This is a genomic window from Streptomyces sp. NPDC090022 (genome assembly GCF_044748145.1).
Lineage (GTDB): Bacteria > Actinomycetota > Actinomycetes > Streptomycetales > Streptomycetaceae > Streptomyces.
Genome location: NZ_JBIVFN010000002.1, coordinates 110568 through 166850, shown reverse-complemented (window position 1 = coordinate 166850; position 56283 = coordinate 110568). Strand labels below are relative to the sequence as shown.

General features: G+C 71.0%; 51 protein-coding genes, 1 pseudogene and 1 riboswitch (2 of these 53 running past the window's edge). Of the genes and pseudogenes, 24 read left to right on the top strand and 28 right to left on the bottom strand.

What is annotated here, in order from left to right:
* Positions 1-364, bottom strand: partial view of a DUF6049 family protein gene (locus tag ACIPXB_RS05225; RefSeq protein ID WP_401444768.1) — the start only. It extends 1904 nt beyond the left edge of the window; the window shows 364 of its 2268 coding nt (coding positions 1-364); its start codon is at positions 362-364; its stop codon lies beyond the left edge, outside the window.
* A gap of 184 nt (positions 365-548) precedes the next feature.
* On the opposite strand from ACIPXB_RS05225, the gene ACIPXB_RS05220 reads away from it, so the two are divergent.
* Positions 549-1991 (top strand): CCA tRNA nucleotidyltransferase, encoded by a 1443-nt coding sequence (locus ACIPXB_RS05220; RefSeq protein ID WP_401444766.1) that lies wholly within the window; start codon positions 549-551, stop codon positions 1989-1991.
* A gap of 94 nt (positions 1992-2085) precedes the next feature.
* Here the strand turns inward: ACIPXB_RS05220 and ACIPXB_RS05215 are convergent, their stop codons facing one another.
* From ACIPXB_RS05215 to ACIPXB_RS05205, 3 genes are all read right to left on the bottom strand, one after another.
* Positions 2086-3354: an MFS transporter gene (locus ACIPXB_RS05215; protein ID WP_401444763.1), complete on the bottom strand. Its 1269-nt coding sequence runs from the start codon at positions 3352-3354 to the stop codon at positions 2086-2088.
* A 108-nt stretch (positions 3355-3462) separates the two neighbouring features.
* Positions 3463-4545, bottom strand: a complete 1083-nt coding sequence (locus tag ACIPXB_RS05210) for an inositol-3-phosphate synthase (protein WP_401444761.1) — start codon at positions 4543-4545, stop codon at positions 3463-3465.
* Between the two features lie 50 nt (positions 4546-4595).
* Positions 4596-5198 (bottom strand): PadR family transcriptional regulator, encoded by a 603-nt coding sequence (locus ACIPXB_RS05205; RefSeq protein WP_045945391.1) that lies wholly within the window; start codon positions 5196-5198, stop codon positions 4596-4598.
* A 276-nt stretch (positions 5199-5474) separates the two neighbouring features.
* On the opposite strand from ACIPXB_RS05205, the gene ACIPXB_RS05200 reads away from it, so the two are divergent.
* Together ACIPXB_RS05200 and ACIPXB_RS05195 are read left to right on the top strand one after the other, a co-directional pair.
* Positions 5475-8069 carry a transglycosylase domain-containing protein gene (locus tag ACIPXB_RS05200; protein WP_401444759.1) on the top strand — a complete coding sequence of 865 codons (2595 nt, stop codon included), beginning with the start codon at positions 5475-5477 and terminating at the stop codon, positions 8067-8069.
* 84 nt (positions 8070-8153) lie between these two features.
* Positions 8154-9614, top strand: a complete 1461-nt coding sequence (locus ACIPXB_RS05195) for a glycosyltransferase family 87 protein (protein WP_401444756.1) — start codon at positions 8154-8156, stop codon at positions 9612-9614.
* 9 nt (positions 9615-9623) lie between these two features.
* On the opposite strand, the gene ACIPXB_RS05190 is transcribed toward ACIPXB_RS05195, so the two are convergent.
* From ACIPXB_RS05190 to ACIPXB_RS05180, 3 genes are all read right to left on the bottom strand, one after another.
* On the bottom strand, positions 9624-10655 hold the full coding sequence (locus ACIPXB_RS05190) for an alanine racemase (protein WP_401444753.1): 1032 nt from the start codon (positions 10653-10655) through the stop codon (positions 9624-9626).
* 41 nt (positions 10656-10696) lie between these two features.
* Positions 10697-11815, bottom strand: coding sequence for a lipid II:glycine glycyltransferase FemX (locus ACIPXB_RS05185; protein ID WP_401444751.1), 1119 nt, complete (start codon positions 11813-11815; stop codon positions 10697-10699).
* Positions 11816-11923: 108 nt separating this feature from the next.
* Positions 11924-12238: a hypothetical protein gene (locus ACIPXB_RS05180; RefSeq protein ID WP_401444748.1), complete on the bottom strand. Its 315-nt coding sequence runs from the start codon at positions 12236-12238 to the stop codon at positions 11924-11926.
* A 246-nt stretch (positions 12239-12484) separates the two neighbouring features.
* Between ACIPXB_RS05180 and rpsF the strand changes: the two genes are divergently transcribed.
* From rpsF to rplI, 4 genes are all read left to right on the top strand, one after another.
* Positions 12485-12775, top strand: coding sequence for a 30S ribosomal protein S6 (gene rpsF / locus ACIPXB_RS05175; protein ID WP_004950685.1), 291 nt, complete (start codon positions 12485-12487; stop codon positions 12773-12775).
* Positions 12776-12849: 74 nt separating this feature from the next.
* Positions 12850-13437 carry a single-stranded DNA-binding protein gene (locus tag ACIPXB_RS05170; RefSeq protein ID WP_401444746.1) on the top strand — a complete coding sequence of 196 codons (588 nt, stop codon included), beginning with the start codon at positions 12850-12852 and terminating at the stop codon, positions 13435-13437.
* Between the two features lie 43 nt (positions 13438-13480).
* Positions 13481-13717 (top strand): 30S ribosomal protein S18, encoded by a 237-nt coding sequence (gene rpsR, locus ACIPXB_RS05165; RefSeq protein ID WP_005315025.1) that lies wholly within the window; start codon positions 13481-13483, stop codon positions 13715-13717.
* 18 nt (positions 13718-13735) lie between these two features.
* Positions 13736-14182 carry a 50S ribosomal protein L9 gene (gene rplI / locus ACIPXB_RS05160; RefSeq protein ID WP_401444744.1) on the top strand — a complete coding sequence of 149 codons (447 nt, stop codon included), beginning with the start codon at positions 13736-13738 and terminating at the stop codon, positions 14180-14182.
* 115 nt (positions 14183-14297) lie between these two features.
* On the opposite strand, the gene ACIPXB_RS05155 is transcribed toward rplI, so the two are convergent.
* A complete protein-coding gene (locus ACIPXB_RS05155; protein WP_401444742.1) occupies positions 14298-15635 on the bottom strand; it encodes an MATE family efflux transporter in 1338 nt (445 codons plus the stop codon).
* Between the two features lie 434 nt (positions 15636-16069).
* Between ACIPXB_RS05155 and dnaB the strand changes: the two genes are divergently transcribed.
* Positions 16070-17551: a replicative DNA helicase gene (dnaB, locus tag ACIPXB_RS05150; protein ID WP_401444741.1), complete on the top strand. Its 1482-nt coding sequence runs from the start codon at positions 16070-16072 to the stop codon at positions 17549-17551.
* Between the two features lie 26 nt (positions 17552-17577).
* Here the strand turns inward: dnaB and ACIPXB_RS05145 are convergent, their stop codons facing one another.
* Both ACIPXB_RS05145 and ACIPXB_RS05140 read right to left on the bottom strand, forming a co-directional pair.
* On the bottom strand, positions 17578-19080 hold the full coding sequence (locus ACIPXB_RS05145; RefSeq protein ID WP_401444738.1) for an alpha/beta hydrolase: 1503 nt from the start codon (positions 19078-19080) through the stop codon (positions 17578-17580).
* A gap of 227 nt (positions 19081-19307) precedes the next feature.
* Positions 19308-19672 (bottom strand): annotated as a pseudogene (locus ACIPXB_RS05140) (dihydrofolate reductase family protein).
* Positions 19673-19853: 181 nt separating this feature from the next.
* Between ACIPXB_RS05140 and ACIPXB_RS05135 the strand changes: the two are divergent.
* Positions 19854-21239 carry a serine hydrolase domain-containing protein gene (locus tag ACIPXB_RS05135; protein WP_401444735.1) on the top strand — a complete coding sequence of 462 codons (1386 nt, stop codon included), beginning with the start codon at positions 19854-19856 and terminating at the stop codon, positions 21237-21239.
* Positions 21240-21271: 32 nt separating this feature from the next.
* Here the strand turns inward: ACIPXB_RS05135 and ACIPXB_RS05130 are convergent, their stop codons facing one another.
* From ACIPXB_RS05130 to ACIPXB_RS05120, 3 genes are read right to left on the bottom strand one after another with little or no spacing between them, the layout of a single operon-like run.
* Complete coding sequence (locus tag ACIPXB_RS05130; RefSeq protein ID WP_401444733.1) at positions 21272-22471, bottom strand: winged helix DNA-binding domain-containing protein; 1200 nt, start codon at positions 22469-22471, stop codon at positions 21272-21274.
* A gap of 33 nt (positions 22472-22504) precedes the next feature.
* Positions 22505-22975, bottom strand: coding sequence for a GNAT family N-acetyltransferase (locus ACIPXB_RS05125; RefSeq protein WP_401444731.1), 471 nt, complete (start codon positions 22973-22975; stop codon positions 22505-22507).
* 18 nt (positions 22976-22993) lie between these two features.
* On the bottom strand, positions 22994-23944 hold the full coding sequence (locus ACIPXB_RS05120) for a GNAT family N-acetyltransferase (protein WP_401444728.1): 951 nt from the start codon (positions 23942-23944) through the stop codon (positions 22994-22996).
* A gap of 179 nt (positions 23945-24123) precedes the next feature.
* Here ACIPXB_RS05120 and ACIPXB_RS05115 point away from each other — a divergent pair, with 179 nt between their 5' ends.
* Together ACIPXB_RS05115 and ACIPXB_RS05110 are read left to right on the top strand one after the other, a co-directional pair.
* Positions 24124-24774 carry an HAD family hydrolase gene (locus ACIPXB_RS05115; protein WP_401444726.1) on the top strand — a complete coding sequence of 217 codons (651 nt, stop codon included), beginning with the start codon at positions 24124-24126 and terminating at the stop codon, positions 24772-24774.
* A 33-nt stretch (positions 24775-24807) separates the two neighbouring features.
* Complete coding sequence (locus ACIPXB_RS05110; protein WP_401445814.1) at positions 24808-26109, top strand: globin domain-containing protein; 1302 nt, start codon at positions 24808-24810, stop codon at positions 26107-26109.
* 39 nt (positions 26110-26148) lie between these two features.
* On the opposite strand, the gene ACIPXB_RS05105 is transcribed toward ACIPXB_RS05110, so the two are convergent.
* The 5 genes from ACIPXB_RS05105 to ACIPXB_RS05085 form a co-directional block, all read right to left on the bottom strand.
* Positions 26149-26628: an NUDIX domain-containing protein gene (locus tag ACIPXB_RS05105; RefSeq protein ID WP_401444723.1), complete on the bottom strand. Its 480-nt coding sequence runs from the start codon at positions 26626-26628 to the stop codon at positions 26149-26151.
* A gap of 45 nt (positions 26629-26673) precedes the next feature.
* Positions 26674-27570 carry a LysR family transcriptional regulator gene (locus ACIPXB_RS05100; RefSeq protein WP_401444721.1) on the bottom strand — a complete coding sequence of 299 codons (897 nt, stop codon included), beginning with the start codon at positions 27568-27570 and terminating at the stop codon, positions 26674-26676.
* Between the two features lie 166 nt (positions 27571-27736).
* Positions 27737-28945 carry a cystathionine gamma-lyase gene (locus ACIPXB_RS05095; RefSeq protein WP_401445811.1) on the bottom strand — a complete coding sequence of 403 codons (1209 nt, stop codon included), beginning with the start codon at positions 28943-28945 and terminating at the stop codon, positions 27737-27739.
* 26 nt (positions 28946-28971) lie between these two features.
* On the bottom strand, positions 28972-29463 hold the full coding sequence (locus tag ACIPXB_RS05090; RefSeq protein WP_401444719.1) for a low molecular weight protein-tyrosine-phosphatase: 492 nt from the start codon (positions 29461-29463) through the stop codon (positions 28972-28974).
* A 75-nt stretch (positions 29464-29538) separates the two neighbouring features.
* Positions 29539-29910, bottom strand: coding sequence for a phage holin family protein (locus ACIPXB_RS05085; protein ID WP_401444717.1), 372 nt, complete (start codon positions 29908-29910; stop codon positions 29539-29541).
* A 38-nt stretch (positions 29911-29948) separates the two neighbouring features.
* Between ACIPXB_RS05085 and ACIPXB_RS05080 the strand changes: the two genes are divergently transcribed.
* The 4 genes from ACIPXB_RS05080 to ACIPXB_RS05065 all read left to right on the top strand — a co-directional run bounded on the left by ACIPXB_RS05080 (position 29949) and on the right by ACIPXB_RS05065 (position 32150).
* Positions 29949-30266 (top strand): cupin domain-containing protein, encoded by a 318-nt coding sequence (locus tag ACIPXB_RS05080; RefSeq protein ID WP_401444715.1) that lies wholly within the window; start codon positions 29949-29951, stop codon positions 30264-30266.
* Between the two features lie 120 nt (positions 30267-30386).
* On the top strand, positions 30387-30596 hold the full coding sequence (locus ACIPXB_RS05075) for a DUF5326 family protein (protein WP_401445808.1): 210 nt from the start codon (positions 30387-30389) through the stop codon (positions 30594-30596).
* Positions 30597-30865: 269 nt separating this feature from the next.
* Positions 30866-31603, top strand: coding sequence for an IclR family transcriptional regulator (locus ACIPXB_RS05070; protein WP_401445807.1), 738 nt, complete (start codon positions 30866-30868; stop codon positions 31601-31603).
* A gap of 97 nt (positions 31604-31700) precedes the next feature.
* On the top strand, positions 31701-32150 hold the full coding sequence (locus ACIPXB_RS05065; protein WP_401444713.1) for an SsgA family sporulation/cell division regulator: 450 nt from the start codon (positions 31701-31703) through the stop codon (positions 32148-32150).
* A 24-nt stretch (positions 32151-32174) separates the two neighbouring features.
* Here ACIPXB_RS05065 and ACIPXB_RS05060 read toward each other — a convergent pair whose 3' ends face one another.
* Positions 32175-33575 (bottom strand): YibE/F family protein, encoded by a 1401-nt coding sequence (locus ACIPXB_RS05060; protein ID WP_401444711.1) that lies wholly within the window; start codon positions 33573-33575, stop codon positions 32175-32177.
* A gap of 72 nt (positions 33576-33647) precedes the next feature.
* Positions 33648-33795: riboswitch (TPP riboswitch) on the top strand.
* Here ACIPXB_RS05060 and thiC point away from each other — a divergent pair.
* Positions 33789-35582 (top strand): phosphomethylpyrimidine synthase ThiC, encoded by a 1794-nt coding sequence (gene thiC, locus ACIPXB_RS05055; protein WP_401444708.1) that lies wholly within the window; start codon positions 33789-33791, stop codon positions 35580-35582. Its footprint overlaps the riboswitch before it by 7 nt.
* 124 nt (positions 35583-35706) lie before the next feature.
* Here the strand turns inward: thiC and ACIPXB_RS05050 are convergent, their stop codons facing one another.
* Both ACIPXB_RS05050 and ACIPXB_RS05045 read right to left on the bottom strand, forming a co-directional pair.
* Positions 35707-36825, bottom strand: coding sequence for a sulfite oxidase (locus ACIPXB_RS05050; RefSeq protein WP_401444705.1), 1119 nt, complete (start codon positions 36823-36825; stop codon positions 35707-35709).
* 72 nt (positions 36826-36897) lie between these two features.
* The gene (locus tag ACIPXB_RS05045; protein ID WP_401444704.1) at positions 36898-37332 is read right to left on the bottom strand and encodes a hypothetical protein; all 435 of its coding nucleotides are present in this window, start codon (positions 37330-37332) and stop codon (positions 36898-36900) included.
* Positions 37333-37732: 400 nt separating this feature from the next.
* On the opposite strand from ACIPXB_RS05045, the gene ACIPXB_RS05040 reads away from it, so the two are divergent.
* Positions 37733-37867, top strand: a complete 135-nt coding sequence (locus ACIPXB_RS05040) for a hypothetical protein (protein WP_401444702.1) — start codon at positions 37733-37735, stop codon at positions 37865-37867.
* Between the two features lie 108 nt (positions 37868-37975).
* Here ACIPXB_RS05040 and ACIPXB_RS05035 read toward each other — a convergent pair whose 3' ends face one another.
* Entirely contained in the window at positions 37976-39064 is a 1089-nt protein-coding gene (locus tag ACIPXB_RS05035) for a glycosyltransferase (RefSeq protein ID WP_401444699.1), read from the bottom strand.
* 205 nt (positions 39065-39269) lie between these two features.
* Between ACIPXB_RS05035 and ACIPXB_RS05030 the strand changes: the two genes are divergently transcribed.
* The gene (locus ACIPXB_RS05030; protein WP_401444697.1) at positions 39270-40250 is read left to right on the top strand and encodes a hypothetical protein; all 981 of its coding nucleotides are present in this window, start codon (positions 39270-39272) and stop codon (positions 40248-40250) included.
* Between the two features lie 18 nt (positions 40251-40268).
* Here ACIPXB_RS05030 and ACIPXB_RS05025 read toward each other — a convergent pair whose 3' ends face one another.
* The 3 genes from ACIPXB_RS05025 to ACIPXB_RS05015 form a co-directional block, all read right to left on the bottom strand.
* Positions 40269-41078 carry a hypothetical protein gene (locus ACIPXB_RS05025; RefSeq protein ID WP_401444695.1) on the bottom strand — a complete coding sequence of 270 codons (810 nt, stop codon included), beginning with the start codon at positions 41076-41078 and terminating at the stop codon, positions 40269-40271.
* 148 nt (positions 41079-41226) lie between these two features.
* A complete protein-coding gene (locus ACIPXB_RS05020) occupies positions 41227-42441 on the bottom strand; it encodes a metallophosphoesterase (protein WP_401444692.1) in 1215 nt (404 codons plus the stop codon).
* Positions 42442-42623: 182 nt separating this feature from the next.
* The gene (locus ACIPXB_RS05015; protein ID WP_401444689.1) at positions 42624-43739 is read right to left on the bottom strand and encodes a LacI family DNA-binding transcriptional regulator; all 1116 of its coding nucleotides are present in this window, start codon (positions 43737-43739) and stop codon (positions 42624-42626) included.
* 350 nt (positions 43740-44089) lie between these two features.
* Here ACIPXB_RS05015 and hisC point away from each other — a divergent pair, with 350 nt between their 5' ends.
* The gene (gene hisC, locus ACIPXB_RS05010) at positions 44090-45184 is read left to right on the top strand and encodes a histidinol-phosphate transaminase (RefSeq protein ID WP_401444686.1); all 1095 of its coding nucleotides are present in this window, start codon (positions 44090-44092) and stop codon (positions 45182-45184) included.
* Here hisC and ACIPXB_RS05005 read toward each other — a convergent pair whose 3' ends face one another.
* On the bottom strand, positions 45185-45553 hold the full coding sequence (locus ACIPXB_RS05005; RefSeq protein WP_401444684.1) for a cyclophilin-like fold protein: 369 nt from the start codon (positions 45551-45553) through the stop codon (positions 45185-45187).
* Between the two features lie 254 nt (positions 45554-45807).
* Between ACIPXB_RS05005 and ACIPXB_RS05000 the strand changes: the two genes are divergently transcribed.
* The 4 genes from ACIPXB_RS05000 to ACIPXB_RS04985 all read left to right on the top strand — a co-directional run bounded on the left by ACIPXB_RS05000 (position 45808) and on the right by ACIPXB_RS04985 (position 54053).
* The gene (locus ACIPXB_RS05000) at positions 45808-47313 is read left to right on the top strand and encodes a cytochrome ubiquinol oxidase subunit I (protein WP_401444681.1); all 1506 of its coding nucleotides are present in this window, start codon (positions 45808-45810) and stop codon (positions 47311-47313) included.
* Positions 47314-47347: 34 nt separating this feature from the next.
* Positions 47348-48352: a cytochrome d ubiquinol oxidase subunit II gene (cydB, locus tag ACIPXB_RS04995; RefSeq protein ID WP_401444679.1), complete on the top strand. Its 1005-nt coding sequence runs from the start codon at positions 47348-47350 to the stop codon at positions 48350-48352.
* A gap of 59 nt (positions 48353-48411) precedes the next feature.
* Positions 48412-52116: a thiol reductant ABC exporter subunit CydD gene (gene cydD / locus ACIPXB_RS04990; protein WP_401444677.1), complete on the top strand. Its 3705-nt coding sequence runs from the start codon at positions 48412-48414 to the stop codon at positions 52114-52116.
* 203 nt (positions 52117-52319) lie between these two features.
* Complete coding sequence (locus ACIPXB_RS04985; protein WP_401444675.1) at positions 52320-54053, top strand: GAF domain-containing sensor histidine kinase; 1734 nt, start codon at positions 52320-52322, stop codon at positions 54051-54053.
* Between the two features lie 85 nt (positions 54054-54138).
* Here ACIPXB_RS04985 and ACIPXB_RS04980 read toward each other — a convergent pair whose 3' ends face one another.
* Positions 54139-55017, bottom strand: coding sequence for a Cof-type HAD-IIB family hydrolase (locus ACIPXB_RS04980; RefSeq protein ID WP_401444673.1), 879 nt, complete (start codon positions 55015-55017; stop codon positions 54139-54141).
* Positions 55018-55071: 54 nt separating this feature from the next.
* Here ACIPXB_RS04980 and ACIPXB_RS04975 point away from each other — a divergent pair, with 54 nt between their 5' ends.
* The gene (locus ACIPXB_RS04975; RefSeq protein WP_401444671.1) at positions 55072-55977 is read left to right on the top strand and encodes an LLM class flavin-dependent oxidoreductase; all 906 of its coding nucleotides are present in this window, start codon (positions 55072-55074) and stop codon (positions 55975-55977) included.
* Between the two features lie 131 nt (positions 55978-56108).
* On the opposite strand, the gene ACIPXB_RS04970 is transcribed toward ACIPXB_RS04975, so the two are convergent.
* Positions 56109-56283 carry the 3' end of a tetratricopeptide repeat protein gene (locus ACIPXB_RS04970; protein WP_401444669.1) on the bottom strand. 2915 nt of this gene lie beyond the right edge of the window, so the window shows 175 of its 3090 coding nt (coding positions 2916-3090); its start codon lies beyond the right edge, outside the window; it ends in the stop codon at positions 56109-56111.

Here is a 56283-nt window from a genome sequence, read left to right as displayed (position 1 = left end):
CGGGGTCGCTGCCGGGGCGGTGGTCGGTCCGGTCGGCGGCCTCGTCGATCGCGTCCCGGTCGGCCAGGACCGGGCCGACCCGCAGGCCCACGTGCCCGCCCGTGATCGTCTCGTGGCTGTTGTTCACGATCTTGCCGGAGATGGTGAGCGTGTCGCCCTTGACGGGGGCGGCCGGAGTCAGAGCGTCCAGCTGTACGTCGACACTGCCGCCACCGGTCGTCTCGGCGGCCTGGGCACCGGGCGCGGGGGCGTAGACGAGAGCGGCGAGCACGGGCGTCCCGGCGAGCAGGACGACCGCCCGCCGCAGCCAGCGGCGGCGGGCAGGAGCGGGGGAGGTCCCCTGGATGTCTGCCGCCTCGGCCACGCGCTCGCCCGTCCTCGAAGTGTCAGTGGTCGTCGTTTGTGCGTCTACGCATGGTAACGAGGCCCGCTGTGCGCCAGTGCCGCGCCTTGCCCCACATGATCGTGCCCGGCAGGGGGTCTGCGGTGCCGGGGTCGCCGTAAAACGGTGACGCCCCCGCCGGGCGGGGCACGTACCCTTTTCTGTTGTGCCGAACGCCAACGAAGACAATCCCAGTGCCCTGACCCAGGTGCAGCACCGCGCGGTGAGCGAACTGCTGCGGGTCGCCCCTGTCGCCGACGAGCTCGGCCGCCGGTTCCAGGAGGCGGGTTTCCACCTCGCCCTGGTCGGCGGCTCGGTCCGCGACGCACTGCTCGGGCGTCTTGGTAACGATCTGGATTTCACCACGGACGCCCGCCCCGAGGACGTTCTGAAGATCGTCCGGCCGTGGGCGGACTCGGTGTGGGACGTCGGTATCGCCTTCGGCACGATCGGCGCCCAGAAGGACAGCTTCCAGATCGAGGTCACGACCTACCGGTCGGAGGCGTACGACAGGACCTCGCGCAAGCCCGAGGTGTCCTACGGCGACTCCATCGAGGAGGACCTGGTCCGCCGCGACTTCACGGTCAACGCCATGGCCCTGGCCCTGCCCGAGCAGCGCTTCATCGACCCGCACGGCGGTCTGGAGGATCTCCAGGCGCGGATCCTGCGCACTCCGGGCACCCCCGAGGACTCCTTCTCCGACGACCCGCTGCGCATGATGCGCGCGGCCCGCTTCGCGGCCCAGCTCGACTTCGAGGTGGCTCCCGAGGTGGTCGCCGCGATGAAGGCGATGTCGGACCGGATCGAGATCGTCTCGGCCGAGCGGGTCCAGGCGGAGCTGAACAAGCTGCTGCTGGCCGCGCACCCGCGCAAGGGCCTGGGGCTGCTGGTCGACTCCGGTCTGGCCGACCACGTCCTGCCCGAGCTGCCGGCCCTGCGGCTGGAGAGTGACGAACACCACCGGCACAAGGACGTCTACGACCACTCGCTGATCGTGCTGGAGCAGGCGATCGATCTGGAGGAGGACGGCCCCGACCTCGTGCTGCGGCTGGCCGCCCTGCTCCATGACATCGGAAAGCCGCGTACCCGCCGGTTCGAGACCGACGGCCGGGTCTCGTTCCACCACCACGAGGTGGTGGGCGCGAAGATGACCAAGAAGCGCATGACCGCGCTGAAGTACTCCAACGACATGGTCAAGGACGTCTCCCGACTCGTGGAGCTGCACCTGCGCTTCCACGGCTACGGCGAGGGAGAGTGGACCGACTCCGCCGTCCGCCGGTACGTCCGTGACGCCGGCCCGCTGCTGGAGCGGCTGCACAAGCTGACCCGCTCGGACTGCACCACCCGCAACAAGCGCAAGGCTTCCGCTCTCTCCCGTGCCTACGACGGCCTGGAGGAGCGGATCGCCCAGCTCAAGGAGCAGGAGGAGCTGGATGCGATCCGCCCCGACCTGGACGGCAACGAGATCATGCAGACTCTCGGCGTGGGTCCCGGCCCGGTGATCGGCAGGGCCTATGCGTTCCTGCTGGAGCTGCGGCTGGAGAACGGCCCGATGGGCCGCGACGCGGCGGTGGCGGCCCTCAAGGACTGGTGGGCCGGACAGGCCTGAGCGTGGCCGCGCGCGATGTTTCACGTGAAACATCGCGCGGGTCCGGCTGTCCCGGGAACTCCGAGGCCGCGGTTTCACGCGGCCTCGCGATGTTTCACGTGAAACGTCGCCCCTGACGCCCCAGGACGATCGCCGTCACGCCGTAGAGCGTGGCGACGCCCAGGATCAGGGTGGCCGACGTGCCATCGGGGGGAAGCATGAGCGCGGCGACCGCGGCCGCCCCGACGAAGGCGACGTTGAAGAGCACGTCGTAGACGGAGAAGACCCGGCCCCGGAAGGTGTCGTCGATCCGGGACTGCACGACGGTGTCGGTGGAGATCTTCGCGCCCTGGGTGGCGAGCCCGAGGATGAAGGCGGCGGCCAGTATCGGCCCCGGGGTGAAGAAGAGGCCGAGGGACGGCACCAGGACGGCCGCGCCGGCGCAGCAGGCGACGATCCAGCCCCGGGTGCCCAGGCGGCCCACCAGCCACGGGGTCACGACGGCGGCCGCGAAGAACCCCGCCCCGGAGACCCCGACGGCCAGCCCCAGCAGCGCGAGCCCTTCCGATTCGGTGGCGGACCAGGCGTAGCGGCAGAGCATCAGGAGCATCACCGTGAGCGCGCCGTAGCAGAAGCGCATCACGGTCATGGCGGTGAGGGCCTGGGCGGCCTCACGGCGCTCGGCGAGGTGCCGCAGGCCCTGCGCCATCCCCCGCACGGTCAGGACGACGCCCTCGGTCACCGAGGGGCGGTCCGGGCCCAGGTGGCGGTCGGGCCCCAGGAGCCCGATGGCCAGCCGGAGCGAGACCAGGGCGGCGGCCAGGTAGAGCACCGCGCCCAGCAGGACGACCAGGGCGTTGGAGCCGCCGACGAGCAGTCGCAGGAGGAAGGCCAGGGCCCCGCCGGCCGTCGCGGCGAGAGTGCCGGCAGTGGGCGAGAGGGCGTTGGCGGTGACCAGCTGGCCGGGTTCGACGACATGCGGCAGCGAGGCGGCCAGGCCGGCCAGGACGAAACGGTTGACGGCGGTCACGGACAGGGCGGACGCGTAGAAGAGCCAGTCCGGAACGTGGACGGCGATCAGCAGGCCGGTGACACAGGCGAGGAAGGCCCGCAGCAGGTTGCCGTAGAGGAAGACCTGGCGGCGCCGCCAGCGGTCCAGCAGCACTCCGGCGAAGGGGCCGATCACGGAGTAGGGCAGGAGCAGCACCGCCATCGCCGAGGCGATCGCCGTGGGGGAGGTCTGCTTCTCCGGGGAGAAGACCACGTAGGTGGCGAGCGCGACCTGGTAGACGCCGTCGGCTGCCTGGGAGAGCAGTCGTACGGCGAGCAGATTGCGGAAATCCCTCAGGCGCACGAGTACGCGCAGATCACCTACGACAGGCATGAGGGCAAGGGTCACATACGCGGAGGGTCCCCGGGCGCATTGCCCGGGGACCCTCCGCGGAAGAACAGCCGAAGTCCAGATGTCGTAAGGACATGGCGTCGTCCTTGCTTAGCGCTCGACCTCGCCCTTGATGAACTTCTCGACGTTGGCCAGGGCCTCGTCGTCGAAGTACTGCACCGGCGGGGACTTCATGAAGTAGCTCGACGCCGACAGGATCGGGCCGCCGATGCCGCGGTCCTTGGCGATCTTCGCGGCGCGCAGGGCGTCGATGATGACACCGGCGGAGTTCGGGGAGTCCCACACCTCGAGCTTGTACTCGAGGTTCAGCGGGACGTCGCCGAAGGCACGGCCCTCGAGACGGACGTAGGCCCACTTGCGGTCGTCGAGCCACGCGACGTAGTCGGACGGGCCGATGTGGACGTTCTTCTCGCCGAGCTCGCGGTCGGGGATCTGCGAGGTGACGGCCTGCGTCTTGGAGATCTTCTTGGACTCGAGGCGGTCGCGCTCGAGCATGTTCTTGAAGTCCATGTTGCCGCCGACGTTGAGCTGCATGGTGCGCTCAAGACGGACACCGCGGTCCTCGAACAGCTTCGCCATGACGCGGTGCGTGATGGTGGCGCCGACCTGCGACTTGATGTCGTCGCCGACGATCGGGACGCCCGCCTCGGTGAACTTGTCCGCCCACTCCTTGGTGCCGGCGATGAAGACCGGGAGGGCGTTGACGAAGGCGACCTTGGCGTCGATGGCGCACTGGGCGTAGAACTTCGCCGCATCCTCGGAGCCGACGGGCAGGTAGCAGACGAGAACGTCGACCTGGCGGTCCTTGAGGATCTGGACGACGTCGACCGGGGCCTCGGCGGACTCCTCGATGGTCATCCGGTAGTACTTGCCCAGGCCGTCCAGGGTGTGGCCGCGCTGCACGGTCACGCCCGTGTTCGGGACGTCGCAGATCTTGATGGTGTTGTTCTCGCTGGCGCCGATGGCGTCCGAGAGGTCGAGGCCGACCTTCTTCGCGTCCACGTCGAAGGCGGCGACGAACTCGACATCGCCGACGTGGTAGTCGCCGAACTGGACGTGCATCAGGCCGGGGACCTTGGTCGCCGGGTCGGCGTCCTTGTAGTACTCGACGCCCTGCACCAGCGAGGCGGCGCAGTTGCCCACGCCGACGATGGCTACGCGAACCGAACCCATTCCGGTTGCTCCCTGTTTGTTCTCGGACGAGGCCTGCGTGGCGCAGGGCCTCATTTTGCGGTTTCGTCGGGCGGCCCGGGACGTCTCTGGTCCCGTCCCGCCCGCTCGCTCTCGATGAGCTCGTTCAGCCAGCGCACTTCGCGCTCCACGGATTCCATTCCGTGTCGCTGCAGCTCGAGCGTGTAGTCGTCGAGGCGCTCACGTGTACGGGCGAGCGAGGCGCGCATCTTCTCCAGGCGCTCCTCGAGCCTGCTGCGGCGGCCCTCCAGTACCCGCATCCGCACGTCTCGTTCGGTCTGGCCGAAGAAGGCGAAGCGGGCGGCGAAGGACTCGTCCTCCCAGGTGTCGGGCCCGGTGTGCGACAGGAGCTCCTCGAAGTGCTCCTTGCCCGCTGCCGTCAACCGGTAGACGATCTTGGCGCGGCGCCCTGCGAGTGAAGCGGCGAGAGCGTCCTCGGGGGCGTTGCCCGGCTCCTCGATCAACCAGCCGTTGGCGACGAGCGTCTTCAGGCAGGGATAGAGCGTTCCGTAACTGAACGCCCGGAACACCCCCAGCGAGGTGTTGAGCCGCTTGCGCAGCTCGTACCCGTGCATGGGGGATTCGCGGAGCAGGCCGAGGACGGCGAACTCGAGGATGCCGGAGCGTCTGCTCATCCGCCCTTTCCACCTCCGCCCCAGAGCTGTTTATGTCGAGCTGATGTATCGGCTCGATACATCCAGACGATAGAACGGGCCGACCGAACCGACAAGGCCCGACGTGGTGACCGGCGTCACATCACCGATTCGCAGCAGGCACGTTGCCTGATTTGGGGTGAACTTCGGCGGTGGGTGGGTTTTGAGCGTGCGTACTCTGTTCGCCATGACACCGGGGGGAACCGGAAGCCACCTGCCGCCGCCAGGTCACGCGCCTGCCTGAGGAGTAGTCGTTCGATGAGCGAGCACCGCCGCAAACCGCCGCAGTCGCCCGACGGCGGCCGCGCAGCGGCCCGCCGGGCCGCCCAGCTGCGCCCCGGCCGGGGCGCAGCGCCCGGACACGATGTCCCCACCGCTTCACCCAGCAGTTCCTACGGACCGCCCGGCGGGGGCCGCGCGGGAGCCCGTCGGGCCGCGCAGCGAGACGTCGCCGCAGGCCGGGGCCGTGGCGGAACCGGAACCGGAGCCGGCCGCCCGCGCAAGGGCCTGATCAACTACCCGCGTGCCGACCGGGACGGCTGGCGCCGCTTCGTGCCGTCGTGGAAGCTCGTCTGTGGCACGATGCTGGGCTTCTTCGCGATCATCACGGCCGGATCGGGCATCGGCATCGCGATGGTGGGCAAGCCCGACCCCCACAAGGCCGCCCAGGCCCAGAACAACGTCTTCTACTGGGCCAACGGCGAGCAGATGACCGCCACCGGTGGCACCACCAACCGGCAGATCGTCCCGCTCAGCGACATCCCGCAGTCGATGCAGAACGCCGTGATCGCGGCGGAGAACGAGTCCTTCGAGACCGACAGGGGCGTGGACCCGATGGGCATCGCCCGGGCCGTGGTCAACATGGCCAAGGGCGGCTCCACCCAGGGCGGCTCGACGATCACCCAGCAGTACGTCAAGAACACCTACCTCGGCTCCGAGCAGACGCTCAAGAGGAAGGTCACCGAGCTCTTCATCTCGATCAAGCTGGGTGTGAGCGAGGAGAAGTCGACGGTCCTGGCGGGCTACCTCAACACCGCCTACTACGGCCGTGACGCCTACGGGATCCAGGCCGCCTCCCGCGCGTACTTCGGCAAGGACTCCAAGGACCTCACGCCGTCCGAGGGGGCGTTCCTCGCGGCCGTCCTCAAGGGTCCCAACCTGTACAACCCGGACGGCGGCATCGGTGCCGCGGCCACCCCCAAGGACAACACCGAGCGGGCCATGAAGCGCTGGGCCTGGGTGCTGGACCGCGAGGTCGAGGTCGGCAGGATGGACCGGGCCGAGCGGGCCAAGTACACCGAGTTCCCCAAGCTCATCGACTCCGAGCAGGCCCGCTCCCTGGGCGGGCAGACCGGCTACCTGGTCGAGACGGCCAAGCAGTACGTCATGAAGACCAAGAACATCAGCGCCGAGGAGATGGCGCGCGGCGGCTACCGGATCACCACCACCTTCCAGAAGCCCAAGGTGGACGCGCTGGTCAAGGCGGTGGAGGACACCCGCAACGACTTCCTGGACGAGAAGGCCCGTCCCCAGTACGACACGTTCGTGCAGTTCGGCGCGGCGTCCGTCGACGTGAAGACCGGTGCGATCGTCGCCCTGTACGGCGGGCCCGGCTGGGACAAGAAGTACTTCAGCAACAACGCCAACACCCAGGGCGTCCCGGTCGGCTCGACCTGGAAGCCGTACGTGCTGGCCGCCGCGATGCAGTACGGCACCCAGAACTCCAAGGGCGAGGGCCTGTCGGTCGACAGCAAGTACAACGGCAACGACCTCACCGTCATCACCAACCGTGACGGAAAGCCACTGCGCGACGCGGCCGGCAAGCCGTTCCAGCAGAAGAACGAGAGCGACACCGCGTACGGCTACGTGACCCTCAACGAGGCGATGGAGAAGTCCATCAACACGCCGTTCGCGCAGCTCGTCTTCGACGTGGGCCACGACAAGGTCCGCCAGGTCGCCGAGTCCACCGGCATCCTCAAGGAGTCGATGAACCCCAACCCCGACGCGTCGTTCGCGCTGGGCACCTCCACCCCCAGCGCCATCCGTATGGCCGACTCCTACGCGACCTTCGCCGCCTCGGGTACCCACCACGAGCCGTTCTCCGTCACCAAGGTGCTCAAGAACGGCCAGGAGGTGCCCGGCTTCGAGCCGCCCAAGGCGCAGAAGGCCATGGACAACTCCATCGCCGACAACCTGACCAAGGTCCTGGAGAACGTCGTCCAGAACGGCACGGGCACCAAGGCGAAGAAGCTGGGCCGGCCGGCCGCCGGCAAGACCGGCACCACCGACGAGAACAAGTCGGCCTGGTTCGTCGGCTACACCCCGGAGCTCTCCACCGCCGTCACGCTCTTCCGCAGCGACCCCAATTCGCAGGACAAGAAGCTCATGTCCATGAACAACGTCGGCGGTGTCCCCTCCATCCACGGTGGCGACATCCCCGCCGAAATCTGGACGGAGTACATGAAGGAGGCCCTCAAGGGCACTCCGGTCAAGCGCTTCCCCGAGGCGGACCCCATCGGAGTGGTGGCCGACGCCATGGGCGCCCCGAAGCCCGCGCCGACGCCGACGATGACCCCGCCCCCGTCGACCTCGCCCTCCCCGTCGGCCACCCCGTCGACGAGCCCGTCCCCGTCCAAGGGCGGCAGGCCGTCCTGCAAGCCGTGGGACATGTACTGCGACCCGGGAACCGTGTCCGGGGGCGCCGACGGCGGCATGAACAACGGCGGGACGAGCGACGGGGGCGTGACCAACGGAGGCGTCAACAGCGGACCCTCCGGCGGTCCGTCGCCCTCGGGCACGAAGACGGGCCGACCTGGCAGGCCCGGCGGCACCATCTGGGGGAGCAGCGGCTGAGCCGGCCGTTCCCGTCCGGGGGCCGTCGCACTTCGGTGCGGCGGCCCTCGCCGTATCCACAGGCGGGTACGGCAGGATGAGCGCATGACGAAGGTGCACGAGGACCGTCCCGTACTGCCGACGCAGACGGACGAGGTCGCAGCGGCGGGCAGCCAGTTCCTGGGCGGTCCGCTGGGCCGCCACGCCCGGCTCGGCGGCCACTGGCTGGGTCCGGTCAGGGTCGTCGTCCTCGTCGCGATCGGCATGTTCGCCCTCGGCATGGTGCAGAAGCTGCCCTGCTACGACTGGGCGTGGTTCCGCGGCGCCGGCTCGCAGTACACCCACGCCTGCTACTCCGACATCCCGCACCTGTTCGTCGCCCGCGGCTTCTCCGAGAACCTCACGCCGTACTTCGACCGCATCCCCGGCGACATGCAGTACCTGGAGTACCCGGTCCTCACCGGGCTCTTCATGGAGATCGCCTCCTGGGTCACCCCCACCGGCGGCAGCATGCAGCACCGCGAGCAGATCTACTGGATGGTCAACGCGGGCATGCTGATGGCCTGCGCCGCGGTGATCGCCGTGTGCGTGGCCCGCACCCACCGCCGGCGCCCCTGGGACGGTCTGCTCTTCGCCCTGGCACCCGCCTTCGCGCTCACGGCGACCATCAACTGGGACCTCCTGGCGATCGCGCTGACGGCCGCCGCGATGCTCATGTGGTCCCGCGGCCGTGCCCTGGCCTTCGGCGTCCTCATCGGACTCGCCACCGCCGCCAAGCTCTATCCCGTCCTGCTGCTCGGACCGCTGTTCGTGCTGTGCTGGCGGGCCGGGAAGTGGCGCCCGTTCTGCCTCGCGGCGATCGGCGCCGCAGGCTCCTGGCTCGTGGTGAACCTGCCCGTGATGGTGGGGGCCTGGGAGGGGTGGAAGAAGTTCTACACCTTCAGCCAGGAGCGGCCCATCGACTTCGGCTCCGTGTGGCTGCTGATCTCGCAGCGCGCCGGGATCCCCCTGGACAACGCCAACACCTATGCCACGCTGCTGACCCTGCTGCTGTGCGCGGGCATCGGCCTGCTCGCCCTGACCGCCCCGCGCCGGCCCCGCTTCGCGCAGCTGGCCTTCCTGGTCGTCGCCGTCTTCATCCTGGCCAACAAGGTCTACTCGCCGCAGTACGTGCTGTGGCTGATCCCGCTGGTGGCGCTGGCGCGCCCGCGCTGGCGCGACGTCCTGATCTGGCAGGCGTGCGAGGTCGCGTACTTCCTCGGGATCTGGATGTACCTCGCCTACACGACCAGCGGGGACAAGCACCAGGGACTGCCCGTGGAGGGCTACCAGCTGGCGATCGCCGCGCATCTGCTGGGCACGCTCTACCTGTGCGTGGTGGTCGTGCGCGACATCCTGATGCCCGAGCGGGACGTCGTACGCCGCGACGGCGTCGACGACCCCTCCGGAGGCGTCCTGGACGGGGCCGAGGACGTCTTCAGCCTCACACACGCCACGAGGGCGCCGCAGTACGCGGCGCCCTCGCAGGGACAGCGGGTCGACTGGGGCTCGGAACCCAGGCTCTGAGCGCGCCGCTCAGGCGTCGAGCAGCCGGTCGAACTGGGTGGTGGTGTGCCGCAGGTGCGCCACCAGCTCGTCGCCCACCTTGGGCTCCTCGGCGTCCGAGGGCACGAACAGGATCGACACCTGCATGTGCGGCGGCTCGGCGAACCAGCGCTGCTTGCCCGCCCACACGAAGGGCGAAAGGTTCCGGTTGACGGTCGCCAGGCCGGCGCGCGCGACGCCCTTGGCGCGCGGCATCACGCCGTGCAGGGCCTTCGGGGCCTCCAGGCCCACCCCGTGCGAGGTACCGCCCGCGACCACGACCAGCCAGCCGTCGGAGGCGGCCTTCTGCTGGCGGTAGCCGAACCGGTCGCCCTTGGCCACCCGCGTGACGTCGAGCACCGAACCCCGGTACTCGGTCGCGTCGTGGTCGCCCAGCCACAGCCGGGTGCCGATCCGGGCCCGGAAGCGGGTCTGCGGGAACTGCTGCTGCAGCCGCATCAGGTCCTGGGACTTGAGGTGGCTGACGAACATGGTGTGCAGCGGCAGCCGGGCCGCGCGCAGCCGGTCCATCCAGCCGATGACCTCCTCGACGGCGTCCGAGCCGTCGGGGCGGTCCAGGGGCAGGTGCAGGGCGAAGCCCTCCAGCCGGACGTCCTCGATCGCCGCGTGGAGCAGCCCGAGGTCCTGCTCGGAGACGCCGTGGCGCTTCATCGAGCTCATGCACTCGATCACCACGCGCGCGCCGACCAGACCGCGGACCCCGTCCACCGAGGACACGGAGCGGATGACCCGGTCGGGCAGCGGCACCGGCTCCTCGCCCCGCCGGAACGGGGTGAGGACCAGCAGGTCGCCGCTGAACATGTCCTTGATGCGGGCGGCCTCGTACGTCGTGCCCACCGCCAGGATGTCGGCACCAAGCCGGGTCGCCTCCTCCGCGAGCCGCTCGTGGCCGAAGCCGTAGCCGTTGCCCTTGCAGACCGGGATCATGCCGGGGAACTGGTCGAGCACCTGCTTCTGGTGCGCACGCCAGCGCGCGGTGTCGACGTAGAGCGTGAGCGCCATGGCCCGTCCAGCACCTTTCTCGAAAACAGCGGGGTCAGTGATCAGCGGCGCGACATGTAGATGTCGAGCGCCTTGTGCAGCAGCTTGTTGAGCGGGAAGTCCCACTCGCCGACGTACTCGACGGCCTCGCCACCCGTGCCGACCTTGAACTGGATCAGGCCGAACAGGTGATCGTTCTCGTCCAGGGTGTCACTGATTCCGCGCAGGTCGTACACGCTCGCGCCGAGCGCGTACGCGTCGCGCAGCATCCGCCACTGCATCGCGTTGGACGGCCGCACCTCGCGCTTGTGGTTGGCCGAGGCACCGTAGGAGTACCAGACGTGCTGCCCGACGGTGATCATCGTGGCCGCAGCCAGCGGCTCGCCCTCGTGCTTGGCGATGTACAGCCGCATCCGGTTGGGGTCCTCGGAGTTGAGGGCCGTCCACTGGCGCTGGAAGTAGCTGAGCGGGCGCGGGCGGAACTTGTCGCGCACGGCCGTGACCTCGTAGAGGTCCTGCCACACCGGCAGGTCCTCGTAGCCGCCCTGGACGACCTCGACGCCGGCCTTCTCGGCCTTCTTGATGTTGCGGCGCCACAGCTGGTTGAAGCCCTTGAGGACGTCGTCCAGCGAGCGGTTGGCCAGCGGCACCTGGAAGACGTAGCGGGGCTGGACGTCGCCGAAGCCGGCGCCGCCGTCCTCGCCCTGCTGCCAGCCCATCCGGCGCAGCTTGTCCGACACCTCGAACGCGCGCGGCTCGATGTGCGAGGCCTCCACGTCGCGCAGGCGCCTGACCTCCGGGTCCTGGATGCCGGACTTGATGGCCGCCGCGTTCCAGCGGCGGATGACGACGGGCGGGCCCATCTTCACGGTGAAGGCGCCCTGGTGCTTCAGGTGCGCCAGCATCGGCTGGAGCCACTCCTCCAGATTGGGCGCGTACCAGTTGATGACCGGGCCCTCGGGCAGGTACGCGAGGTACCGCTTGACCTTGGGCAGCTGCCGGTACAACACGAGGGCGACGCCCACGAGTTCTCCGGATCCGTCGAACCAACCGAGGTTCTCGGAACGCCACTCGTTCTTCACGTCGGCCCACGCCGGGACCTGGCAGTGGCTCGCCGACGGCAGGCTCTGGAGGTATGCCAGATGCTGCTCTCGGCTAATGGTCCTCAGGGACAGGCTCATGCGGGGCGTCTCCTCCGGCGGCTTCGCTGGGTATGGCGCGAAGCCTACTGTGACAAGGGCGCCACCCATCTGGGGGACGGGTGGCGTCCTGTCGCGGAGGTACCCCGGTCAGCCCATCAAGCCGCCGAAGAGCCCGCCGTGGGCCATGCCGAGGTAGAACCCGAGGGAAGCGGCGCCGAGCCCAATGATCAAGGCGAATCGCTCGCGTGTCGTCACCGAGATGAACTGTCCGTAGAGCCCGGTGATGATCCCGATCAGGCCGGTCCAGGAGCTCAGCAGGTGCAGGTTGGGGAAGAAACCGGTGACGAACGCCACGGCGCCGAGCACCACGGTCACCGCCAGCAGGGCGTCCTGGAGCGGATGGGGCTTGCCGTCGGACGCCAGCAGAGAGATCTCGGGCTGGGGACGCATTGCCTGTGCCATGAGGGGCACCTCCCGGCGGAGAGAGACGTGTCGCGCAAGGCCACGCCTGGTTTCTCCCGGCATAGCACCACGCACACCCGATGTGTACAGATTGTGGCCCTTCACCGCCGGATTTCAACCGGAAGGACGGGAGCAGGTACTCTGTACGGTCTGCACAGGTGTCTGCTCTGACGCCGTGCACACGCATCACGACCCTCCTGCCACGGAACGACCGTGGCCGCTGAGTCCAAAGGAGGTGGGTTCCACATGCGTCACTACGAGGTGATGGTCATCCTCGACCCCGATCTCGAGGAGCGCGCTGTCTCCCCGCTGATCGAGAACTTCCTCTCCGTCGTCCGTGAGGGCAACGGAAAGGTGGAGAAGGTCGACACCTGGGGCCGTCGTCGTCTCGCTTACGAGATCAAGAAGAAGCCCGAGGGCATCTACTCGGTCATCGACCTGCAGGCCGAGCCTGCGGTCGTCAAGGAGCTCGACCGCCAGATGAACCTGAACGAGTCGGTCCTCCGGACCAAGGTCCTCCGTCCCGAGACCCACTGAACTCCGGTTCAGCGGTAATCGGGTCCGAGTAGCACAAGCAGCCCAGCAGCAATCCCCGCCGAGAGGTTCCATCCATGGCAGGCGAGACCGTCATCACGGTCGTCGGCAATCTCGTCGACGACCCCGAGCTGCGCTTCACCCCCTCGGGTGCGGCGGTCGCGAAGTTCCGTGTCGCGTCCACCCCCCGCACCTTCGACCGCCAGACCAATGAGTGGAAGGACGGCGAGAGCCTGTTCCTGACCTGCTCGGTGTGGCGTCAGGCGGCCGAGAACGTCGCCGAGTCCCTTCAGCGGGGCATGCGCGTCGTCGTGCAGGGCCGGCTGCGGCAGCGGTCCTACGAGGACCGTGAGGGTGTCAAGCGCACGGTCTTCGAGCTGGACGTCGAGGAAGTCGGCCCCAGCCTGCGCAACGCCACGGCCAAGGTCACCAAGACCACCGGTCGCGGCGGCCAGGGTGGCTACGGCGGCGGTGGCGGTCAGCAGGGCGGTGGCGGCAACTGGGGCGGAGCCCCCAGTGGCGGCGGCCAGCAGGGCGGCGGAGCTCCCTCCGACGACCCGTGGGCGTCCAGCGCACCGGCCGGCGGCCAGCAGCAGGGCGGAGGCGGCTGGGGTGGAAACTCCGGCGGCTCCGGCGGCGGCTACTCGGACGAGCCGCCCTTCTAGGGCAGCCCGTACCCAAACTTCTTGATCACACAGGAGAAACACCATGGCGAAGCCGCCTGTGCGCAAGCCTAAGAAGAAGGTCTGCGCGTTCTGCAAGGACAAGACCGCGTACGTGGACTACAAGGACACGAACATGCTGCGGAAGTTCATTTCCGACCGCGGCAAGATCCGTGCCCGCCGCGTCACCGGCAACTGCACGCAGCACCAGCGTGACGTCGCCACGGCCGTGAAGAACAGCCGTGAGATGGCGCTGCTGCCCTACACGTCCACCGCGCGCTAAGGAAAGGGTGACCGACTGATGAAGATCATCCTGACCCACGAGGTGTCCGGCCTCGGTACCGCCGGTGACGTCGTCGACGTCAAGGACGGCTACGCTCGCAACTACCTGGTCCCGCGCGGTTTCGCGATCCGCTGGACCAAGGGTGGCGAGAAGGACGTGGCGCAGATCCGCCGCGCCCGCAAGATCCACGAGATCGCGACCATCGAGCAGGCCAACGAGGTCAAGGCCAAGCTCGAGGGCACGAAGGTCCGTCTGGCCACCCGCTCGGGTGACGCAGGCCGTCTCTTCGGCTCCGTGACCCCGGCCGACATCGCCACGGCGATCGAGGCTTCCGGTGGCCCGAAGGTCGACAAGCGCCGCGTCGAGCTGGCGTCCCCGATCAAGACCCTCGGTTCGCACCAGGTCTCCGTGCGCCTGCACGCCGAGGTCGTCGCGAACGTGGGCGTCGAGGTCGTCGCCGCCTGAGCGGTTGCTCGCTGAGCGTATGAAGGGCCGCACCCTCCGGGGTGCGGCCCTTCATCGTGTTTCACGTGAAACCGGCGTTTCACGTGAAACATCGACCTCCGGGTACGACCGGTTCCTACCGGGTGGCTCCGGTGACCAGCCAGCGGCCCGACCGGGCCCGCAGCTGGAGGGTGACCATGCGGACGACCATCATCAGCGTCATCGCCCACCACAGAGCCGTCAGGCCGCCTCCCAGGGCCGGGACGAGCAGCGCGACCGGGGCGAACACCGCGAGCGTCACCAGCATCGCCCCGGCCAGGTAACGGCCGTCGCCGGCGCCCATGAGGACGCCGTCCAGGACGAAGACGATCCCGGAGACCGGCTGCGAGAGCGCGACCACCAGCAGGGCCGGCAGGAGTGCCGCCTCGACCGCCGGATCGCTGGTGAACAACGGGATGAACAGCGGACGGGAGACCGCCACCAGCAGGCCCAGTACGACACCCGACACGACGCCCCACTGCACCATGCGGCGGCAGACGGCCCTGGCGCCCTCGCTGTCCCCCGCCCCGAGGTAGCGCCCGATGATGGCCTGCCCGGCGATCGCGATGGCGTCCAGGGCGAAGGCGAGCAGACTCCACAGGGCCAGCAGGATCTGGTGCGCGGCGATGTCGGCATCGCCCAGCCGGGCGGCGACGGCCGTCGCGATCATCAGGACGGCGCGCAGCGACAGCGTGCGCACCAGCAGCGGTGCGCCGGCCTGGGCGCAGGCCCGGATCCCGGCGGCGTCGGGCCGCAGCGAGGCGTGGTGCTCGCGGGCGCCGCGGACGACCACGAGGAGATAGGCGGCGGCCATGGCGCACTGGGCGAGAACGGTGCCCCAGGCGGAGCCGGCGATGCCGAGGCCGGCGCCGTAGACCAGGCCGACGTTCAGGGCCGCGTTGAGGGCGAAGCCGCCGATGGCGACGTACAGCGGGGTGCGGGTGTCCTGGAGGCCGCGCAGGACGCCGGTGGCGGCCAGGACGACGAGCATGGCGGGGATTCCGAGGGCGGAGATGCGCAGGTAGGTCACCGCGTGCGGGGCGACGGTGTCGGAGGCTCCGAGAAGGGACACCAGCGCGGGGGTGGTGGGCAGGACGGCGGCGACGACGGCCGCGCCCAGCAGCAGGGCGAGCCATATGCCGTCCATGCCCTGGCGTATCGCCGCCCGCAGATCACCGGCGCCGACCCGCCGGGCGACGGCCGCGGTCGTGGCGTAGGCGAGGAAGACGAAGACGCTGACGGCGGTGGTCAGGAGGGCCGCCGCGACCCCGAGACCGGCCAGCTGGGGGGTCCCGAGGTGGCCCACGATGGCGCTGTCGGCCATCAGGAAGAGGGGCTCGGCGACGAGGGCGCCGAAGGCGGGGACCGCGAGGGAGAGGATCTCGCGGTCGTGCCGTCCCGGGGCAGCCTTCGGTGTCTTCGTGGCCTGTGTCATGCGCCCAATCTAATCTTCCACAGGTAATAGACGCAATCGCTTTTGAGTCCTTACGTGTGCGCTGACTTGGGCATTCCTTCCACCCGTGTGCGGACGATCTCGTGACAGCGGCCAAGATTTTTCCGCCGCACTGGCCGTGGAAGGAGAAAGGCCAGGTCAGGTGGGGTAACGGGGAGGGTCAGGTGATTTTGTCCACAGCGTCGTCCCCCGGTCCGTACACAGGCCGCGAGGACTTACCCACAGCATTGGGCGAGTCATCCACATCTCATCCACACAGCCTGTGGATAACAAGATTGGCTGACGTCGCCCGCGGCCCTACCGTTGTGCGTTGCCCGACGCGCCGCGTGCCGGTCCGGGCGTCCCACATGTCAGAGCCGTGTCGTAGAAAGACTGACACGGCGAGGTCCGCGTTGCGGACGGGAGGAGGCGGCCCGGTGAGCATTCCCGAGCCCTTGGACGACCCCTGGGCCGACAGCGGTCCCAGTGACCGTCTGCCCGTCTCCCGCCCCCGCCGAGGCGAGGGCCGCGGCCGCGGCGAGGAGCAGCACGAGCGGGGCCGCGAGGGCGGTTCCTGGGACGGCGGGGGCGGCGGCTTCGAGCGGGTCCCCCCGCAGGACCTGGACGCCGAGCAGTCCGTGCTCGGCGGCATGCTGCTGTCCAAGGACGCGATCGCCGACGTCGTCGAGGTCATCAAGGGGCACGACTTCTACCGCCCCTCCCACGAGACGATCTACCAGGCGATCCTGGACCTCTACGCCAAGGGCGAGCCGGCCGACCCGATCACGGTCGCCGCCGAGCTCACGAAGCGCGGTGAGATCACCAAGGTCGGCGGCGCCTCGTACCTGCACACGCTCGTGCAGTCGGTCCCGACGGCGGCCAACGCCGAGTACTACGCGGAGATCGTCCACGAGCGGGCCGTGCTGCGCCGTCTGGTGGCGGCCGGTACCAAGATCACGCAGATGGGATACGCGGGCGACGGCGACGTCGACGAGATCGTCAACAGCGCCCAGGCCGAGATCTACGCCGTCACCGAGCAGCGGACCTCCGAGGACTACCTGCCGCTGGGCGACATCATGGAGGGCGCGCTCGACGAGATCGAGGCCATCGGCTCCCGCAGCGGTCAGATGTCCGGCGTGCCGACCGGTTTCACGGACCTCGACTCGCTCACCAACGGTCTGCACCCCGGCCAGATGATCGTCATCGCGGCCCGTCCCGCCATGGGCAAGTCCACCCTCGCGCTGGACTTCGCCCGCGCCTGCTCCATCAAGAGCAACCTGCCGAGCGTCATCTTCTCCCTCGAAATGGGCCGCAACGAGATCGCGATGCGCCTGCTGTCGGCGGAGGCACGGGTGGCCCTGCACCACATGCGCTCCGGCACGATGACGGACGACGACTGGACGCGGCTGGCCCGCCGGATGCCGGACGTCTCCGCCGCCCCGCTGTACATCGACGACTCGCCCAACCTGTCGATGATGGAGATCCGCGCCAAGTGCCGCCGGCTCAAACAGCGCAACGACCTCCAGCTCGTCGTCATCGACTACCTCCAGCTGATGCAGTCCGGTGGCGCACGGCGCCCCGAGAGCCGTCAGCAGGAGGTCTCGGACATGTCCCGAAACCTCAAGCTGCTGGCGAAGGAGCTGGAGGTCCCGGTCATCGCGCTGTCGCAGCTGAACCGTGGTCCGGAACAGCGCACCGACAAGAAGCCGATGGTCTCCGACCTGCGTGAGTCGGGTTCCATCGAGCAGGACGCCGACATGGTCATCCTGTTGCACCGCGAGGACGCCTACGAGAAGGAGTCCCCGCGCGCGGGCGAGGCGGACCTGATCGTGGCCAAGCACCGTAACGGTCCCACCGCGACGATCACCGTGGCGTTCCAGGGCCACTATTCGCGCTTCGTGGACATGGCCAACACCTAGGCGCACCGGGTCCCGGCCGGCGTGTCCTACTTGGGTGCGGCGAAGAGAGGCGTGTCCTGTCGGCACGTTGCTCCGACCGGCGGGAGGGTGCCGTCGACGAGGTAGCGGCTCTCGTAGGCCTGGACGCAACTGCTCGGGTTGAGCAGGGCCGTGTGCCCGACCGCGTCATAGGTGAGCAGGCGGGCGTGGGCCAGTTCCTTGGCCATGGCCTGCGCGGCCGAGAGCGGAGTGGAGGGATCGTAGGTGTTCCCGACCACGAGGACGGGGTTCGCCGTCGGCTTGTTCCACGGGCCGCGGTAGCGGTCCTCTGCGTACGGCCAGAAGGCGCACCCCGCGGTGGCCCACACCCAGTGGCGTCCGGTATCGCCCGAACGGGCCGCGCCGGCCTCTGCGAGGGCGTGATACGCGTCGGGATCACGGGGGTTGGGGCTGTCGCCGCAGAAGACCGCAGTGCCCTGTTCCTCGCCCAGGTACGGATTCGGATGGCGGACCGGTGGTCCGGGCGGGAGAGGGGCCGGCTCGGGGGCGCGGCCCTGCCACAGGTCCTGCAGCCTGCCGGCGAGCTCGCCGGCCCTGGGGACGTAGAGGCTGCTCACCACGTCGGAGACCGTGGCGGCATAGGTCCAGGAGCCCACGGGATGCTTCCGCAGTCGCTGCAGCAGCTGGTCGAACTTGTCCCGGGTCGCCATCGGGCTGCCGGCGGAGAACGCGCAACGGGCGGTGGTGGCGTTCCCGCACCGGGTGAGGAATTGCTTCACGGTCGCTTCCGCGCTGCGGCCCGAGCCCAAGCGCTGCGGCGACGTGCTCCGGGCGTCGTCGGAGCCGTGGTTCGTCCAGGCTCGCGGGTCCCAATCGCCGTCGAGGACCATGGCGCGGACCGTGCCGGGGAAGAGATTGGCGTAGGTGGCGCCCAGCATCGTGCCGTAGGAGATCCCGTAGTAGGTGAGCTTCTTGTCGCCCACCGCCCGCCGGAGCTGCTCGAGGTCTCGAGCGGTGTCGCCGGTCGCCGTATGACGAAGGAGCTCGGGGTCTTTGCGCTCACAGCGGCGGGTCAGCTCCTTGTAGGCGGCGGAGTAGGCCTTTCGCTCCTTCTCGCCCACCGGGAAGCCCGCCGCTTTGCTCGCGTTCCACTCGGCGGCCTCCGCGGGACTGTCGAAGCAGTTCACCGCGGTGCTGTTGCCGATGCCGCGGGGGTCCCAGCTGACGATGTCGAACCGCTTCCGCACCTCGCGGGGGAAGTCCTCGTAGTTCTGTGGCATCTGGACCGTGCCGGGCCCGCCGGGTCCGCCGGGGTTGAAGAGCAGGGTGCCGATGCGCCGATCGGGGTCGGTCGCCTTCCGTCTGACCACTGCCAGCTCGATGGTGCGGCCATTCGGTTCGTCGTAGTCCAGCGGTACCTTCGCGGTCGCGCAGTCGTACGGGCTGCCCTTTGCGCAGGGTTCCCAGTCCAGGTTCGGGGCCGGCACCGAGGGTGTGGGACCTCCGGCCGCGGCGCGGTCGGACCCGGTCAGAGCGGTCGAGCAGGTCATCAGCGCGGCGATGACGGCGACACCAACCCGACGGCCCGCTCTCGGTCCGGCTATGTGCATCGCTTTCCCTTTCGCAGCTGAGCGCGCCGTCCCTCGCTGGAAGTCAGGACGGATTCGCGTCCATGGCACCGTGGCCCGGCCAGGCTGTGCGAGCTGACGGAGGCCACTCGGGTGAACTGTCGCCGCGTCCTCGACGGCGCCCCGGCCGCCGCCGTGCCGACGGACGCTCAGCGCCTCGTCTCGTACCGGGTCAGGATCACGCCGCAGGGAAGGGTCCGCGTCTCCATCAGGTTCAGGTTCACCCAGTTGTCCAGGGCGGTGAAGAGGAGAACACCACCTTGGCCATGTCCCGCCAGCGGCGCGCGAACTCGATCTCCGCCGGGGTGGCATCGGGCCGCTGGTCGCCGGTCGGCCAGTAGGAGCTCATCGTCTGCCACAGCTTGCGCCCGTACAGGGACAGGTCGGTCACCTGCAACTGGTCGGACCAGAACTGGAACAGCTCGTCGCTCGGCACGCTCCAGCCGATGTCGTCGCCGGGCGCGGCGATGTAGCCGTCCAGGCTCAGGTTCATGCCGTAGATCAGTTTCCGCATGGCAGCAGCATTCCGTGAGTCGGCCGCCCGCGTACGGCTTCGAGGGCGTGTCCAAAGGGGCACAACGCACAGCACATCACCACGTGCAGATCCGAGGCCGCGAGGGCGGGTTCGGGGCTTTCCACATCGCGGCAGTCGGCGGATCAGGGGCGGGGCCCGCGGGGCGTGAGAGTCTGCGGGCATGACTGACTTGCCTGAAGAGCTCGTTCTGTTCCCCTCCACCCGGCGGGCCCTGCTGCACCGCATCGCCGTCGCGCAGGCCGAAGGACGGGCGCCGTCGGTCGCCGCCGCCGTGGCGCGCGGCGGGGAGATCGTCTGGGAAGGTTCCCGTACCTCCGTGGCGGGCCACGGGCCGGACGGGAACGTGCAGTACCGGATCGGGTCGATCAGCAAGACGTTCACGGCGGTGCTGGTCCTGCGACTGCGGGACGAGGGGCTGCTGGACCTCGGTGATCCGCTGGAGAAGCATCTGCCGGGCACGGCAGCCGGCGAGGTGACCATCGCTCAGCTGCTCGCGCACACGGGCGGGCTGGCGGCCGAGACGCCCGGTGAGTGGTGGGAGCGCACCCCCGGTGAGCTGCGGGCCGAGCTCGGCGAGGTGCTGGGGAGCGAGCCGTTCCGGCATGCCCCGGGCCGCCGGCACCACTACTCCAACCCCGGCTACACCCTGCTGGGCTCGCTGGTGGAGGCGGTCCGGGGCAAGCCGTGGGAGGAGGTGCTGAGGGCCGAGGTGCTCGAGCCGCTGGGACTGGAGCGCACCACGGCGCAGCCGAGTCAGCCGCACGCGGGCGGCTGGGCGGTGCACCCGTGGGCGGACGTGATGATGCCGGAGCCGCTGGAGGACCTGGGGCTGATGGCTCCCGCCGGACAGCTGTGGTCCACCACACGTGACTTGGCGCGGTTCGCGATGTTCCTGGCCCGTGGGGACGCGCGGGTGCTGAGCGCGGAGTCGGTGCGGGAGATGCGTACGGCGGCCTCCCCGCCGGAGCCCGGGATCGCCGAATGGGGGTACGGGCTGGGCATGCAGCTGCTGGACGCGGGCGGCCGGCGGCTGGCCGGGCACAGCGGCTCCCTGCCGGGGTTCGTGGCGGGTCTGTGGCTGAGTGAGGCGGACGACGTGGCGGCCGTGGTGCTGGCCAACTGCACCTCGGGGCTGGCGGCATCGGGGCTGGCGGTGGATCTGGTGGGGATCGTGGCCGAGGCGGAGCCGCGGATCCCGGAGCCGTGGCGGCCGTTCCGCGAGGCGGATCCGGTGGAACTGGACGTGGTGGGCCCCTGGTACTGGGGGACCTCGCCGTTTGCGCTGCGGCTGACGGCGGACGGGGTGCTGGAGCTGAGCCCGGTGGGTGCGACGGGCCGGGCAGCCCGGTTCCGCGCGGCTTCCGACGGCACCTGGACGGGGCTGTCGGGCTACTACGCGGGCGAGACGCTGCGGGCGGTGCGGCGGGCCGACGGTGCGGTCAGTCACCTGGATCTGGGTTCGTTCGTCTTCACGCGGCTGCCCTACGACGCCGACGCCCCCGTGCCCGGCGGCGTGGACCCGCAGGGCTGGCGCGGCATCGGCTGACGGAGGGCCCGGTGTGATCCGGTCGCGACCGCTCAGACCGCGAGTTCGCGTTCCAAGGGGGTGCGGAAGCGCGGGGTGACGCGGGCGTCGCCGATCCACCGGGCCAGGCGGGCGGCCTCGGTGGTGACGGCCCGCTCGGCCTCGGCGCCGGCATCGCCCAGCAGGCGCCAGACGATCTCGCCGTCGGCACGCTGGGCCCAGCCTCCGATGATCCGGCCGTTCCACCACACGGTGGGGCCGATGTTGCCCGCGTAGTCGAAGAGCGCCGCCCGGTGGGCGGGGTCGAGGTGGAAGCCGCGGTCGGCCCAGCCCATGGCGCTGGGGTCCAGCCCGGGCAGGAGCGCGGCCCAGGGCTCGGGGGCGGGCACGGGAGCGGTGTCGCCGGGAGCGACCAGGGCGAGGCTGCCGTCGTCGAGCCGGACCTCCTCCGGGCCGATGGCGGCCAGCGCCCTGCGGGTCTCGGTGAGGGTCCAGCCGGTCCACCACTTGAGGTCGGCCTCGGTGGCCGGTCCGTACGCCCGGAGCCAGTGCAGGGCGAGTGCTGTGCGGGCCTCGGGGGCGGGCAGCGCCGGCCAGGGCCGGCTGTGGGTCCAGCGGAACTGGCTGGAGGTCCAGGATCCCCGGGGACGGTCGCGGCGGATGAGGCCGTCGGCGGCGAGCAGCCGGATCACCCGCGTGGCCACGCCCTGGACGGTCTCGTACTTCTTGCCGGGAGAGACGGTGATCTTCTGGCGCAGGGCCGGGACGGCAGCGGAGATCTGGGCGCCGGTGGAGGGACCACGGGCGTCGAGAGCGGCGAGCGTGGCCGCTTCCGCTTCGGCGAGCCAGGCCGCGTCGAGTCCCTGTCCGTCCTCGCGCAGGTGGGCGAGGAGGGTGCGGCGCTCCTTGGCGGCGATGGCGCGGGCGGTGGAGGAGGCCACGCAGGGCGCCAGCGCGGTGGACACGGCGAACAGGGTGTTGCGCATGCTCAGCATCCGGACGACGGACACGTCCTCGTAGAAGGCCTTCTCGACGGCCTCGACCCCCGTGCCGCCGCCCGTGGCCGTGCCGGTCTCGGCCAGCCGGGCCCGGACCGAGAGGAAGACGGTGGCGGCGTCGGTGGCGTGCAGGGCGACCACGGCATCGGCCGCCTCGGCCACGGTGGTGGCGCGGGCCGAGGGGGCGAGCCGGTGACGTACGCCGAGCCGGTCACGGCGCTCGGCGGTGGTGATCCGGGGACGGCTGCTGCTCATCCCCGGATCGTAGGACGTCGCGGTGCCAGGGGCTCAGAGCGCGAGCTTGAACCCGACATGGGAGGCGACGAAGCCGAGCCGCTCGTAGAAGCGGTGGGCATCGGTGCGGGTGACGTCGGAGGTCAGCTGGACCAGTTGGCAGCCCTCCGCCCGGGAGGTGGCGATCGCCCACTCCATGAACACGGTGCCCAGCCCGCTGCCGCGCTCGTCGGCGTGGATCCGGACGCCCTCGACGATGGAACGGGTGGCGCCCTTGCGGGACAGGCCCGGGACGAGGGTGAGCTGGAGGGTGCCCACGACACGGCCGGCGCGGACGGCGACGACCAGGCGCTGGTGGGGATCCTCGGTGATCCGCTTCAAGGCGGTGCGGTACGGGGCGAGGTCCTCCGGCGACTCCCGGGTGGCCCCCAGGGGGTCGTCGGCGAGCATCGCCACGATGGCGGGGAGGTCGGCCTCGGTGGCGGGCCGGATCTCCAGGCCGTCGGCCAGGGTGGTGTCGTTCACGGGGATGGTGTCCTTTCCTCAGCCCGCGGCCACGGTCAGCGGGGCCCAGCGGCGGCTCCAGTCACCGGGCAGGTCCGGCAAGGAGCGGATCATCACGTCGTTGAAGGCGACCGACGCCAGACCGCGGGCCTTGAGCCAGGTGATCAGCTCCTCGTGGCGCACGTCGATGTCGGTGCGCAACGGGCGGTCGGTGCCCGCGGCGAGAGCGGTGACCAGGGCCTGCGCGGTCGCGGTGTCCCGGGCGACCAGGGGACCGACGACATGGGTCGTCAGGTTGGGCCAGGCGGCCGCGTATCCGATGAGCTCGTCCTCGCGGTGCTTGCCGCTCCCGGTGCTCGCCGTACTCCCGGCGCCTGCGGTGCTCCCGGCGCCTGCGGTGCTCTCGGCGACAAGGATGCGGTCGGCGAAGGCGGGCAGCCGCGTGATCATGTGGGTGCGGTCGGCGCCGAACACCTCGGCGTCCAGCCGCAGGATCCGCGAGAGGTCCTCCGCGCCGGCCCGCCGGACCCGGACGGCGGAGCCCGGCTCCCCGGCCGGGTCGGGCCGGAACTCACCTGAGAGCATTTCGGCGCGTCCGACGGTCTCGAAGCCGAGCTGCTCGTACAGCGGGCGGCCGAAGGGAGTGGCGTGCAGGGTGAGCGGGACGCCCTGGAGGACTCCGTCGCAGACATGGGTCATCAGGCGGCGGCCCAGGCCCTGGCGTGCGTAGCGGTCGGCGACCAGGACCATGCCGATGGCCGCGAGATCCGGCTTCTCCGCGCTCATGCCGTAGCGGGTGACGACACAGGCGGCGGCAAGGCCCGCTCCGTCGGGGGCGTCGATGCCGTACCCGGTGCCGGCCGCGAGCAGCAGTCCCCACTTGTGTTCCTCGCGGGGCCAGCCGCGGTCCGCGGAGAGGTCGGCGCAGCGCGTGAGGTCGCCCACGGTCAGAGGGCGGATCAGCAGGTCGGTGAGCTGTGGTGGTGTCACGCGCCCAGAGTGGATCATCGGCACGGGCGCGTCCAGGGGAATAGGAGACAAAGGCGCACTTCACGGCCCCGGATGAAGATGTTTCACGTGAAACCAGCCACTGTTTCACGTGAAACCAGCCGCCCTTTCCTGTGGAACACGCTGTTTCACGTGAAACAGACCGGCTAGCCTCGACTCCCATGACCCGCCTCCACCTCTTCGATCTCGACGGCACGCTGATGTACGGATCTGCGGCGCCGGTGGAGATTTCCCGGCAGCTCGGTCTGAGCACCGAGATTGCCGAACTGGAGCGGGCGTTCAGCACACGGAAGATCGGGCCGCCGGAGTTCGCGGTGGGTCTGCACGCGATGTGGACGGGCCTGACCCAGGCCCATGTCCGGGCGGCCTTCGACGGTGCCCCGTGGGTGGCGGGGATCCGCGAGGTGTGGCGGGAGATCCGCGAGCGCGGGGAATACTGCGCCGTGATCTCGCTGTCGCCGTCGTTCTTCGTGGAGCTGCTGCTGGAATGGGGCGCGCACGCCGCGCACGGTTCGGTCTTCCCCGAGGTGCCCTTCACCCGGCCCGTGGACGTGACGGGCATCCTGACCCCGGAAGGCAAGGTCACGGTGGCCGACCGACTGTGCGAGCGGTTCGGGGTGAGCCGGTCCGACTGTGTCGCTTACGGGGACTCGATGACCGACGCCGTGCTGTTCGACGTGGTCCCGGTATCGGTGGCGGTCAACGCCCGCCCGTATCTGGCGACCCGCGCCACCCACGCCTATGAGGGCCGCGATCTGCGGGAGGCATACCAGCTCGTCGGGGCGTCACGCCCGGGAGTTGAGACATCTTAAGGGGAAAGTGGGTTCGAAGCGCGGAATTTCCGCATTCCCCGGCATGCCTCTCCCCGAGGCTGGCATGCTGCGAAGCTCCGGAACCACGGATTCAAGGCCGTGGCGTGTGAGACCCCGACCGAGATGCTCGAAGCGAGGCACCGCATGGACGCTCCGCCCACCAGTTCGGCGAGACGGAAGGTGGCCCGGATATCCCCCGCGGGCAAGTCGGCCGCACCACCTTCCCCGGATGCCGTGCTCATCCGCCGGACCCTTGCCGAAATCGGCCCCATCGCAGACAAAGTCACCTCCTATTTCTACGCCCTGGTGTTCACGCGGCACCCGGAGGTGCGTTCGCTCTTCCCGGCCGCGATGGACATGCAGCGCGACCGGTTGCTCAAGGCGCTGCTGATGGCCGCCGAGCACATCGACGATCCCGAGGTCCTCGGCCCCTACCTGCGCCGGCTGGGCACGGGCCACCGCAAATACGGCACCGTCCCCCAGCACTACCCGGTGGTCGGCGAGGCGCTGATCGGGGCGCTGGCCCGGTACGCGGAGCACAGCTGGGGCCCGGAGACGGAAGCCGCGTGGGTGCGGGCGTACACCTCGATCTCCCAGATCATGATCGACGCCGCGGCGGAGGACGAGCTGAGCTCCCCGGCGTGGTGGCAGGCGGAGGTGGTCTCCCACGAGCTGCGGACCGCGGACATAGCCGTGCTCACCGTCCGCCCCGACCAGCCGTACGCCTTCCTGGCGGGCCAGTACGCGAGCCTGGAGACCCCGTGGTGGCCACGGGTGTGGCGGCACTACTCCTTCGCGTCGGCGCCGCGCCCCGACGGGCTGCTGTCCTTCCACGTGAAGGCCGTCCCGGCGGGCTGGGTCTCCAACGCGCTGGTGCGCCACGCCCGCCCCGGCGACGTCCTGCGGCTGGGCCCGCCCGCCGGGTCGATGGTGGTCGACCACAGCACCGACAACGGCATGCTGTGCCTGGCCGGGGGCACCGGTATCGCGCCCATCAAGGCGCTGATCGAGGACGTCGCCGAGCACGGGGAGCGGCGCCCGGTGGAGGTGTTCTTCGGGGCGCGCAGCGACAGCGGTCTCTACGACAAGGACACGCTCCTGGGGCTGCAGCGTTCGCACCCCTGGCTGTCGGTGCGCCCGGTGGTCGGTGACGGTCTGGCCGGCCAGCTGCCGCAGGCCATCGGTGAGCACGGCCCCTGGAACTCGTACGACGCGTACATCTCGGGACCGCCCGGGATGATCCGCAGCGGTGTGGACGCCCTGAAGCGGATCGGGATCCCCGAGGGGCGGATCCGGCACGACGCGCTGGAGGAGCTGGCGGGCGTCGCCGGCTGAGACCGGTCCCGCCCGCCGGGAGTCCCGGCGCCCGCGGACTCAGCCCAGGTCGGGCGCGTGCATCGCGCGGACGCCTTCGATGTTGCCGTCGAGATAGTGCCGCAGCGACAGTGGGACCAGGTGGACGGCGGCGATGCCGACACGGCTGAAGGGCACCCGGACGATCTCGTACTCGCCCTCGGGGTGCTCGACCTCGGGGCCGTGCCGGAGGCTGGTGTCCATCGATTCGAGCCGGCAGACGAAGAAGTGCTGCACCTTCACGCCCGTCACCCCGCCGTCGGCGATGTGCTCGACGGTGTCGACGAAGCAGGGCACCACATCAACGATCTTCGCGCCGAGTTCCTCATGGACCTCGCGGTGGAGGGCGTCGACGACGGTGGCGTCCGAGGCCTCCACTCCCCCGCCGGGGGTGAGCCAGTACGGGTCGACGCCGGGCTTGGTGCGTTTGATCAGGATCAGGTCGTCACCGTCGAGCAGGATCGCGCGGGCGGTGCGTTTGACCACGGGACGTTCGGTCATGGGGAAAGAGTGGCCCAGTCCCGCGCTTCTGAAACGCGTCGGCGACTACCAGAGCGCGGCCGCCCGCAGCAGCCGGTCGTGTGCGCGGCCGAGGTGCGCGAGGGCGAGGCTTCCGGTGCGTACGGCCAGGAACCAGGTCCGCAGCGGCGGTACCTGCGGCTCCAGCAGGGCGACCACCCGCCCGTCGGCCAGGGCGTCCTGGCACAGGTACCGGGGCAGGACGGCGAACCCGGCACCCGCCCCGACGCACTCCAGCACGGCCCGCAGGTCGGGCACGACGACGGTGGCCGCGGCCGTGGGCCGGGTGTCGAAGACGGCGTTCCAGTAGCGGCTGACCAGCGGCAGGGACTCGTGGACCTCGACCACCGGGATGCCGTCGAGGGCGGCCGGCCCCTTGCCCCGCAGCACCCCCGGATCGACGAGCGCCGCCCAGTAGGGCGCGGCGACGAGGACGTGCTCCTCGTCGCACAGGGCGGTGGCCGTGAAGAGCCCGCCGCGCGGGCGGGCGGTGGTGACGACCAGGTCGTGGTGGCCGGCCGCGAGCCCTTCCAGGCAGTCCTCGGCATCGGCGACCAGCGAGGTGCGCAGGGTCTGGCCCTGACCGACCAGGGGGGCCAGCGCGGGCAGCACCCGCAGGCACAGGAATTCGGGAGGTCCCGCCACGTGCAGGGTGCGCGAGTGCCCGGCCGCCTCCCGCTCGGTCTCGGCGATCTGCAGCAGGGCGTCGAGGTGCGGGGCGGCCTTGTGGGCCAGCTCGTCTCCGACGGCGGTCGGGGTCACCCCCCGCGCCCGGCGGTGGAACAGCGGGCGTCCGATCTGGCGTTCGAGGGAGCGGATCTGGGAGGTGACGGCGGGCTGGGACAGCCCGAGCAGCGCGGCGGCCCTCGTGAAAGAGCCGGCCCGGTGCACCGCGACGAAGGTGCGCAGCAGGGCCAGGTCCATGGCCTCCCCTCCCCGGTGAGGCCCTCAACTATAAATATGTCGATAGGTCCCTGTCGTTACCGTGATTGGACTCTGACAGAGAGTCAATTAGCCTTGTCCGCGTGGTTCTTCACCCATGGAACCCGGGGCGGTCCGAGCCACTAGGGGGGAGGCTCGGACCGTCTGCTCAGGAGTCCGCCGAGGCTCCGGCCAGGGCGATGTCCAGGGCGGCGAGCACATCCGCGACCAGGTCCTCGGTGTCCTCGACCCCGGCGGAGAACCGGATGAAGCCCTCCGGCACCGCGTCCCCGCCCCACCGGCCGCGCCGTTCCGCCGTGGAGCGCACTCCACCGAAACTCGTGGCGTCCTCGACCAGCCGCAGAGCACGCATGAACCGTTCCGCGTGCGCCTTGTCGGGCAGCGTGAAGGAGACCACCGACCCGTAGCCCCACATCTGCCGGGCTGCGTTCTTGTGGGAGGGGTCGTCCGGCAGCCCCGGGTGGCGCAGACCGCGCACCTCCGCCCGCGCGGTCAGCGCCTCGGCGAGTGCCGAAGCGTTGGCCCACTGCCGGTTCGTGCGCAGGCTCAGGGTCGCCAGCGAGCGGTGCGCGAGCCAGGCCTCCATGGGTCCTGGGATGGCACCGACGATCTTGCGCCACGCACGCACGCCCGCGGCGAGCTCCGGGTCGCGGCACACGACGTATCCGAGCAGTACGTCGCCGTGGCCGGTCAGGCCCTTGGTCCCGCTGGCGACGGAGAAGTCCGCGCCGAGCTCCAGCGGTCGCTGCCCGAGCGGGGTGGCGAGCGTGTTGTCGACGGCGACCAGGGCGCCGGTGGCGTGCGCCGCGTCGGCCAGCCGCCGTACGTCGCACACGTCGAGCCCGGGGTTGGACGGGGTCTCGATCCACAGCAGCCGTGCCCCGTCGAGCACGTCGAGCTGGGCGTCACCGGCGGTCGCCGCCGTGCGGACCTCCACCCCGTACGCCCGGAGCTGCTCGTGCACCAGGGGCAGCGCCTGGTAGCCGTCGTCGGGCAGGACGACGGTGTCCCCGGCCCGCACCCGGGAGAGCAGGACGGCGGAGACCGCCGCCATGCCGGAGGCGAAGACGACCGCCTCGGCGGACGCGTCGCCGGGCGCCTCCAGTTCGGCGATGGCCCGCTCCAGCAGGGTCCAGGTGGGGTTCGTGTCGCGGCCGTAGGTGTACGGGCCCTCGACGTCACCGGGCAGGTGGAAGTGCGCGGCGAAGACCGGTCCCGGCAGGGGCGGTTCGTTCTTGACGGGCTCGGGCAGCCCGGCGCGCACCACCCGGGTGCCGTCGCCGAGCGGTCGCGCGGCCGGGTCCGGGTGTGCCGGGTCCGGGTCTGCCGGGTCCGGGTGTGCCGGGTCCGTACGCATCGCGTCCGCGCGCTCGGGGCCGGTGCTCATGCCGCACACTCCGCGACCGCCGCGCGCACGGCCGCCAGCAGCCCGGGACCGGCGGCCTCGACCAGTTCCAGGCACTCCTCGAAGCCGTCCAGGGAGCCGTAATACGGATCCGGTACGTCCATCTCCCCTTCCGCCGCGGCCGGGTCGTACGAGCGCAGCAGGCGCACCTTGGCCGCGTCCTCGGCGGTCGGGGCGAGCCGGCGCAGATCGCGCAGGTGCCCGGCGTCGAGCGCGATGACGAGGTCGAGGCGGGCGAACCAGTCCGCCCGGAACTGCCGGGCCCGGTGGTCCTGCGCGTACCCGGCGTCCGCGAGGACGGAGACCGTGCGCGGGTCGGCGCCGTCCCCCTCGTGCCAGCCGCCGGTGCCCGCGCTGTCCACCTCGACGAGGTGGTCCAGGCCGGCCTCGGCCACCTGGGCCCGGAAGACGGATTCGGCCATCGGCGAGCGGCAGATGTTGCCGGTACAGACGAAGCACACGCGGTACATGGGACTCCTGTTCGGTCCTTCTTCGGCTCTGTCGGGCCCTGTTCAGCCCCGGGACGCTTCCGCGTCGGCCCCGCTTCAGTCCCTGTCGAGGACCAGGTTCGCCGCCCAGGAGACGATGGAGATGATCAGGGCGCCGACGACGGCGGTCCAGAAGCCCTCCACGTGGAAGTCGAGGCCGACCTTTCCGGACACCCACGAGGTCAGCAGCAGCATCAAGGCGTTCACGACCAGCGTGAACAGCCCGAGGGTGAGGATGAACAATGGCAGCGACAGCAGCTTCACGATCGGCTTGACGATGCTGTTGACCAGCCCGAAGACCACCGCCACCAGCAACAGGGTGAGTGTCTTCCCGCCGTTGGTGGGGCTGGTGAGCTGGATGTCGTCGATCAGGAACCAGGCCACGGCCAGGGCCACCGCGTTGGCGATCGTCTTAATTACGAAGGTCATGGGACCGATCGTTGCAGAGAAGAAGGGGCACGAGGAGTATGAAGGCCTTCCGGCTTGACGAACTGGAAGCGGAACGCGCCGCGAACGACGGGGCGTACCTGCAGTTTCTGCGCGAGCGGAACATGTCGGTCGGGCTGTACGCGCTCGACGCCGGCCAGAGCGACCCGCAGTCCCCGCACCGTCAGGACGAGGTGTACTTCGTCGTCAGCGGCCGGGCCTCGATCACCGTCGGGGACGAGACGACGATGGTGGCGCGTGGCAGTGTCGTCTACGTGCCGGCCGGGGTGCCGCACAAGTTCCACCACATCACCGAGGACCTGAAGGTGATGGTGGTCTTCTCACCGCCGGAGGGCTGATCCCCCTAGGGGGCGGATCAGGGGACTCCAAGGGCTTCGGGCGGCCCATTCCCCTCCCCGCCCTCCTAGCATCGAAGGCAGGAAGTCACAGACCAGGAAGAGGTTGAGGCCATGAACGGCATCCGGGAGATATTCGCAGGCATGCCCTGGTGGGTGAAGTGGGTGGCGGTTCCGCTGCTGGCCCTCTTCGTCTTCGGTGGCCTCATCACCGCGCTGGTCGGTTTCGTCTTCAAGGCACTGCTGTTCGTCGCCCTCGTCGCCGGCCTGATCTTCGTCGTGAAGCGCTTCACCGGCGGGGGCTCCGCCAAGTCCTCGGGGAGTGGCTGGTAGTCCGCACAGCGGTTAACCCACCTGGGGGAACGTGGCCCGGGAAACCTCTCGGGCCCAGGCATGCGGTGGATAGAGTGACGACCCGTGCCGTCCCTGGGCGCAGCCCCCGATGAACCGCGCTGACCAGCGGTGATGCGGACAGCTGCCGAGTTACGACGCCCAGGAGACGCGGACGCGCGGGGGCGGCCCCCGCAGGACGGGCCCGCGAGGCCCGCCGCCACGCCTGGGGGTGAGCTTTGGCAGCGGTTCACAATGCCGGTGTGCCGACTCTGATCGGTTCGGTGCAGAGGGCGCTGAGACTGCTGGAAGCGGTGGGATCCCATAGCGAGGGAGCCCCGGCCAAGCAGCTCGCGCGCGAGGCCGGGCTCCCGCTACCCACCGCGTACCACCTGCTGCGCACCCTGACCCACGAGGGCTATCTGCGGCGCGAGAGCGGAGTCTTCGTTCTCGGCGACGCCGCCGAGCGGCTGGCCGGTGGTGGATTGCAGCAGAAACGTCGCAGCATGATCCTCGACTCGCTCGCCCACTTCCGCGACACCGTCGGGGCGCCCGTCTACTTCGCGGTCTACCGCGAAGGCGAGATCGAGATCGTGGGGGTCTCGGACACTCCCGACAACCCCGCCTGCCAGGAGTGGGCCGACTTCCGCAGGACGGGCCACGCGCACGCCATCGGGCAGTGCCTGCTCGGCCAGCTCGACGAGGACGCCCGCCGGGACTACTACGACCGGCACCCGGTCGACGCGCTCACCCCGTACACGGTGCGGGACATGCGCGCGCTGGAGCAGCGCATCGGCTCGATGCGGCTCATGCAGCCGGTGATCGAGCGTCAGGAGTACGCCCTCGGAACGGTGTGCGCCGCCATCCCGATTACAGCGGGTGACATCGCCGCGACCATGGCCATTTCGCTCCCCTTGCACCAACAAGACCGATTGCTCTATGCGGTTGGGCGGCTGCGGAGTGAAGTAGGCGCGCTGTTGAGCACCCTCTCCTTCTCTATCAGTATCTGAAAACTCACTCCTTGTGATCTGCTAGCGCTTCCACCACCCTTGTCAAGAGGGCCTTGGGGGACCATTCCTGGCCACTTCCAACACTGCGGGGTAGGAAATGCGCGAGTCGGTACAGGCAGAGGTCATGATGAGCTTCCTCGTTTCCGAGGAGCTCGCGTTCCGCATCCCGGTGGAGCTCCGGTACGACGCCGGTGATCCCTACGCGGTCCGCCTGACCTTCCACCTTCCCGGAGACGCCCCGGTGACCTGGGCGTTCGGCCGGGAGCTCCTCCTCGACGGGATCAACAAGCCCTGTGGCGACGGGGACGTGCACATCGCCCCCACCGACCCCGACGAGCTCTCCGACGTCCACATCCGGCTCCAGGTCGGTGGCGACCGGGCGCTGTTCCGGGCCGGCGCGGCGCCGCTGGTGGCCTTCCTGGACCGGACCGACCGGCTGGTTCCGCTCGGTCAGGAGCGCACGCTGGGTGACTTCGAGGAGAACCTCGACGAAGCGCTCGGCAAGATCCTGGCCGAGGCACGGCAGAACGAGCAGAACGCGGGCTGAGCCGCCGCGTGTGCGCGGCCGGCGTCAGCGCTTGCGCCTGCGGCCCCGCCCGCCGCGGCCCGGTGCGGCGGGCGCCCGGCCGCCGGCACCGGTGGCCGCGGATGCCGGCCGGTCGGCCGACACCACCAGCGCGGCCAGTGCCGTCGTCACCGGCACCGAGGCCACGAGCCCGATCGAGCCGACCAGGGTCCGTACGATCTCCTCCGCGATCAGCTCGCTGTTGGCCACCGCCCCCACGCTGCTGTTCGCGATCGAGAACAGCAGCAGCAGCGGCAGCGCGGCGCCCGCGTACGCCAGCACCAGGGTGTTGACCACCGACGCGATGTGGTCGCGGCCGATCCGGATCGCCGCCCGGTACACCGCGCGCGGCCCCATCTCCGGGTCGGCCTGGTGCAGCTCCCACACCGCCGAGGTCTGGGTGACCGTCACGTCGTCGAGCACACCCAGCGATCCGATGATGACGCCGGCGAGCAGCAGACCGCTCATGTCGATGTCCGGGTACAGCCCGTGGATCAGCCCGGTGTTGTCGTCGGTGTTGCCCGACAGGAACGCCCAGTCGATGAGGACCGAGCCCATGACCCCGATCAGCAGGAGCGAGACGAGCGTGCCCAGGACCGCCACCGAGGTCCGGGCGGTCAGCCCGTGGCACATGTAGAGCCCGATCAGCATGATCGCGCTGGCCCCGATCACCGCCACCAGCAGCGGATTCGAGCCCTGCAGGATGGCGGGGAGGATGAACATCGTCAGGATCGCGAAGCTGACCGCGAGCGCGACGAGCGCGAAGAACCCGCGCATCCGGCCGACCACCACCACGACCAGGGCGAAGACGCCGGCCAGCAGCGCGATCGGGAACTTCCGGTTCACGTCGATGACGGAGTACTGCAGGTCCTGCGGCGCGTCCGGCGCGTAGGCGACGACGACCTCCTGCCCGTTCTCCAACTGCCGCGGTGCGCCCGGCTGCACGATCTCGACGAAGGTCCGCCCCTTGTCGGGACCGGTGCCGACCTCGATGGTCGCCTTCTTGCACTCGCCGGTCCGGGCCGCCTGCGCCTCGCGCCCCTGGGGGGTGGTGGGGTTGGCCGTCGACGGCACCTGTGCGGCGTTCACCGATTTGCAGTCGACATTCTCCAGCGCGACGACCTTGGCCTGCTGGGTCTGCCGGTCGAAGCCCACCCCGGTGCGCTCGTGTCCCGGGGCACCGCCGGGCCAGAGCATCGCCATGCCCACGAAGACAGCGACGGCGAACGGGATCAGTACCGCCGCGATGACCTTGCGCAGGTGCTTCGAGACCGGGGCGGCCGGCCCGTGCCCATGGCTGTGCCCATGGCTGTGTCCGTTGCCGTGCCGGTTGCCGTGCCCGTGGCTGTGACTGCTGGGGTCGGTGGGTCGGCCGGGCTCGGTGGGGGGCTGCGGGGAGGATGTCACAGGCAGATCATCGCAAGAGATGAGAGGGCCCACTGTTCAGCACGCCACACAGGACGCTAGCGTGGGGGCACCTTTGCACAACGCGGGAGCTCGGAGCACCGGGCTGAGAGGGCGCTGATCACCGTACGCGCATCACATGTATGCGTACGGGAGGAGGCTGCGCCGACCGCCGAACCTGTTACCGGGTAATGCCGGCGTAGGGAGATAGGTCTCATGACCATTCAGGACGCAACGACGCCTGCCGTCAGCCAGGACGGCACCGGCGGGGAACAGCGCCAGCCGGGCTGGCACAAGGGGTACGTCGCGGGCTCCCGCCCCGACATCCGGGTGCCGGTACGCCAGGTCCACCTCACCAACGGCAAGGACGTGACGCTCTACGACACGTCCGGTCCGTACACCGACCCGCAGATCGAGACGGACGTCCGCCGCGGCCTCGCGCCCCTGCGCGAGAACTGGATCATCGGCCGCGGCGACACCGAGGAGTACGCGGGACGCCCCGTGCGCCCCGAGGACGACGGCATCAAGCACACCTCGCCCCGCGGCGGCCTCAAGAACCTCGACGCGGTCTTCCCCGGCCGCCCGCGCCAGCCCCGCCGGGGCCGGGGCGGGGCCGCCGTCACGCAGCTCGCGTACGCCCGCCGCGGCGAGATCACCCCGGAGATGGAGTACGTCGCGATCCGCGAGAACGTCTCCCCCGAGGTCGTCCGCGAGGAGATCGCCGCGGGCCGCGCCGTGCTCCCGGCGAACGTGAACCACCCCGAGATCGAGCCGATGATCATCGGCAAGCGCTTCCTGGTGAAGGTCAACGCCAACATCGGCAACTCCGCGGTCACCTCCTCCATCGAGGAGGAGGTCGACAAGATGACCTGGGCGACCAAGTGGGGCGCCGACACGGTCATGGACCTCTCCACCGGCCGCAACATCCACACCACGCGCGAGTGGGTGCTGCGCAACTCCCCCGTCCCGATCGGCACCGTGCCCCTCTACCAGGCCCTGGAGAAGGTCGACGGCCGCGCCGAGGACCTGACCTGGGAGATCTACAAGGACACGGTCATCGAGCAGGCCGAGCAGGGCGTCGACTACATGACGGTCCACGCCGGCGTGCTGCTGCCGTACGTGCCGCTGACCGCCCGCCGCAAGACCGGCATCGTCTCGCGCGGCGGCTCGATCATGGCCGCGTGGTGCCTGGCGCACCACAAGGAGAACTTCCTCTACACGCACTTCGAGGAGCTCTGCGAGATCCTCGCGACGTACGACGTCACGTACTCCCTCGGCGACGGCCTGCGCCCCGGCTCCATCGCGGACGCCAACGACGCGGCGCAGTTCGCGGAGCTCAAGACGCTGGGCGAGCTGAACACGATCGCCAAGCGGCACAACGTGCAGACCATGATCGAGGGCCCGGGCCACGTCCCGATGCACAAGATCAAGGAGAACATCGACCTCCAGCAGGAGATCTGCGAGGAGGCCCCATTCTACACGCTGGGCCCGCTCACCACGGACGTCGCCCCGGCGTACGACCACATCACCTCGGGCATCGGCGCCGCGATGATCGCCTGGTGGGGCACCGCGATGCTCTGCTACGTCACGCCCAAGGAGCACCTGGGCCTGCCCAACCGCGACGACGTGAAGACCGGTGTCATCACGTACAAGATCGCGGCACACGCGGCCGACCTGGCCAAGGGCCACCCGGGGGCCCAGGAGTGGGACGACGCGCTGTCGGACGCCCGCTTCGAGTTCCGCTGGGAGGACCAGTTCAACCTGGCCCTGGACCCGGACACGGCGCGCGAGTTCCACGACGAGACGCTTCCGGCGGAGCCGGCCAAGACCGCGCACTTCTGCTCGATGTGCGGTCCGAAGTTCTGCTCGATGAAGATCAGCAGAAGCATCACTGAGCAGTTCGGCGGCGAGGCGGACGCCACCGCGGAGGAGATCGAGGCCGGGATGCTGGAGAAGTCGAAGGAGTTCGCGGCTTCCGGCAACCGCGTCTACCTTCCGCTGGCCGACTGACCTGCGCAAACGAGGCCGGCCGACGACATCCGGGGGGAGTCGTCGGCCGGCCTTCGTCTTTCGTTGGGCTGATCCAGCTGACAGCAGACGCCCAGTCAGTGCACGGCCCTCTCCCATGCCACCCCTACGTGAGGCAGACCACCTCGACCCGCTGGACCAGGTTGTTGCCGAAGCCGCCGCGGTTCCAGGAGGCCGCGAGCGGCTGGGTGTGCCCGGCGGCGTCGGTGGCGCGGACGGTGAGGCGGAACGAGCCCGGCGTCGCCGTCCAGCTGGTGTGCCACGCGGCCCACGCCCAGGGCCGTGCCGGGTCGGCGGTCACCTCGGCGTCGGCCCAACTCTCCTCGCCGTCGCTACTGACCTCCACGCGGACCACCGGGCCGTGCCCGGACCAGGCGCGCCCGGCGATCGGGACGGGTCCGGGCCGGACGACTCGGGTGCGGGACATGAAGTCGGGGAAGCCGGGCGGGATCATCAGGGCACGAGGCGCGATGACCTCCACGGGCTCCCCCGGCTCGTCCGGGGTCTGCCGGTAGCGGTAGGCGACGGCCTGCTGGAAGCCGGTGAAGGGGGTGTCGGTGACGGTGATGTCACGCAGCCACTTGACGCTCGCCATGCCGTACCAGCCGGGCACGACAAGGCGCAGCGGGTGGCCGTGCTGGGGCGGCAGCGGAGCGCCGTTCATGGCGTACGCCACCAGCACGCCCTGGGCCGGATCGGTCGCCATGTCGAGCGGGAGGCCGCGCTGGTAGTCCTGTTCGGTGCCGCGTTCGACACCGTGGTCCGCGCCGGTGAATACGGCCTCGACGGCGCCCTCGACGGTTCCCGCCTCGGCGAGCAGGTCGGCCAGCGGGACGCCGGTCCAGTCGGCGGTGCCGACGGCCTCGACGAGCCAGGGCTGGCTGACGGGGCGGGGCGCGAGCCGGGCCCGGCCGTTGCCCGCGCACTCCAGGGTGACTCGGTGGGTGACCGGCGGACGCGCCCGCAGGGCCGTCAGGTCGAGGGAGAGGGGGCGGCGGACGAGTCCTCCGACCGTGAGCCGCCACGCGTCGGCGTCGGCAGAGGGGATGTCGTAGTGGACCAGGACGTAGTGGAGGCCGGGCGGGCTGGTGTCGTAGCGCAGGGCTTCGAGTGGTAGGCCGTGGTTGCGGGCGGCGAGGGCCAGCTCCGCGGTGCTGATCCCCTCGTCGAGTCCGGCCACGCGGCCCGGCGCGCTGACGTCCCTGAGATCCGGGATGCCGTCCATGTCTTCATGATGCGCCTCCGTCCGGCTCCTCTCATCCGCTGGCCTCCCGCCGGCACTCGGCCCTGGCCGTAGTTACAGGGGGGCGCCTGTTTGCTGGGCTGCTCGGAGGCGCTCGACCTGCCTGGTGATGAGGTCGGGCGGGAAGGAGGCGGTCCCGCCCACGTTGAGCGCGGTGAAGGACGCAATGGTGTTGCCGGTCCGGACGACGACGACCGTCTCGTTCCGGTCTCCCCCGCGCTCGGCGCCCAGCGGGATGGTCTCCGTGAAGCTGACCGCCTCGTCCCCGAATGATGGAGCCGGCCCCGGGGCGACCGTGGCGGTGAACTTTCCGGCCCAAGCCTCGCCGTCGTAGGTCCGGCAGGAGGAAAGCGACTGCCTGAGATCAGCGAATCGCTGCTCGGCTCTGCCGTTCTCATAGGAGGCGAGGGTTGAGCCGCCGCCCCAGATGTCGTCGTCCCAGTTGAAGGTCTGGAAGACGTGGGCGAGTGAACCCTTGGCATTGACCACGTCAATCAGCGTTTGACAGGAGGGGACAGAGGCTGGTGCGAAGGAAGGCCCGCTGCCCTCCGGCCCGGGTTCACGCACTTCGATGATGCCGTCGCGTACCTGTGGGACTTCGCCACTCTTGAAGGCGGCAGACTTCAGCTGCGCCAGTGTCAGAGGCGCCGCCGCAGCGTTGGGTGAGGACGACGCGGAAGGCGGTGGCTCACTCGGGGTGTTCGACGGGGGCGTTGTGGTGCATCCCGCTGCTGCGAACAGGGTTGCGATGGCAGCTGTCGGCAGCAGCCATCGCGTACGGGCGTGCAGGGGTCCCCCGGACTCGTGCGGATGAGAGATCGACGTTAGCGAGTGAGATGCCTGCTCACCAGCACTTTCCGATGAAGAATGCTGCCTGGAGATGTGCTCGATGAAGATCTCGCAGGACATCCGGCGTGAGCACGGCGGCGACCTGAAGGCGGACGAGATCCAGGCGGGCATGGCGGAGAAGTCCGCCGAGTTCGCCGCTGCCGGAAACCGCGTCGACCTGCCGCTGGCGGACTGACGCGGACCGACTGGGGGGAGTGCTGCTCCCGGAGGAACACCGTTCCCCGGGAGCAGCACCGTTTCCGCGCCGGCTCAGGGTCTTGCTCCGGACCCCGGGGTCGCGCCGTCACATCCGCGGGCCCTGGGCCGGTACGGCCAGGCGTTCCGCCGCGAAGACCCGGTTGGCCAAGGTCTGCCGACGGTAGGTCTCGGGCAGGTCGGGCAGGTCCAGCAGCCGGTCGCAGGCCGCGAGCGAGGCGGCCGGGTCGCCCACCCAGTACGCGGTGATCGAGTGCTCGAAGAGCAGCCCCCAGCGGTACACCCAGGGCTGGGTGAACAGCAGGTCGTCGGGGGCCGGCCGGTCCAGGCCGGCGCTGTTGAGGGCGTGGGCCGCGTGGTGACGGCCCCGCTGCCGGAGCCGGGAGGCCAGTTCGTAGCAGGCCTCCAGGCGTTCGGGGCGGGCTTCCCAGGCCCGGGTCAGCGCGTCCATCGCCGCCGGCCAGTCGCCGGCGTCCGCGTGCAGCACCCCGGCCTGGAGCAGGGCGAAGTAGACCTCCTCGGCCCAGCCGCCCATCGTCGCGCGCCGCTCGTACAGGCGGATCGCCCCGGCGGTGTCGCCCAGGTCGCGCAGCGTCTGGGCGAGGTAGAAGACGGTGCGGGTGTTGGACGGGTCGCGGCGCAGCTCGGCGCCGAGCAGCCGCGCGTCGCGCTCGAACTTGTCGTGGCGCGAGCCGCCGTCGGCGTGGTCCTCGATGACGAGGGCGTCCAGGTTCCGCTCGGAGTCCTCGCCCTCGCAGGTGAGGTACTCGTGGGTGACGCCCTCGTAGCGCCAGGCCAGGGAGCCGCGGACCAGCCGCTTGATGCGGTACTCGGTGGGGCCCGCGTGGCGCAGCATGTACGCGTCGGCGGTGAGCGGGGGCAGCGGGCCGGACCGGCGTACGACCAGGTCGGCGTCGAGCAGCAGCAGGTAGTCGGCCTTGCCGCGGGCGTGGGCGATGTTGAGGCTGCGGTTGTGGCCGAAGTCGACCCAGGGTTCCTCGTGCAGCTCACCGGGGATGCCGCGCAGGGTGGTGCGGATGAGGTCCTGGGTGCCGTCGGTGGAACCGGTGTCGGAGATGACCCAGGTGTCGATGAGGTCGCGTACGGAGCTCAGGCAGCGCTCGATGACGGCGGATTCGTTCTTCACGATCATGCACAGGCAGATGGTCGGTTTCACGGCCGGTGACCCTAGGGACGCCCGTGCCCGCCGGGCGGGCGGCTCGCCGGGGCCGGGCCGGTGGCCGCCGCGGACGCACCCGAGTGGCGGCGAGCCGCTGGTCCGTTCCGTTGACGGATGAGCGAGGCGTCGTGTCCATGGCTTCCGTGCTCCACAGGATGTGCCCCGGTAAGTCATTCGATCCGGTTTTCCCAAGGAGTGGCGTATGCGTCCCGTGAGTCCTGAGGACAGGACCCGTTCCTCGCTCGGCCCGTTGCCCCGGCGCGGCCGCTGGCTCGCCGGTGGCACTCTCGCGTCGGTGGCCCTGGTGCTGGCGGGCGTCACCTTCCCCGCCGTCGCCGCACCATCCCTCGCCTCGCCCCAGGACAAGCGGTGCAAGTCGTCGCACCACAAGCCGGAGCACTACGACGATGACGACAAGGCGAAGAAAGCGGCGGCCAAGAAGCCCGCCAAGAAGGCCACGAAGAGGGCGGCCGAGGCGCCGGCGCAGCAGCAGATGTCGTACGACAAGTGCAAGGTCGGCCCGACCGGTCCCCGCGGCCCGAAGGGCGACAGGGGTCCGCGTGGTCCGCAGGGCGAGCAGGGCGACCAGGGCGACCCGGGCGAGCAGGGCCGGCGGGGTCCCACCGGCCCGACCGGCCCGCAGGGCGACCCGGGCGAGCAGGGCCGGCGGGGCCCGACCGGTCCGACGGGTCCGCAGGGCGAGCAGGGCCCCCGGGGCTTCACCGGTCCGACGGGTCCGCAGGGTGAGCCGGGCCCGTGCTCGGACGTGGACGCCGTCGTCGTCGGTGGCATCGAGGGGCACGAGGTCAAGTCCGTCCTCACCGGGGGCCGGACCTACGTGGGTCTGCGCGAGCTCTCCCCGACGACCAACTGGATCTGGTACGACCTGACCGACACGGAATCGCCGGACGGCCGGCCGACGTACCCGCGTTCGGCGTGCGCCACCGCCGTCTCGGCGGCCGACGGCATTGTCCACGTCGAGGTTCTCACCCGTGAGGGCGAGGTCTGGGAGACGCTCTGCCGGATCAACACCACGACGAACCCGGACTCCCTGACCTGCAACGAGCAGTGGAGCCGGCTGCCCAGCCAGCCCGACCCGGGCGACCCGCCGCCGCTCGCGCGCTTCGGTGACCAGCCCTCCCGCCCGGCCGACCCCAACCACGCCCCCAAGGCGATGAAGTAGCCGACCGGGCCGCAGGGCCTACCGCGGCTCGGTCTCCGGGCCGCCGAAGTCCGGACTGGTGAAGTCCGGAGGCGTGTAGCCGGGCCGGGTTCCCTGTGAGGGGGAGCCCGGACTGGTGAAATCGGGCCGGGTGTACCCCAGGTTGGGGATGCGCCCGGCCCCCGGCGTGCGGGGCACCGGGAACCCGGTGCCCGAGCTCGGGTCGGCCAGCGCGTCCCGCAGGAACGGCACGATGCCGCGCTCCAGCAGCGCGTGCCGCCAGGCCTCCTTGGCCCGTGAGACCTCCTCGGGCACCGCCTCGGCCACGTCCGCCGCGACCTCCGTGGCACTGTTGCGCACGGCCGTCACGAGCAGTCCGACCGCCGCGCAGAGGATCGCCGCCGCGGTCAGCGCGCCGAAGAGCCAGCCGGCCGTCAGCATGGTGTCGGCGAAGGCCGGTTCGGGCTCGATCAGCTTCAGGATGTAGCCCACCAGCAGGAAGATCAGCATGGCGGTGCCCGCCAGGACCGGCGCGAGGACCGCCACCACGGCGCTGACCCCCGCCCCGCCGCCGCCGTCCCCGTCGTCCTCCTCGGCACGTGACGGCGCGAGCGGTTCGTCGCGCAGCTCCTCGCGGACCTTCACGTAGTGGTCGTACTCGGCGGCGGCCGCGGCCGTCAGCAGGGCCTGGGCGCCGATCGCCATCGTGCGCAGCTGTTCGGCGTTCAGCCGTTCGCCCAGGGTGGCGAGCTCGGGCCGGTCGTGCGCGGTGCGCAGCGCCTCGTCGAGGAGCCGGTCGAACTCCGGACGGTCCTCGGTCAGCAGATGCGGAGCGCTGGTCATGTGCATCCCCCGATGCTCCGCGTGGGCCGGTTTGCCCGCGTAGACCGGGCACCGGCACAAACGGAGGAGAGCCTGCTACGGATACGAGCGATGGTAGAGCGACTGCACCGTACGGTGACAGGGGCTTCGGAGAATTACCCCGGTCCGTGAACGCTCAGTCGCGCAGCGGTAGTTGCACGACCAGCAGTTTTCCGGCCATCGTGACGCCGCCGTCCATCGCGATGGCGAGCCCGTCCGCGTACACGTGCGGGCCGTCGACGGCCTCCGGGCCGCGGCTCTCGTCGCCGTCCTCGGTGCCGACCTCGCCCAGCAGGTAGGGGATCGGGCTGTGCCCGTGGACGACGCGGCCGCCGCCGTACGTGCTCAGCAGCTCGCGTACGGCGTCCGGGCCGCTCTCCTCGTCACGGAAGGCGAAGCGCTTGGTGAACTTCCGGAACAGGTCCCACGTGATCTCGGCGTCGTTGCGGTTGAGCAGCTCGTGGACGGTGTCGTTGACGTCCGCGATGGAGTCGCCGTAGTCGAGGTAGGCGGTGGTGTCGGAGTGCAGCAGCAGGTGCCCCTCCTCCAGGGCGGCCGCGTCCAGGCGCGACATCCACTGCAGGTGTACGTCCTCCAGCCGGTCCATGTCGGCGCGCTGGCCCCCGTTGAGCAGCCAGGCCGCCTGGAAGGTGGCGGTGCCGGCGCCGGACTGGATGGGCGTGTCGCCGAACCGCTTGGCGCCGATGAGCAGGAGCTCGTGGTTGCCCATGAGGGCCTTGCAGTAGCCGCCGGCCGCGGCGGCCTCGGCGGAGAGCCGCATGACGAGGTCGATGACGCCGATGCCGTCGGGGCCGCGGTCGGTGAAGTCGCCGAGGAACCAGAGCCGGGCGTTGCCGGCCGACCAGTGGCACTCGGCGTCGATGAGGGACTGCGCCTGGAGTTCGGCGATCAGCTCGTCGAGGTAGCCGTGGACGTCGCCGACGACGTACAGGGGGCCGGGACCGCCGGAGCGCTCGTCCTGGGCGGTGTAGTGGACCTGGACCGTGTCGCCGGGGCCGCCCGCGGCGCGGGTGATCACGGGGAGGTCCCGCTGGGTGGGCGTGTAGCCGTCGGGGTCCGCCGGGTCCTCGGCGGGCGGGGCGGCCGGGGCCGCGGGCGCGGCCGGCTCGGTGCCGTGGGGGGCGTACGGGGGCGTGTAGTCGGGGGCGTACCCGGGGCGCGGCGGGACGGGTGCGCTCTCGTCGTAGTACGCCGGGTACTCGCCGTAGACGGGACTCTCGTCGGGGTGCCCGCCGGACTCGGCGTACGCAGCGGTCCGGGGCGCGGGGACCGTGAAGTCCCGCAGCGTCTCCGTCCGCATCGCGGGTCCCTGACCGGCCCCCTGAGTCATCGACCCCTCCACCACCGTCGCGCTGCCGTACACCTGCGGACCCTCCTGGCCTCCGGGCCGGAGGGTCCGTGATGTCGTGCGCCCATCATAGGAATGCGGCTCGCGCTGTGTGACGCACCAGGGGTGGTGAATCCTGACCGGAGCCGCACGTTCCTGCCGTTTTCTCCTGTTTTGGCTACTTGTCAGTTCTGTGCGGGGGAGCGGGGCGGGCTCACCGTGGTGCGCGGCTGCCTGCGCTGCGAGGACGTGCGGACGATCAGTTCGGTCGGAACGACCTGTTCGACGGGGCGCCCGGTGTCGACTCCCTCGATGGCGTCGATGAGGAGCTGGACGACGGCCGTGCCGATGCGGCGGGGCTTGAGCGAGAGGGTGGTGATGGGGGGCTCGGTGTTGGCGTACACGGTGGACTCGCTGCAGCACACCAGCAGCAGGTCGTCGGGGACGCGCAGGCCGTAGCGGCGGGCGGCCGCGAGCAGATCGGTGCCGTTGGGGTCGAAGAGCCCGTAGACGGCGTCGGGCCGGTCGGGGCGGGCGAGCAGCCGGTCGGCGGCGACGGCGCCCGCGCACGGGTCGTGCGCGGGGTAGGACTCGTAGACGGGGTCCTGGCCGACGCGTTCGCACCAGTTGAGGTACGCGGTGGTGGAGAGCCGGGTGTAGGTGTCGGTGGTGGTGCCGGTCAGCAGCCCGATCCGGCGGGCGCCGGCGGCGGCGAGGTGGTCGAGCAGGTTGAGTACGGCGGCCTCGTGGTCGTTGTCGACCCAGGCGGTGACGGGGAGCGAGCCGGCCGGGCGGCCGTCGGAGACCACCGGCAGGCCCTGCCGGATCAGCTCGCTGAGCACGGGGTCGTGGTCGGAGGGGTCGATGACGATGGTGCCGTCGAGGGCGACGTTCGACCAGACGTCATGGCGGGAGGTGGCGGGGAGGATGACCAGGGCGTAGCCGCGGGCGAGCGCGGCGGAGGTGGCGGCCCGGGCCATCTCGGCGAAGTACGCGAATTCGGTGAAGGTGAAAGGTTCATCCCCATACGTCGTCACGGTCAGGCCGATGAGGCCCGACTTGCCGGTACGGAGGGTGCGGGCGGCGGCGGAGGGCCGGTAGCCCAGCCGGTCGGCCACCTCGCGGACGTGGCGGCGAGTGGCGTCCGGCAGCCTGCCCTTGCCATTGAGCGCGTCGGAGACGGTCGTGATCGAGACGCCCGCCGCGGCGGCCACGTCCCTGATGCCGGCCCGGCCCTGCCGGCCGGCGGCCCGCCGGGTGGTCTCGGTCCGGCTCACCTGATGCTTCCCTGCTGCTGTCATGGCAGGCCGATAGTAGGGCTCGGTGGGGTGGGTGGTCCGGGCGCATATGCGCCCGTTGACAGGCACGATTCTGCATGGTTCGTCACCCCCAATGACCTTGGAAACAAAGGAACTTGGTCGCGAAGGCCATGCGGGTAGCTTGTCGTCGGGTACGAGCATGCCAAAGCGCTTTGGTCTCGGACTGGTCTCAACTCACCTGCACGAGGGACGCGCGCCACGGCGCGGGCCACCGGCGCGCGCATATATGCGCGCGCTCCCCCAGATTCCTGGCGCCCTCCATTTCCGGGCGGGCGGAATCCTCATAAGGTGAGCAGTATTGAACTGCACGGGAAGGTCGAGGAGGACCTGCGGTGAGCGAGAAGAGCCCGAAGCTGCGCGCCGAGCTGGACGGCGTCCCCACCTACAAACCGGGCAAGCCCGCCGCCTCCGGGGGCCCCGTCGCGTACAAGCTGTCCTCCAACGAGAACCCGTACCCGCCGCTGCCGGGTGTGCTGGAGAGCGCGGTCGCGGCCGCCGGGAACTTCAACCGCTACCCCGACATGGCCTGCACGGGTCTGGTCGCCGAGCTCGCGGAGCGGTTCGGGGTGCCGCTGGAGCACATCGCCACGGGCACCGGCTCGGTGGGCGTGGCCCAGTCGCTGATCCAGTCGACGGCCGGCCCGGGCGACGAGGTCATCTACGCCTGGCGGTCCTTCGAGGCGTACCCGATCATCACGCAGATCTCGGGCGCCACCGCGGTGCCGGTGCCGCTGACCGACGGTGACGTGCACGACCTGGACGCCATGGCCGACGCGATCACCGAGCGGACCCGGCTGATTTTCGTCTGCAACCCCAACAACCCCACCGGCACCGTGGTGCGCCGCGCGGAGCTGGAGCGGTTCCTGGACCGGGTGCCCGGGGACGTGCTGGTGGTGCTGGACGAGGCATACAAGGAGTTCATCCGCGACCCGGAGGTCCCGGACGGCATCGAGATCTACCGCACCCGTCCGAACGTGGCGGTGCTGCGCACGTTCTCCAAGGCGTACGGCCTGGCCGGGCTGCGCGTCGGGTTCGCCGTGGCGCACGAGCCGGTGGCCGCGGCGCTGCGCAAGACGGCGGTCCCCTTCGGCGTCAGCCAGCTCGCCCAGGACGCGGCCGTCGCCTCGCTGCGCGCGGAGGACGAGCTGCTGGGGCGGGTCGGTTCGCTGGTCTGCGAGCGCAACCGGGTCCACGAGACGCTGACGGCTCAGGGCTGGACGGTGCCGGTGAGCGAGGCGAACTTCGTCTGGATGCGGCTGGGGGAGCGGACCGCCGCCTTCGCGGCGGCCTGCGAGAAGGCCGGTGTGGTGGTCCGGCCGTTCCCGGGTGAGGGCCTGCGGATCACGATCGGTGAGACCGAGGCGAACGACCTCTTCCTGCACACGGCCGAGGCGTTCTTCAAGGAGACGGAGCGGGACGGGTCCTGATCAGGCCGGTTCCACACGTACGGGGTCGCCGTCGCGGACGGTGGCCAGCAGGCGGGGGTCGCCGTCGAGCGAGCCGAGGACGTTGCACGGGCTCGCCAGGCGGCTCTCGCCCCCGCGGGAGACGGGAGTGGGGCCGTAGGGCAGCGCGAGCGCGTCGCCCTCGGTCCAGAAGGCGACCGTGCCGGGGTCGACGACCTGTCGGGCGTCGGCCTCCAGTGCCACGGAGACGCCGGTGTCGAAGTAGACCTCCTCGCCCCAGGTGTGCGCGGAGGCGGAGATCGGGAGCGCCGCGGCGAGGGCCTTGGCGGTCGGGGTGTCGTCGAGGGTCGCGGTGAGCTGGCCGGCGGGCCAGGAGATCCGTATCTGCATGCGATTCATTCAACAATTTGTTGAAGATGTCCGCCAGGGGTGCGGTCGGGGTGTCCGACCCCGGCGGCATTCCCCGGGTGGCTCCCCCTCGCCCCTCAGGGACCCCCCCGGGTGAATGGCCCGGAATCGTGTGCGACATAATGCTTGTGAATGTGAACGCGTTCACAAGCGTGTCCCGCTTCCTCCCGGATTGGGTGGGGCATCCCCGGCACACTGCGCGCAGTGGCCCCGGCTACGCGAAGGAGAGAAGCGACGTGGATCTGGCACTGGCGCCGGAAACCCTGGCGCGATGGCAGTTCGGCATCACGACCGTCTACCACTTCCTCTTCGTTCCCCTGACGATCTCGCTGGCCGCGCTGGTCGCGGGCCTGCAGACGGCCTGGGTGCGGACCGAGAAGGAGAAGTACCTCAAGGCCACGAAGTTCTGGGGCAAGCTGTTCCTGATCAATATCGCGATGGGTGTCGTCACCGGCATCGTCCAGGAGTTCCAGTTCGGCATGAACTGGTCCGACTACTCGCGGTTCGTCGGTGACATCTTCGGAGCCCCGCTCGCCTTCGAGGCCCTGATCGCCTTCTTCTTCGAGTCCACCTTCATCGGCCTGTGGATCTTCGGCTGGGACAGGCTGCCGAAGAAGATCCACTTGGCCTGCATCTGGATGGTGTCGATCGGTACCGTGCTCTCCGCGTACTTCATCCTCGCGTCCAATTCCTGGATGCAGCACCCGGTCGGCTACCGGATCAACGAGGAGCGCGGCCGCGCCGAGCTCACCGACTTCTGGCTGGTGCTCACCCAGAACACCGCCCTCACCCAGTTCTTCCACACCATCACGGCCGCGTTCCTGGTCGGCGGCGCCTTCATGGTCGGAATCGCCGCCTTCCACCTGGCGCGCAAGAAGCACATCCCGGTGATGCGCACCTCGCTGCGGCTCGGCCTGATCACCCTGATCATCGCCGGCATGGGCACGGCCATCAGCGGCGACCTGCTCGGCAAGGTGATGTTCAAGCAGCAGCCGATGAAGATGGCCGCCGCCGAGGCGCTCTGGGACGGCGAGGCGCCCGCCCCCTTCTCGATCTTCGCCTACGGCGATGTCGACAAGGGCCACAACAAGGTCGCCATAGAGATCCCGGGACTGCTGTCCTTCCTGGCCAACGACGACTTCACCTCGTTCGTCCCGGGCATCAACGACATCAACAAGGCCGAGCAGGAGAAGTTCGGGCCCGGCGACTACCGGCCCAACATCCCCGTCGCGTACTGGGGCTTCCGCTGGATGATCGGCTTCGGGATGGCCTCGCTCAGCATCGGTGTGCTGGGGCTGTGGCTGACCCGCAAGAAGTTCCTGCTGCCGCCCGCGCTGCGCACCGGTGAGGACGAGGTCCCGCACCTGGTGCTCTTCAAGAAGCCCCTGAGCCCGCGGTTCACCAACGGGTACTGGATCGTCGCGCTCTGGACCATGGGCTTCCCGCTGATCGCCAACTCCTGGGGCTGGATCTTCACCGAGATGGGCCGCCAGCCCTGGGTGGTCTACGGAGTCCTGCGCACCCGGGACGCGGTCTCGCCCGGGGTCACCCAGGCCGAGGTGCTCACCTCGATGATCGGCTTCACGCTCCTGTACGCCGTCCTCGCGGTGATCGAGGTCCGGCTGCTCGTGAAGTACGTCAAGGCCGGGCCGCCCGAGCTCACCGAGTCCGACCTCAACCCGCCCACCAAGATCGGTGGCGACGACAAGAACGCCGACCGCCCGATGGCCTTCTCGTACTGAGTCCGACTCGTCCCGAGGCCGAGGAGGCCCCGCCATGCAACTCCACGACGTCTGGTTCGTGCTCATCGCCGTCCTGTGGACCGGCTACTTCTTCCTGGAGGGCTTCGACTTCGGAGTCGGTGTCCTGACCAAGCTGCTCGCCCGCGACCGCACCGAGAAGCGGGTCCTGATCAACACGATCGGGCCCGTGTGGGACGGCAACGAGGTCTGGCTGCTGACGGCCGGCGGCGCCACCTTCGCCGCCTTCCCCGAGTGGTACGCCACCCTCTTCTCCGGCTTCTACCTGCCGCTGCTGCTCATCCTGATCTGCCTGATCATCCGCGGGGTGGCCTTCGAGTACCGGGCCAAGCGGCCCGAGGAGCGCTGGCAGACCAACTGGGAGCAGGCGATCTTCTGGACCTCGCTGATCCCCGCGTTCCTGTGGGGCGTGGCCTTCGCCAACATCGTGCGCGGCGTGAAGATCGACCAGGACATGGAGTACGTCGGCACGTTCCTGGACCTGCTGAACGTCTACTCGCTCCTCGGCGGCCTGGTCACCCTGACCCTCTTCACCTTCCACGGCGCGGTCTTCACCTCGCTGAAGACGGTCGGCGAGATCCGGGACCGCTCGCGCGCCCTGGCGCTTCGCCTGGGTGTGGTCACCGCCGTGCTGGCGCTGGTCTTCCTGATCTGGACCCAGGTCTCGCGCGGTGACACCGCCAGCCTGGTCGCCATGGCCGTCGCCGTGCTGGCACTGGTCGCGGCCCTCGGATTCACCCGGGCCGGGCGCGAGGGCTGGGCGTTCGCCCTGTCCGGGATCACCATCGCCGCCGCCCTCGCGATGCTGTTCCTGACGCTGTTCCCGAACGTCATGCCCTCCTCGCTGGACGCCGCGTGGAGCCTCACGGTCACCAACGCCTCGTCCAGCCCGTACACCCTGAAGATCATGACCTGGCTGGCCGTGATCGCGACCCCGCTCGTGCTGCTCTACCAGGGCTGGACGTACTGGGTGTTCCGCAAGCGGATCGGCACGCACCACATCGCCGACGCCGCGCACTGACGGCCGACCGCAGGCCGCGCACTGATGGCAGTTCCTTCCCGTCGAGGGGGATGTTTCACGTGAAACCGATCGACCCGCGCCTGCTGCGGTACGCCCGCTCCACCCGGCTCTTCCTGGCCGCGGTGGTGGCCCTCGGGCTGGCCGGGGCAGGGCTGGTCGTCGGCCAGGCGATGCTCATCGCCGAGATCGTGGTCGGCGCCTTCGAGGACGGCCTGGACGGGGCCGCGCTGCGGACGCCGCTGCTGCTGCTCGCGGCGGTGGCGCTGGGGCGCGGCCTCGTGGCGTGGCTGACCGAACTCGCCGCCCACCGTGCGAGCGCCGCGGTCAAGTCGGAGCTGCGGGGCCGGCTGCTGGACCGGGCGGCCGAGCTGGGGCCCGCACGGCTGGGCGGCCGGCGCGTCGGGTCGCTGGTGGCGCTGGCCACCCGGGGCGTGGACGCGCTCGACGACTACTTCTCCCGCTATCTGCCGCAGCTGGGGCTCGCGGTGGTCGTGCCCGTGGCGGTGCTGGCCCGGATCGTGACCGAGGACTGGGTCTCGGCGGCCATCATCGTCGTCACCCTGCCGCTGATCCCGCTGTTCATGGTGCTGATCGGATGGGCCACCCAGACCCGGATGGACCGTCAGTGGCGGCTGCTGTCCCGGCTGTCGGGGCACTTCCTGGACGTGGTGGCGGGGCTGCCGACGCTGAAGGTCTTCGGGCGGGCCAAGGCGCAGGCCGAGTCGATCCGCCGGATCACGGACGACTACCGGCGGGCCACCCTGCGGACGCTGCGGATCGCGTTCCTGTCGTCCTTCGCGCTGGAGCTGCTGGCCACGCTGTCGGTGGCGCTGGTCGCGGTGACCATCGGCATGCGGCTGGTGCACGGGGAACTGGACCTGTACACGGGGCTGGTCATCCTGGTCCTGGCCCCCGAGGCCTATCTGCCGCTGCGGCAGGTCGGGGCGCAGTACCACGCGGCCGCGGAGGGACTGGCGGCCGCGGAGGAGATCTTCGAGGTACTGGAGACCCCGGCCGGCCCCGGTGGCGGCACGGCCGAGGTGCCGTCCACGCTGTCGCTGGCCTTCGAGGGGGTGACGGTGCGCTACCCGGGGCGGGCCGAGGCCTCCCCCGGCCCGGTGTCGCTCACGGTCGCGCCGGGGGAGTGCGTGGCGCTGACGGGACCGAGCGGGGTGGGCAAGTCCACGCTGCTGTCGGTCCTGCTGGGGTTCGTGGAGCCGACGGCGGGGCGGGTCCGCGTCGGTGGCGTCGACCTCGCGGAACTGTCGTGGGAACAGTGGCGGGAGCAGGTGGCGTGGGTGCCGCAGCGTCCGCACCTGTTCGCGGGGACCATCGCCGAGAACGTACGGCTGGCCCGCCCGCGGGCCACCGACGAAGAGGTGGCCCGCGCGCTGCGGGACGCCGGGGCCTGGGAGTTCGTCTCCGCGCTGCCGCGCGGTGCCGGGACCGCGCTGGGCGAGGGCGGGCTGGGGCTGTCCGCCGGCCAGCGCCAGCGGCTCGCCCTGGCACGGGCGTTCCTGGCGGACCGGCCGGTGCTGCTGCTGGACGAGCCCACGGCCGCGCTCGACGGGGAGACCGAGGCGGGCGTGGTCGACGCCGTCCGCCGGCTCGCGGTGGGCCGTACGGTCCTGCTGGTCGTCCACCGGCCCGCCCTGCTCGCGGTCGCGGACCGGGTGGTACGGCTGGCTTCCGCGGATGCCGGGGCGGGGGGCCTCGCCGGCTCCGGTGCGCCCGGCGGTGCCGCGGCGAGCGCCGGCGAGGGCGGGGCGTACGGGGTGTCCGACCCCGGGGCGTGGATCCTCGGGGGCGCGCCGGCCGAGGCCGGGGCGACGGACGGGGCGGCGGACGCGGCGGCTGCGGTGGCGGACGGGGCGGCGGACGCGGCGGCGGACCGGGTCGGCACGGCCGGCTCAGGCACGGCCGGCTCCCGCACGGCCGACTCAGGCACGGCCGACTCAGGCACGGCCGGCTCCGGACCGGGCGCCGCCCGCCGCGGCGGGGCCGACGCGCTGGGGCGGGTGCGCGACGCCGCCAAGGCCTGGCGCGGGCGGTTCCGGCTCGGGCTGTTGCTCGGCGCGGCGGCCGTCGGGTGCAGCGTCGGGCTGATGGCCGTCTCCGGCTGGCTGATCTCACGGGCGTCCGAACAGCCGCCGGTGCTGTACCTGATGATGGCGGTCACCGCGACCCGGGCCTTCGGTATCGGGCGGGCCGTCTTCCGGTACGCCGAGCGGCTGGTCTCGCACGACGCCGTGCTGCGGATGCTCGCAGACCTGCGGGTGTCGGTGTACGCCCGGCTGGAGCGGATCGCCCCCGGCGGGCTGCGGCACAGCCGACGCGGGGACCTGCTGACCCGGCTGGTCGCCGACGCGGACGCGCTGCAGGACTACTGGCTGCGCTGGCTGCTGCCCGTCGGCACCGCCGTGCTCGTCGGAACCGGATCGGTCGCGTTCACCGTCTGGCTGCTGCCCGAGGCCGGCGCCGCGCTCGCCGTCGGACTGCTGGCAGCCGGCGTGGGGGTGCCGCTGGTCAGCGGGGCCTGCGCGCGGCGCGCCGAGCGGCGGCTCGCGCCGGCCCGGGGCGAGCTCGCCACCCGGGTGGCCGATCTGCTCACCGGCACCGCCGAGCTGACCGTCGCCGGGGCGCTGGGGCGGCGCAAGGAACAGGTGCGCGCAGGCGACGCGACGCTGACGCGGATCGCCCGGCGCGGGGCGGCCGCCACCGGACTGGGCGGCGGGCTGTCGGCCCTCGTCTGCGGGCTGACCGTCGTCCTGGCCGCGGCGGCCGGGGCCGACGCCGTGGCCGACGGGCGGCTGTCCGGCGTGGCGATGGCGGTCGTCGTCCTCACCCCGCTGGCCGCGTTCGAGGCGGTCAGCGGTCTGCCGCTCGCCGTCCAGTACCGCCAGCGGGTGCGGCGCAGCGCCGAGCGCGTGCACGAGGTGCTCGACGCCCCGGTGCCGGTCGCCGAACCCGAGCGGGCGCGGGCGTTGCCCGGCTCGCCGTTCCCGCTGCGGCTGACCGGGCTCGCCGCCCGGCACCCCGGGCAGGAGCGGGACGCCGTACGCGGGATCGACCTGACGCTGGAGGCCGGGCGGCGCGTGGCCGTCGTCGGGCCGTCCGGCTCCGGCAAGACCACGCTCGCCCAGGTCCTGCTGCGTTTCGTGGACGTCCGCGAGGGCGCGTACACGGTGGGCGGTGTCGACGCCCACGCGCTGGACGGGGACGACGTACGGCGGGTGGTGGGCCTGTGCGCCCAGGACGCCCACGTCTTCGACAGCTCGGTACGGGAGAACCTGCGCCTGGCCCGGACCGGCGCGAGCGAGGACGAGCTGCGCGCGGCGCTGGCCGCGGCCCGGCTGCTGGACTGGGCCGACGGGCTGCCCGACGGCCTGGACACCCTCGTCGGCGAGCACGGCGAGCGGATCTCCGGCGGCCAGCGCCAGCGGCTCGCCCTGGCCAGGGCCCTCCTGGCCGACTTCCCCGTCCTCGTCCTCGACGAGCCGGCCGAGCACCTGGACGTGGCGACGGCCGATGCGCTGACGGCGGATCTGCTGGCGGCCACACGGGGCCGCACCACGGTGCTGATCACGCACCGGCTGGCCGGGCTGGAGGAGGTCGACGAGGTGATCGTCCTCGACGGCGGAGCCGTCGTCCAGCGGGGCGGGTACGAGGAGCTGGCGGCGGCCGACGGGGCGCTGCGGCGGATGCTGGAGCGCGAGCGTGCGGCGGATCTGTCCGGCGCGGGCGTGGTGGCGGCCGGACGGTGACGGTGACGGCGGTGGTGGTGGCCGGGCGGTGACGGTGACGGCGGTGGTGGTGGCGGCCGGGCGGTGACGGTGGTTATCGCGAGCGGGCAGTGACGGTGGCCCGGGCCGGGCCCGGTGGTCGTGGGGCGGGGCCGGTGGATCCGGCCGTGACGGGGCTTGGCGCCGACTTTCCCCGGTAAAACGGACTAACTAGGCTCAAGGGCATGTCAGCGCAGGAGCCGCAGGAAACCCCGGACCCGCCGGCCCCACGGAACTCCCTGGAGGCCGCGACCCGGGCCACCCGGAGCCTCCAGGGCCTGTCCACCGAGCTCACCGCCCGCGTCCCGCAGCTGCTGGAGGCCATGCGTTCGGTCGGCACCGGCCTCGAACTGCACTCCACGCTGGACCGGATCTGCGAGACCGCGGCCGAACTCGCCGGCGCCCGCTACGCGGCGATCGGCGTCGTCGACACCGAGGGCCGCGGTCTCTCCGATTTCGTCACGTACGGGATCAGCAGTGAGCAGGCCGAGCTCATCGGCCACCGGCCTGACGGCAAGCGGGGCCTGCTGGGCGCGCTGATCCGGCATCCGGACCCGGTGCGGCTGGCCGATCTGACCAAGGACCCCCGCTCGGCCGGCTTCCCGGCCCACCACCCGCCGATGAAGACCTTCCTGGGCGTCCCGATCCGCGTCCAGGGCGAGATCTTCGGCAATCTCTACCTCGCCGAGAAGAACGGCGGCGGCGAGTTCAACGACTACGACCTCCACATGGTCCGGGTGCTGGCCACCGAGGCGGGCATCGCCATCGGCAACGCCCGGCTCTACGAGGCCGCCACCCAGCGCGAGCGCTGGATCGACGGCTCGGTGGCCGTCACCACCGCGCTGCTGTCCGGCGGGGACGCCGACGACGCGCTGGCCGTCGTGGCCGAGCAGGCCCGCCGGCTGGCGGACTCGGCCGCCGGGATCGTGCTGCTGCCGGCCGCCGACGGAGGCATGGAGATCGTCGCGGTCTCCTCGGACGACCCGGCGACCTCGCTGGGGGTCGTCGTACCGGCGGAGAGCCCGGTGGTGGACGGGCTGACCCGGGGCGAGCCGGTGTTCGTGGACGACGTCTCGGCCGATCCCCGCATGGTCAGCCGCCTGACCAGGGATTTCGGACCCTGCATGATGCTGCCGCTGCAGAGCGGGGGCCGGGTGCTGGGTGCGCTGGTGACCCCGCGGGCGCGGGGCGGGCGGCCGTTCACGGAGGCGGAGCGGACCCTGGCCACGCAGTTCGCCTCGCAGGCGGCCCTCGCGCTGATGATGGCCGAGGCGCAGCGCGACCGCGAGCGGCTGGCGGTGTTCGAGGACCGCGACCGGATCGCCCGTGACCTGCACGACCTGGTCATCCAGCGGCTGTTCGCCACCGGGATGATGCTGGAGGGCGCCCAGCGCCGGTCGGAGGTGCCCGAGGTGGTCGAGGGGGTCGGGAAGGCCGTCGACGAACTGGACGTGACCATCCAGGAGATCCGCACGGCGATCTTCGCGTTGCAGCAGGGCCCGGCGGAGGCGCCGTCGGGGCTGCGCACCCGGGTGCTCCGGGAGATCAACATGGCGGCGGTGCCTCTGGGCTTCAAGCCCTCGCACCGCTTCCTGGGCCCGGTCGACACCACGGTGGGCGAACTGATCGGCAAGAACCTGATCGCCGCGCTGCGCGAGGCCCTCTCCAACGCCTTCCGGCACGCCGAGGCCGGCCGGATCGAGGTGGTGCTCGACGCCACCGTCACCCTGGCCGACGGGCGGCCCGGTGTACGGCTGGAGGTGGCCGACGACGGGGTGGGCGTTCCCGAGGGCGGCCGCCGCAGCGGGCTGCGCAACCTGCGCCGGCGTGCCGAGTCGCTGGGCGGCTCCAGCTGGTACGGGCCGGGACTGGGCGAGAACGGCGGCGGGACCACCCTGGTGTGGGAGGCCCCGCTGTAGGCGCGCCGTCGGGGCAGGTGTGCCGTCGGGGCGGGTGTGCCGTGCGGGCAGGTGTGTCGTACGGGCAGGTGTGCTGTCCGTACGCTCAGCGGGCGAGGCGCTCGGCCAGGATCCGCTCGATGACGACGGCCACGCCGTCCTCCTCGTTCGCGACCGTACGGCCCGAGGCGGCCGCGATCACGTCCGGGTGGGCGTTGCCCATCGCGTACGACGTACCCGCCCAACGGAGCATCTCCACGTCGTTGGGCATGTCGCCGAACGCCACGACCTCCTCGGGGGCGATCCCGCGCTCGGCGCAGCACAGCGCGAGCGTGCTGGCCTTGGAGACCCCGTGGCCGCTGATCTCCAGCAGCGCGGTCGGGCTGGAACGGGTGAGGGAGGCGTGCGCGTCGGCGGCGGAGCGGGCCAGCGACAGGAACGCGTCCGGGGCCAGCTCCGTGTGGTGGGCGAGCAGCTTGAGCACGGGCGCCGCGCTCCCGGCCGGCTCCTCGTGCAGCAGCTTCTCGGCGGCGGCGACGGTGGCTCCCGGGTCCTGGTAGAAGGGCGGGTACGCCGGTTCGTAGTGGATCCCGGTGGTCAGCTCGACCGCGAACGAGGTGCCGGGGGCCGCCTCGCGCAGAGCGTGCACCACGGACAGGGCGTCGTCCCGGGGCAGCGCGCGGACCTGGACGAACTCCCGCCCGGCGTGCAGGTCGACCACGGCCGCGCCGTTCGCGCAGATCGCCAGCCCGTGGCCGTGGACGTGATCGGCGACCACGTCCATCCAGCGCGCGGGGCGGCCTGTGACGAAGAAGACCTCGATCCCGGCCGCTTCGGCGGCCGCCAGTGCGGCGACGGTGCGCGGCGAGACGGATTTGTCGTCGCGCAGCAGGGTGCCGTCGAGGTCGGTGGCGATGAGCCGGGTCACAGGGGCAGGCCCTTCGGGGCGCTGGGAGGCCGAGGTCACGGCTCCATCTTCGCCCATGCCGTCACCTGCCTGATGCGCCCCTGTTGCGCGGACCCCCGTACGCTCGTGGGCATGAGTTTGCGTCTGAGCACCGTGATCCTCCCGGTAGGGCGCTGGCACGGCGGTGGCCGCGACCAGTGGCTGCGGGCCGAGCAGCTGGGCTTCCACACCGCCTACACCTATGACCACCTCTCGTGGCGGTCGTTCCGCGACGGCCCGTGGTTCGGCGCCGTGCCGACGCTGACCGCGGCGGCCGCGGCCACCGAGCGGCTGCGCCTGGGCACGCTGGTGACCTCGCCGAACTTCCGGCACCCGGTGACCCTGGCCAAGGAGCTGATCTCCCTCGACGACATCTCGGGGGGCAGGATCACGCTGGGCATCGGCGCGGGCGGCAACGGCTTCGACGCGACGGCGCTGGGCCAGGAGGCGTGGACCCCGCGGGAGCGGGCCGACCGCTTCGCCGAGTTCGTGCCGCTGCTCGACCGGCTGCTGACCGAGGACGCGGTCACCTCCGGGGGCACCTTCTACGCGGCGGACGAGGCCCGCAACATCCCCGGCTGCGTGCAGCGCCCCCGGCTGCCCTTCGCGGTGGCGGCGACCGGCCCGCGCGGGCTGAAGCTGGCCGCGGCCCACGGCCAGGCCTGGGTCACCACCGGCGACCCCAAGCTCTTCGAGACGGGCACCCCGGAGCAGTCGCTGGAGGCGCTGCGCGGTCAGATCGAGAAGCTCGGCAAGGCGTGCGCCGAGATCGGCCGCGACGCCGGGGCGATGGAGAAGATCCTGCTGACCGGCTTCACCCCGGAGCGGAACACGCTGCTGGCATCGGTGGACGCCTTCGTCGACTTCGCCGGCCGCCACCGCGAGCTCGGCTTCACCGAGATCGTGATCCACGCCCCGATCGCGGGCAGCGACTTCGCGGCCGACGAAGCGGTCTTCGAGAAGATCGCCACGGACGGCCTGGCCCAGCTGGGCGCCTGACACGACCGGTACCCGAGACGCGCGGTACCTGGCGCGACGGGTACCTGAGACGCGCGGTACCCGACACGACGGGTACCTGAGACGCGCGGTGCCCCGGTCCCGACGGACCGGGGCACCGCGCGTCCACGGGCTCACTCGCCCCGCTGGGCCTCCAGCCGCTCGTTCAGCGAGGCCAGGAGGTGCTCCGCGCGGGGCAGCGCCCAGTCGGGGGCGGCGCCCTCCGGGAGGGCGCGGACCTCGTCCAGCACGGCGCCGATCCGGGCGACGGCCGCGGTGAGATCACCGAGGGCGCCCTCGTTCCACGCG

Bases quoted from the DNA above. Each gene is read 5' to 3' on its own strand.
- ACIPXB_RS04985 (WP_401444675.1), top strand. From the start codon at position 52,320: ATGTCAGCGCAGGAGCCGCAGGAAACCCCGGACCCGCCGGCCCCACGG.
- ACIPXB_RS05020 (WP_401444692.1), bottom strand. From the start codon at position 42,441: ATGACTCAGGGGGCCGGTCAGGGACCCGCGATGCGGACGGAGACGCTG.
- ACIPXB_RS05005 (WP_401444684.1), bottom strand. From the start codon at position 45,553: ATGCAGATACGGATCTCCTGGCCCGCCGGCCAGCTCACCGCGACCCTC.
- cydB (WP_401444679.1), top strand. From the start codon at position 47,348: ATGCAACTCCACGACGTCTGGTTCGTGCTCATCGCCGTCCTGTGGACC.
- ACIPXB_RS04975 (WP_401444671.1), top strand. From the start codon at position 55,072: ATGAGTTTGCGTCTGAGCACCGTGATCCTCCCGGTAGGGCGCTGGCAC.
- ACIPXB_RS05130 (WP_401444733.1), bottom strand. From the start codon at position 22,471: ATGAGCAGCAGCCGTCCCCGGATCACCACCGCCGAGCGCCGTGACCGG.
- ACIPXB_RS05155 (WP_401444742.1), bottom strand. From the start codon at position 15,635: ATGACACAGGCCACGAAGACACCGAAGGCTGCCCCGGGACGGCACGAC.
- ACIPXB_RS05200 (WP_401444759.1), top strand. From the start codon at position 5,475: ATGAGCGAGCACCGCCGCAAACCGCCGCAGTCGCCCGACGGCGGCCGC.
- ACIPXB_RS05190 (WP_401444753.1), bottom strand. From the start codon at position 10,655: ATGGCGCTCACGCTCTACGTCGACACCGCGCGCTGGCGTGCGCACCAG.
- ACIPXB_RS05080 (WP_401444715.1), top strand. From the start codon at position 29,949: ATGAAGGCCTTCCGGCTTGACGAACTGGAAGCGGAACGCGCCGCGAAC.
- ACIPXB_RS05215 (WP_401444763.1), bottom strand. From the start codon at position 3,354: ATGCCTGTCGTAGGTGATCTGCGCGTACTCGTGCGCCTGAGGGATTTC.
- ACIPXB_RS04980 (WP_401444673.1), bottom strand. From the start codon at position 55,017: ATGGGCGAAGATGGAGCCGTGACCTCGGCCTCCCAGCGCCCCGAAGGG.
- ACIPXB_RS05085 (WP_401444717.1), bottom strand. From the start codon at position 29,910: ATGACCTTCGTAATTAAGACGATCGCCAACGCGGTGGCCCTGGCCGTG.
- ACIPXB_RS05025 (WP_401444695.1), bottom strand. From the start codon at position 41,078: ATGCACATGACCAGCGCTCCGCATCTGCTGACCGAGGACCGTCCGGAG.
- ACIPXB_RS05050 (WP_401444705.1), bottom strand. From the start codon at position 36,825: ATGGACGGCATCCCGGATCTCAGGGACGTCAGCGCGCCGGGCCGCGTG.
- ACIPXB_RS05095 (WP_401445811.1), bottom strand. From the start codon at position 28,945: ATGCGTACGGACCCGGCACACCCGGACCCGGCAGACCCGGACCCGGCA.
- ACIPXB_RS05180 (WP_401444748.1), bottom strand. From the start codon at position 12,238: ATGGCACAGGCAATGCGTCCCCAGCCCGAGATCTCTCTGCTGGCGTCC.
- ACIPXB_RS05210 (WP_401444761.1), bottom strand. From the start codon at position 4,545: ATGGGTTCGGTTCGCGTAGCCATCGTCGGCGTGGGCAACTGCGCCGCC.
- ACIPXB_RS05185 (WP_401444751.1), bottom strand. From the start codon at position 11,815: ATGAGCCTGTCCCTGAGGACCATTAGCCGAGAGCAGCATCTGGCATAC.
- ACIPXB_RS05040 (WP_401444702.1), top strand. From the start codon at position 37,733: ATGAAGATCTCGCAGGACATCCGGCGTGAGCACGGCGGCGACCTGAAG.
- ACIPXB_RS05100 (WP_401444721.1), bottom strand. From the start codon at position 27,570: ATGGACCTGGCCCTGCTGCGCACCTTCGTCGCGGTGCACCGGGCCGGC.
- thiC (WP_401444708.1), top strand. From the start codon at position 33,789: ATGACCATTCAGGACGCAACGACGCCTGCCGTCAGCCAGGACGGCACC.
- ACIPXB_RS05115 (WP_401444726.1), top strand. From the start codon at position 24,124: ATGACCCGCCTCCACCTCTTCGATCTCGACGGCACGCTGATGTACGGA.
- ACIPXB_RS05015 (WP_401444689.1), bottom strand. From the start codon at position 43,739: ATGACAGCAGCAGGGAAGCATCAGGTGAGCCGGACCGAGACCACCCGG.
- ACIPXB_RS05090 (WP_401444719.1), bottom strand. From the start codon at position 29,463: ATGTACCGCGTGTGCTTCGTCTGTACCGGCAACATCTGCCGCTCGCCG.
- rplI (WP_401444744.1), top strand. From the start codon at position 13,736: ATGAAGATCATCCTGACCCACGAGGTGTCCGGCCTCGGTACCGCCGGT.
- ACIPXB_RS05170 (WP_401444746.1), top strand. From the start codon at position 12,850: ATGGCAGGCGAGACCGTCATCACGGTCGTCGGCAATCTCGTCGACGAC.
- ACIPXB_RS05105 (WP_401444723.1), bottom strand. From the start codon at position 26,628: ATGACCGAACGTCCCGTGGTCAAACGCACCGCCCGCGCGATCCTGCTC.
- ACIPXB_RS05205 (WP_045945391.1), bottom strand. From the start codon at position 5,198: ATGAGCAGACGCTCCGGCATCCTCGAGTTCGCCGTCCTCGGCCTGCTC.
- ACIPXB_RS05135 (WP_401444735.1), top strand. From the start codon at position 19,854: ATGACTGACTTGCCTGAAGAGCTCGTTCTGTTCCCCTCCACCCGGCGG.
- rpsR (WP_005315025.1), top strand. From the start codon at position 13,481: ATGGCGAAGCCGCCTGTGCGCAAGCCTAAGAAGAAGGTCTGCGCGTTC.
- ACIPXB_RS05030 (WP_401444697.1), top strand. From the start codon at position 39,270: ATGCGTCCCGTGAGTCCTGAGGACAGGACCCGTTCCTCGCTCGGCCCG.
- ACIPXB_RS05145 (WP_401444738.1), bottom strand. From the start codon at position 19,080: ATGACCTGCTCGACCGCTCTGACCGGGTCCGACCGCGCCGCGGCCGGA.
- ACIPXB_RS05065 (WP_401444713.1), top strand. From the start codon at position 31,701: ATGCGCGAGTCGGTACAGGCAGAGGTCATGATGAGCTTCCTCGTTTCC.
- ACIPXB_RS05195 (WP_401444756.1), top strand. From the start codon at position 8,154: ATGACGAAGGTGCACGAGGACCGTCCCGTACTGCCGACGCAGACGGAC.
- rpsF (WP_004950685.1), top strand. From the start codon at position 12,485: ATGCGTCACTACGAGGTGATGGTCATCCTCGACCCCGATCTCGAGGAG.